The following is a 57,671-nucleotide window of genomic DNA, read 5'->3' as shown; positions in this document are numbered from 1 at the left end:
TTCCCAGCATCGTCATCATCGCCGGCCTGACCCACGTGCCGCACGTTTACCTGTACGCTTCGGCGGCGCTGAAAAGCCTGGGCGCAGATGTGGAAGAAGCGGCGCGCGTGGCTGGCGCTTCGCCTTTGCAAGTGGCGTTGAATGTGTCGCTGCCGATGATCATGCCGGCGTTGGCATATGCCGGCGTGCTGGTATTTTTCCTTGGCTTCGAAGTATTTGGACTGGTGCTGGTGCTGGGCGATCCGGAAGGCCATCTGGTATTGCCGACCTACTTGTACAAACTGACCAACAAGCTCGGCACGCCTTCCTACCATTTGATGGCGGCGGTGGCGGTATGCCTGGTGGCGGTAACGTTACCGTTGGTGATGATACAGCGCTGGTTGCTGCGTTCTGCCAACAAATATGTCTCGATCAAGGGCAAGGGCGCGCGGCAGAAAGCACTGCCGCTGGGTAAATGGAAATGGCTGGCGTTCAGCCTGATCGCTGCCTGGCTGATCTTCACCATCGTGATTCCGTTGTCCGGCATCGCTTTGCGCGCCTTCGTTTCGCATTGGGGCTACGGCGTATCGCTGCTGGATGCAATGACCTTCCAGCACTTCCGCGATATCTGGGATCAACCGTCACTGATGCGCGGCATCGTCAACACGATCCTGATCGGCGTCATCGGCGGCGCGATTGCGGTGGCTTGTTATTGCTGTATCGCGCTGGCCATGCATCGCAAGGCCGACGGCATCACCCGTTTCCTCGACTACAGCGTGCTGATCCCGCGCGCCGTTCCGGGTTTGCTGGCCGGCTTGTCTTTCCTGTGGGTATTCCTGTTCGTGCCGTCTTTCCTCGACAGCCTGCTCAAGGGTTATGACAACGCCGTCGCCAACTGGCTGGTGGAAAACCTCATTCCGCAATTGCGCGAATTGCGCTCCACCATTTTCTCGGTGTGGCTGGCGTACTCGGTGGTGTGGCTGGCGTACGGCCTGCGCCTGATCACGACGGCGCTGCTGCAAGTCGGCCCGGAACTGGAAGAAGCCGCGCGCGCAGTCGGCGCCCGCCGTTCACAAGTCACGCGCGACGTCACCCTGCCGCTGGTGCGCTACGGCGTGCTGGGCGCCTGGCTGATGGTGTTCCTGATCTTCGAACGCGAGTACTCCACCGGCGTCTATCTGCTGTCGCCGGGTACGGAAGTGATCGGCGCGCTGATCGTGTCGCTCTGGGCTTCCGGTTCGGTCGACCTGGTCGCAACGCTGTCCTTTATCAACATCACGCTGGTGGCCATCGGTCTCGGCATCGCGCTGCGCTTCGGCATCAAGTTGCACGACTAGCGTCGACGATCAAGCGTGCACAGAAAACAAACACAGGAAATCATCATGAGCGAATTAAGTGTCAACAACCTGCATCTCGATTACGGCAGCGGCGCCAGCGCCAACCCGATTCTCAAGGGCGTATCGATGGAATTGCAGCGCGGCGAAGTGGTCGCCTTGCTGGGACCTTCCGGTAGCGGCAAGACCACCTTGCTGCGCGCCGTCGCCGGCCTGGAATCGCCGAAGTCAGGCAGCATCCAGATTGGCGAACGGATCATGTTCGATGGCGCACGCAAGCTGGAAATTCCGGCGGAAGAACGCAATCTGGGACTGGTGTTCCAGTCGTATGCGCTGTGGCCGCACAAGACGGTGTTCGATAACGTCGCCTATGGTTTGAAGCTGCGCAAGATGAACGGCAGCGACATTGCCGAACGCGTAAAAACCGTACTCGGCCAGCTCGGCCTCGGCCATCTGGGCGACCGCTTTCCGCATCAACTCTCCGGCGGCCAACAGCAACGCGTCGCCATCGCCCGCGCGCTGGTCTACAACCCGCCTGTGATCCTGCTGGACGAACCTCTATCGAATCTCGACGCCAAGCTGCGCGAAGAAGCGCGCGCCTTCCTGCGCGAGCTGATTGTACGGCTCGGCTTGTCAGCATTGATGGTGACGCATGACCAAGCAGAGGCGATGGCGATTTCGGATCGCATCCTGCTGCTGAACAATGGCAAGATCGAACAACAGGGCACGCCGCAGCGCATGTATGAGACGCCGGACACCCTGTTCACTGCGGAATTCATGGGCAGCAATAACCGCTTGCCGGCCAAGGTCTTGCATTGCGACGACTCCCACGCGCTGCTGCAGGTGGAGGGCGGCAATGTCACGGCAACGCTGCGTGGTTCCGGCGCCGGCGGCAAGGATGCGGTCGCCATTATCCGCGTCGAGCAGGTCAACATTTCCGATGCCCCCGTAGAAAACAGCATCAAGCTGCCGCTGGCGACTTGCATGTATCTGGGCGATCGCTGGGAATGCGTGTTTCGCAATACAGCCGACAGCGGCGCCGACAGCAGCGTTTTGCGGGCCTACGCGCGACAAAGGCTGGCCCCCGGCGAGTACTGGCTGCAGTTGCCGAAAGACGCGCTATGGGCTTTTTGATCAGGGGTTGAACACATGGAAAGGGGAGGGAGACATCAATGTCATGCAACGGCCTTTGTGCAGCCAGGCAGTAAACGCACAGCCAACAAAAATTACTACAACGGAGGAAGCAACATGAAGAGAAAGTACCTGGCGACGGCAACGTTCGCCGCACTCGGCGCATTGGCGTCTGGCGCGCATGCGCAAACCAATGTCAGCATCTACGGCATCATCGACACCGGAGTCGAATATGTGAATAACGCCAATGCCAATAAGGATGGCCTGCTGCGCCTCAGTTCCGGTGCAATGAATACTTCGCGCATCGGCTTTCGCGGCACCGAAGACCTGGGCGGCGGACTGAAAGCCGTGTTCCAGCTGGAAAACGGCTTCAAGGTCGATACCGGCGAGTTCGACAGCGCAGGCGTGCTGTTTAACCGCCAGGCCAACGTCGGCCTGGAAGGCAGCTTCGGGCGGCTGGTGGCGGGTCGTTCTTTCACCACCACCTACGATTTCATCCTGCCATTCGATCCGATGGGTTACTCAGGCCAGTATTCCTGGGCGACCTCGGCCGGCGCCACCGGTGGCCGCAAGGACGGCATGCCAACCAATTTGCAGAATATCCTCAAGTACCAGGGAAAATTCGGCAGCTTCAAGCTGGGCGCAACGTATGGCTTCGGCGAGACTGCCGGCAGCAATAGCGACAGCGCCAAGTACGATTTCGGTGTCGGCTACGAAAGCGGCCCGTTCCGTATCGCGGCCACCTACGACCGGGTCAACGGTGCGGCGGCAAGCCCTGCCAGCAGCGCTTACGACAAGACCACGACCATCCACCTGGCCGGCGACTACCAGCTGGGCGGACTGGATTTGAATCTGGGCTATCGCAACTACAAGAAGACGCTGGCATCCAATGCGCCAGACCTGCGCAGCGACCTGTTCTGGGGCGGCGCCAGCTACAAGGCAACGCCGGTGGTGACGCTGATAGGCGCGATCTACTATCAGAACATCAAGAACGTCGCCAGCGGCAAGGATGCAGATCCGATCATGTATTCGGTGCGCGGCAAATATGCACTGTCGAAACGCACCGACCTGTACCTGAGCGCGGCGTATGCCAAAGCCAAGAACCAGCAGCTGGTCGGCCTGTCGCGCGACGATATTGCCTACGGCAGCAGCCAGACCGGGGTAATTGCGGGGATGCAGCACCGCTTCTGACGTTAAACGGGAAGCCGGCGACAGTATTGTGCGGGCGGCTTTTCCATCACGAAGACACGAACAACCCGCCTGGGTGTTCGTGTCTTTCTTGCTTTTATGGGTGGCTTTTGCGGGTGGCTTTTGAGCTGAAAATACGACAACCACCACTTCTCGAATGCGGCGTAAAATGTTTCGTCAAAAAAATAATTGCCGGTATCCAATAATTACACAAGGAGAATTGATGCAAGTTTCTACAAGACATATCTCGGTATGCGGATTAATGCTCGGCGCTGCAGCAGGATTGATGGGCTGCGACATGCCGACCAAGCCCGATCAGTCCGCCGCCGCCGCGACCGCAGCCTATGCGGCGTCCTCGCCCTTTGCCCAGGTCAGCTCCTTGCCGTACAACCTGCCGCCCTTCGACAAGATCAAGGACAGCGACTACAAACCTTCCTTCGAGGCCGGCATGGCGCAGCAGCGCCAGGAAGTCAATGCGATTGCCGCCAATCCGGCGGCGCCGACTTTCGATAACACGATTGTTGCGCTGGAGCGCTCCGGCCTGATGCTGACCCGCGTCAAAGACGTCTTCTTCAATCTCATCAGCTCAAATACCAGTCCGGTGATGGACCAGACCCAGCAAGACATCGCTCCCAAGCTGGCGGAGCATGAAGACGCCATCTTCCTCGATCCGATCCTGTTCGCCCGCATCGAAACGTTGTACCAGCAACGCGCCAGCCTTGGCCTCGATGCCGAGTCGCTGCGGCTGCTGGAACGTTATCGGACCGATTTCGTCCGCGCCGGCGCGCGTCTGTCCCCTGCTGAAAAAGACCAGCTGCGCAAGATGAACCAGCAGATTTCCTCGCTTACCACGCAATTCCAGCAAAACCTGCTGAAAGCCAGCAACGATGGCGCGATCGTGGTCGACAAGGTGGCCGACCTGGACGGTTTGTCGAAAGAGGAAATCGCCGCTGCCGCGCAAGCTGCGGAAACACGCAAGCTGGACGGCAAATGGCTGATCCCGCTGCAAAACACCACAGACCAACCAGTACTGGCGCAACTCAAGAATCGTGCGTTGCGCGAACGTATCTATAAAGCTTCGATCAGCCGTGGCGACGGCGGCGCCGGCGACAACGTTGGCAATGTCGCGCAAATCGTCAAGCTGCGCGCTCAACGAGCAGCGCTGCTGGGCTACCCGAACCATGCGGCCTATGTGCTGGAAGAGGAAACCGCAGGCACCCCGGCCGCTGTGAATAAAATGCTGGCCCAACTGGCGCCGCCAGCCGCCGCAAACGCCCGCAAGGAAGCCGCCGCCATGCAGCAGCTGATCGACCGCCAGGCGAAGGCAAAACATAGCAAACCGTTCAAATTGCAGCCATGGGACTGGGGCTTCTATTCGGAACAGGTGCGCAAGGAGCGCTACAACTTCGACGAATCCCAGATCAAACCTTACTTCGAGCTGAACAATGTGCTGCAGGACGGCGTGTTCTACGCAGCGCATGAGCTGTACGGCCTGACTTTCAAGGAACGCACCGATTTGCCGGTATACCAGCAGGATGTGCGCGTGTTCGAGGTATTTAACGCAGACGATTCCGCGCTGGGCCTGTTCCTGTTCGACCCGTTCGCACGCGACAACAAGCAGGGCGGAGCCTGGATGAACACCTACGTTGCGCAGTCGCGCTTGTTCGGCACCAAGCCGGTCGTATCGAACAACATCAACATCGCCAAACCGCCAGCAGGCAAGCCGGTGCTGCTCAGCTTCGACGAAGTCAACACCATGTTCCACGAGTTCGGTCACGCCTTGCACGGTCTGTTCTCCAACGTCGAATATCCGATGTTCTCCGGAGCTTCCGTGCCGCCTGACTTTGTTGAATATCCGTCGCAATTCAATGAAATGTGGTCGCACAATCCGAAGGTGCTGGCACACTACGCCAAGCACTATGAAACCGGAAAGCCGATGCCGCGGGCGCTGGTCAACAAGGTGCTGGCTGCGCGCAAATTCAATGCCGGCTACGACACATCCGAATATCTGTCAGCTGCAATCCTGGACCAGTCCTGGCACCAGTTGTCTGTGAACCAGACCCCGGATGTCACCGACGTGATGGCGTTTGAAGCCAAGGCATTGGGTACCGCCAGCGCCAAGGGTTACGTGGTGCCGCCGCGCTATCACACCCCGTACTTCCAGCATGTGTTCGCCAGCGGCTATTCCGCCGGTTACTACGCCTATATCTGGAGCGACGTGCTGGCCAAGGACACGGAGTACTGGATGAATGCCCACGGCGGCTTGAAACGCGCCAATGGCGATCTGTTGCGCGCCAAGGTGCTGTCGCGCGGCTTCAGTGACGATCCAAGTGCATTGTTCAAGGATTTCTACGGCCGCGGACCCGACGTCGGGCCGTTGCTGGATGCACGTGGCCTGACTGCCGCCGCCAAGTAATCTCCAGGGCCTGGTCGGAAATGAAAACGGGACAGAAATTCTGTCCCGTTTTTTTGTCTGCAGCAAAAGCGAAGCACAGCCACTCACAACATCCGCAGTATCTCTGGCTATGCGCTCATAACGACAAGCGCATTTATTGCCCGCCAGACCATAACCCCAGATTCCGCGCCGATTCACGTAAATTGAACGGCTGCTGCAAAACATCGATTGCTTCCAACTCCAGGCGTTTACGTGTCGGCAAGGCATAGTAACGGACCTTGTAGCCTAGTTCACGCCGGTATTCGCCGAGAGCAAACCCGGTCACCATTTCGCCATGAGGATCGTCCGCTACGGAATACTCCGGCAGATCCACCATTCTGGCGAGCTGGGCAGCAACCAATAACGCCTGTGCGGTTTTTTCCGTACACAATCTCAGCGCATGTGCAGAAAAATAAAACAATACCATTCTCTTCTCGTCATTGGTCAGCGCAATACGATCGAAGACGTTGGCGGTCAATGCCGGCGCCTTCATCGCCGAGTCACTGCAATTCACATACGCGGCTTCAGCCTTGGTCCTGGCTTCCTGCAATTGAGTCGCAACGAAAGAACGCATCAGAGTTTGCGCTTGCTGATCCGCTATCCCGTTATCGGCAATCGCCAGACTGGGAAAAAGGAGAAGCAAGCCGACCAGCCTAAGGGGTACAGCCATCTGCCATTGCCTCCCAAAAACGCCGTTGAGCAAGATCGTTCTGATGATCCAAGGCCTGATAAAGAGCAATGTCTCTCACAACTTTTTGTGAAATGACAGGCCAGGCACTCATGCTTTCGGCCATCAACTTCCAATCTGTTTGCGTGATGTTATAAGCAGCGTGTGCCGAACTACTGCGGTAGAAGATCTGGGCAAGAACACCGCCGCCTGTAATAGCAGCGCCAAATTTCGCTAACGCAAGCTTGCTTCTGATCTCATCGAGCCCTTGCTGGCTCCTGTGATCTAAGCGCAAATGCGGGATGTCGGGGCAAGCTCTCATATCGCGTCAATATAAAAATAACAACATTCCGACTTTAGCAGAATTTATTGCGACAAAGTCAATTATTTCTATATCTGCATTCGTGGAAAAGGGGCGTTTGGCGTGAGCAACGACAGTCGAATTTTTACTTGAAGCCCGTGGTCTGACTGCCGCCGCCAGGTAATGGCAAGTACTTAGGTGGAAATAAAAACGGGACAGAAATTCTGTCCCGTTTTTTTACGCTCGCATTGTCCGGAAGGCGTTGTTACAACGGCTCGAAAACGCCCGCGGTCCGGTTCTTTTCCACTTTATCCCAGGCAAAGATCTTGCCGTTCATCGCCACATACACGCCATGCGGCAAGGCTTGCGCAACACCGCAGGCGAAGCCGAAATTGAACAGGGCGTCGGAATTGACGATGGCGTAGGGAATCATCGCGCCGGTCACCACGATGGTCTTCTCCAGCGCGGCGGCGCCTAGCACGGCTGCGGTTTCGCGCATGGTGTCGGTGCCGTGGATGATGACGATGGCCTCTTCCTTGGCGTGCGTGCAGGAGGCCAGCACGCGGCGGCGGTCAATGTCTTGCATGTCGAGCGAATCCAGCAGCGGCAGTTCTTCCAGCGCGATTTCCGCGGTAATGCGGGCGCGCTGGATCACTTGCGGCAGATGGCTGGCGGCGAAAGTCAATTTGCCGGCGATCTCGTCGTAGTGCTTGTCGAAGGTGCCGCCGGTGGCGATGATGCGTAAAGCCATGAGAATCCGTTTCCTTTTTTATAATGTGATTACTTCGGCCGGCGACGGCCGATGCGCCGGAACAGGGAAAACAATATAAATACCACGATCAGCGCCGCTGCCGCCAGTCCTACAGGCATTAAAGTCAGGAGGGGCGAGGCCGGGCCGCCTTGGCGCTGTACCTTGACCTGCTCCGGTGTGATGGCGGGTGTGTCGGCATTGCCATATTGCTTGACCACGTAATTGGCCAGCATGGCGATCTGGCCATCGCTCAGATGATCGGCAAAGCCGGGCATGAAAGTTTCTTCTTTCGCACCTCCGCGTTGCACGCCATGCAGTATGACCATCAGCAGATTGCCGGGATCGCGGGCGCCGACCACGCTGTTGCTGAACAGCGAAGGGTAATAGCCGCCCACAACGCCGCTACCGCTGGCGGAGTGGCAGCTGGCGCAGTTGCCGCTAAACAGTTCAGCGCCGCCGGAAGCATTGCTGCTGACCGACACGGCGGCAACCCCGCGGATATCGGCATCGTCGTCTGCCGCCTGGCCCCAGGCATAACGCGGCTTCTTGTCGGCCACGTCGTTGATGGCGGGCACGCTGCGTACATAGGTGACGATGGATTTCAGGTCGTCATCGCTCAGGTATTGCAGGCTATGTTCGATGGCTTCAGCCATGCCGCCGGCAGCAGAAGCCTTGCCCGGAACCAGGCCGGTTTTCAGGTACTGCATCAACTCTTCGTCTTTCCAGCCGCCGACGCCGCTGACCGGATCCGGCGTGATGTTGAACGCGGTCCAGCCACCTAGTTGCGCGCCGCCGAACGCGCGCTTACCGTCAATGCCCATGGTGAGGTTACGCGGCGTATGGCATTCCTGGCAGTGCGCTAATCCTTCCGCGAGATACACGCCACGGTTCCATTCGGCGCTCTTGGCGGGATCGGCCTTCCATTCGCCCGGCGTGAAGTTGAACAGCTTCCAGCCGGACAGGATCCAACGCTGGTTGAGCGGGAACGGCAGCTTGTTTTCCGGAGTCTGTTGCGAGATCGCCGGTAAACTGAACAGATATGCCTTGATCGCCAGGACGTCGTCGCGCGACAGCTTGGTGAACGAGGCGTACGGAAAGGCAGGGTAGAGATTCTGGCCTTCATCGTCGACACCGTTATGCAGCGCACGGATGAAATCCTCGTCGCTCCAGTTGCCGATGCCGGTTTCCTTATCCGGCGTGATGTTGGGGCCGTAGATGGTGCCGAAAGGCGTTGCCAGCGGATAACCGCCGGCGAAAGGCTTGGCCTTGTCAACCGTGTGGCAAGCGATACAGTCCGCCGCCTTGGCCAGATACTCGCCGCGCTTGATCTGGTCGGCGTTCGGCGGGGTAATTGGCGCCGCAGCTGCACCAGTACCAGCAGCATCAGCAGCAATGGCCGCGTGCATCATACCGGCGACCAGGGCCGCGCCGCCGAACCAGAGGGAAAGTTGGGAGCGGGCCGTCATAGCACTGTCCTCAAGGTGTCGGCGATACGCAAGGACAGCGCCGCAATCGTCAATGTGCAGTTGACCGTGCCGGCTACCGGCATGACCGCGCTGCTGGCGATGAACAGGTTTTCGTGGTCATGCGAGCGGCAATGGGCGTCGACCACTGAGTCGCGCGGATCGCCGCCCATGATGACCGCGCCCATGATGTGGTTGTTGGGCGCGAAATCGTCGTCGAACTTGACTTCGGTGCCGCCGAACATGGCGGCGATGCTGGCGTAGGTGTCATGCGTCAGCACGGCACTCTTCTTGACGTAATCGTCGATCGAATAGGTGATTTCCGGCTGCGGAATGCCCAACGCGTCGCGCTTGTCGCTGCTCGGCCGGATACGGTTTTCCGGATTCGGCAGGATATCGTGGAAGCTGTTGATATTGACCGTGCGCGCCGCACGGCGACGGATTTCCTGGTTCAGCTTGAGGCCGACCAGGCCTTCCTTCAATGCGCTCTGCGCGGCGTGGTTGGTCTGCGCCATGTTATTCAGGTGCAGTTTCTTGGCGGCGTATTGCGCACGGAAAGGACCATCACGCATATCCACCATCGAGGTCATTTCTATCGGCCCGCGCCCCGGCCACAAGTCTTCATTGGCGAGAAAAGTGACGCCTGTGCCCGGATGGTCCATCAGGTTGCGGCCAACCTGATCCGAACTATTGCCGACGCCGTTCTTATGGCGGTCGTCTGTCGAGATCAGCATCAGCTTGGGGATTTCGATACCGTTTGCCGCCAGCACGAAATACTTGCCGGTGACGCGGTGCGTGACGCCTTCCGGGTCTTTGTAGTGAACCGCGCTGATGCGTTCCTTGGCATCCACTTCGATGCGGTACACCACGGCATCGGCCAGCACCTTGGCGCCGGCCTTTTCGGCCTTCTCGACGTGAATGATGCCGCTATACATGGCGGCGATCGGGCAGATCGGCATGCAGTTGTTGTTACCGCAGCAGTTAGGCCGTTCATCGTAGGCTCGGCTATTGCGCGCCACCGGCTCCGACACTACTTTGTGGCCATTGGCGTTGACCACGGCGCTGAAGCGCTGGTCATTCCACGACAGCGGCAAATGCTCCATCGGATAAGGCTGCTTGCGCGGCGAACCGAGATCGGTGCCGTCATTGGGGCCGGAAACGCCCAGCTCGACTTCGGCCCGATAGTAGTAGGGTTCCAGCTCGTCGTAGCTGATCGGCCAGTCGCGGCCGACGCCGTACAGCGTTTTCATCCTGAAATCGTTGGGTAAGAAACGCCAGGCCGCAGCGGCCCAGTGCCACGTAGTGCCGCCGACTGCGCGGATGTATTGCGAGTTGTACTTGTGCGTTCCCTTGAGGATCAGGTAGTTGTTTTCCGGCGTGTACTCGGGATGCGGCGCATATTTGGTGGACGGGTAAGGCACCATGAAATCGTCTTTGCTAGGCGTATTCCGGTAGTTTTCAACGATGCGCCAGCGCTCGAGCCGCGGTCCGGCTTCCAGCACCAGCACCGAAGCGCCTGATGAGGCCAGTTGATGCGCCACCAAAGCGCCGGCTACGCCGGAGCCGACAATCACCACATCTGCAGACAAGTTATCAGCCATCGTCAAACCCTCGCTTTCAAGACTGCCGGCTGGGTCACCCAGTAACCGGGAGCGGCACGACAATAGGTAGGGACGACCACGGCATCGCGTACCTGGTCGAACATCAACGCTTGTTCGAACGCAATCACCTTGGCGCCGCCAGTCACACCGCCGTCGCCAACCACACCGAGATACCAGGCGCTGATAATCCGGTGCAGTAGCAGCGACAACGCGCTGTCGCTGGCAAGCGCGGCGGCCAGGTTCTCGACATCCTGGATCTTGTGATCCTGACTGTATTGCCACAGCGCCGCCGTCTGTTTTTCAAACTCGATCGCCTGCGTACTGAGCGCGCTGTAGATTCTTGCGCCGGTACGCGGATTGAGTTTGGGCGTGGCGGTCAGCAATGCCGACAAGGCCATGAAATTCGACAGTTGCTGGGTGTTCGCTGCGGGGGGCGGGTTGGCGGGGGTGGTACTTTGAGCCGAGGCTTGTTGCAGCCAGTGGGGAATGCTCATCATCGCGAAACTTGCGCCGGCCAACAACATGAGATTGCGCCTGCTGGCGGAGACCGCGCCGCTGCCGATGGCTTTGGGCTGGTCGCTGGATTTCTCGTCGATTGCTTGTGGACGTTGCTTCATGTGGCTAGTCCTTTCTGCCTTTGGGGGTAGGCTGATTATACTCAGCAAAACAAATCATTGTTGCGCCATCCTGCGCCCCTAGGAAAATACGCCGCAGCGTCTACACTGGTAACATTTGATTTTTGTACGCATGCATTTTTGCAAGAGCTCCAGATCATGAAACCCATCGCTCCCGGCACCGTCATTTTCCACCGCTTCCGCGGTTACGGCGTCATTACGTCGGTCAACCTGCTGACCGGTTGGGTCGCTGCGCGTTTCGGCAGCGAGAAGCGGACACTTGACCTGAACCTGTCCACCGATGAAGTACAGCATGCGGACGGCGAGCCTATCCTGTTCCGCCGTGCGCCGCCGGACCGTATGCCGCATGCCCGCCTGATGGGCATGGTGCGTGAGCTGCATCGCGCCGGCTATCAACGGCTGTACCTGTACAGCTGGCCCAAACCGTCCGGCCTGCACTGGCGCTGGCATTTGTTTTGCGGCCGCCGCAGCTGGATGGAAAGAGCGCGGCGCGAAGGCTGGTATGGCTCCGGCGCCGACTATATCTTCAATCCGGTGATGGGCTGGAATGACCAACCGGGTGCCACCATCCCGGAACTGGCCAGCGCCTTGGCGCAATTCGATCCGCATGGATTGGCGCAGGCATTGGGGCGCGACGAGGATCACAGCAACTGGTTCGCCAAAGTGTGCGACGCTCTGTTGCCGGACTACGCCTTCAGCCTGGGCTGGAGCGAAGGCCCGATGCCAGAAAGCCTTCCAGTCATTCCAGTACGCCAGAATGTGCCCGAATACAGCGGGCCGCCGCTGCCATGGCCGCCGGGCTGGCAAGGCATGTGGCGCGATACGTCGCTAGCTATGCCTTCCGCCAGGCTGAATAAACTGTTCCTGCCTAGCGGCGCCGGCGCCGGCGACGACTGATTTTCTTCGTTTTCTTCCCTATTATTTAGGAAGAAGCGCATCCGGATTCAAGACATTCTTCGGCGTGCCCTTGGCAAACTCAACCACGTTCTGGAACGCCGCGCGGAAGTACAATTCATAGCTGTCTTTTTCTACATAGCCAAGATGTGGCGAAGCCAGCACGTTCTCCATCCTTAACAACGGCGAATCCGGCGTCAGCGGCTCGGTTTCGTAGACATCCAGGGCGGCATAGCCCGGCCGGCCTTGTTGCAGCGCGGGCAGCAGGGCATCTTCGGCGACCAGTTCGGCGCGGCTGGTGTTGACGAAAATCGCGCTGGGCTTCATTAAGGCCAGATCGGCAGCTTGTACTATGCCGCGGGTGGCGTCGTTCAAACGCAAATGCAGCGTCAGCACATCCGCTTCAGCAAAAAACTGTTGTTTCGACTCTGCGGCCTGATAACCGTCTGCGATTGCAGCAGCGCGGCTGGCGTCGCGGCCCCAGACCAGCACACGCATGCCGAACGCCTTGCCGTAACCGGCAATCATGCGGCCGATCTTTCCATAGCCCCAGATCGCCAGCGTGCGACCCTTGAGCACCGTGCCAAGCACATTGTTTTGCGGCAGCGCCGAAACCGATTGCCATTGGCCTTCCTGCAAATTGCTGACATAGCGCGGAATGCGCCGGCTGGCAGCCATGATCAAGGCCCAGGTCAACTCGGCCGGGGCAGTTGGATCGCCGACGCCTTCAACGATCGCAATACCTGCAGCGGTGGCGGCCTCGACATCGATATGACCGCTGACCTTGCCGGTTTGCGAAATCAGCTTCAGCTTCGGCAATTTTTGCAGCAATGCTTTGGAAAAACTGCTGCGTTCCCGTATCAGCACCAGCGCCTCGAAATCGGCCAGGCGAATCGCCAGCTGGCCAAGCCCGCGCGCGGAATTATTGAACACTTTGACCTCGTGTCCATCCAACAGTTTGAAGCAATCGAGATGACGGATGCAATCTTGATAATCATCCAATACGGCAATTTTCATAGCGGCTTTTCAATCAAAAACAGTAAAAAAATGGCCGTCGCGTAATAAAGCAACAGCATCCGGAAAATGGGAAATACCTTACTACAATAGTTGGTCATTTTCACTACAAATCGGGTGTACAATCGGCCGACTTTTCCAAGACAATGTATATAAAATAAACAATGTCAGCCTATGGTGTGCGGCTCTGCCAGCAGTAAAACCTTGGCGATCATTGTTGATCGAAACCCGGCCATTATTTCATTTTTTGCCGCTCGCAGTGAGCGCAACAGAATTCAGCCAGCCGACCGCGCCCATCATCCGCGCCCCTCAGGCTGGCAAGAAGAAGATTTCTTTATTGGTATTGGAGGTAAGTAGTCATGAATCAACCACGCATGGGTGGCATCGCCACAATCAACGCGCCGGAATATGTCAAACAGCAAAAGCTGATCAGCTGGGTCGCCGAAGTCGCGGCGCTGACCAAGCCGGAGCGAATCTACTGGTGCGACGGCTCGCAGGCCGAGTACGATCGCCTGTGCAGCGAAATGGTGGCTGCTGGCACCATGAAAAAACTCAACCAGGAAAAACGTCCGAACAGCTACCTGGCGTGCTCCGATCCGTCGGACGTGGCGCGGGTCGAAGACCGCACTTTCATTTGCTCAGCCAAGAAGGAAGATGCCGGCCCGACCAACAACTGGACCGATCCGGCGGAAATGCGCAACACGCTGCACGGCCTGTTCGACGGCTGCATGCAAGGCCGCACCATGTATGTCGTGCCGTTCTCGATGGGCCCGCTGGGTTCGCCGATTGCGCACATCGGCGTTGAACTCTCGGATTCGCCTTACGTGGCGGTGAACATGCGCATCATGACCCGCATGGGCAAGGCCGTGTATGACGTGCTGGGCAGCGATGGCGACTTCGTCCCGTGCGTGCACAGCGTCGGCGCACCGCTGGCGGCTGGTCAGAAAGACGTGGCATGGCCATGCAACCCGACCAAGTACATCGTCCACTATCCGGAAACCCGCGAAATCTGGTCCTACGGTTCAGGCTATGGCGGCAACGCCCTGCTCGGCAAGAAATGCTTCGCTTTGCGCATCGCGTCCACCATGGGCCGCGACCAGGGCTGGCTGGCTGAACATATGCTGATCCTGGGCGTTGAATCGCCTGCAGGCAAAAAGCACTATGTGGCGGCGGCTTTCCCTTCGGCTTGCGGCAAAACCAATTTCGCCATGCTGATTCCACCTGTCGGATTCGAAGGCTGGAAAGTCACCACCATTGGTGACGATATCGCCTGGATCAAGCCGGGCGCCGATGGCCGCCTGTATGCGATCAATCCGGAAGCGGGTTATTTCGGCGTCGCCCCGGGCACCAACGACAAGACCAACCACAACTGCATGGCGTCGATGCGTGAAAACACCATCTTCACCAATGTCGCCCTGACCGATGACGGCGACGTCTGGTGGGAAGGCATGAGCAAGGAAGCGCCGGCCCATCTGGTCGACTGGCAAGGCCGTGACTGGACGCCTGCGATCGCCAAGGAAACCGGCGCCAAGGCTGCCCATCCGAACGCACGCTTCACCGTTGCTGCAACCCAGAACCCGGTAATCGACGCGGCTTGGGATGATCCGGCCGGCGTACCGATTTCCGCCTTCATCTTCGGCGGCCGCCGCTCCACTACCGTGCCGCTGGTGACTGAAGCCCGCAACTGGGTCGAAGGCGTCTACATGGCTGCCACCATGGGTTCGGAAACCACTGCTGCCGCTGCCGGCCAGCAAGGTATTGTGCGGCGCGATCCGTTCGCGATGCTGCCTTTCATCGGCTACAACATGAGCGACTACTTCCAGCACTGGCTGACCCTGGGCCAGAAACTGGCGGCGCAAAGCAAAGCTGAGTTGCCGAAGATCTTCTGCGTCAACTGGTTCCGCACCGACGCCGACGGCAAATTCGTCTGGCCTGGCTTTGGCGACAACATGCGCGTGCTGAAATGGATGCTGGAGCGTTTGGACGGCAGCAGTGCAGCGAGCGCCGGCGGCGTCGAGCACCTGTTCGGCGTCACACCGCGCTATGCCGACCTGAGCTGGGAAGGCCTGGACTTCAGCGAGCAGCAGTTCGAGACGATTACCGCAATCGACAAGGCGGCCTGGCAAGCTGAAACCGCCTTGCATACCGAACTGTTCGAGAAGTTGAAATATCACCTGCCGCAAGAACTCGCGGATGTGAAGCAGACGCTGGAACAGCATCTGGCGAAGTAACTCTCCGCCGCTCTGTCTCATAGAAAACGCCCGCAGATTGCGGGCGTTTTTTATGCTGCGTTTCCTGAGTTAAAAAAATCCCTACTGGCCAGAGGGCAGTAGGGTGAATCCTTCCATCGCGGGAAAGAGGAGACGTCAGAAAATCAAATACGGTAAAGCGGAAGACGAAGTCTTACAGACCGTTCAAACCCATCCAGGCCAGTGCGCGAGTCACTTGTGCGCGCAGCCATTGCATGACTGCAAAAGTCGGGAAGCCGTCTTCGTCGTGGTAAATGTATTGGTGCATGGCAAACTCCTTAAGGTTAATCACGGCCAGCCAGCATGCGCAGTTCGTTAGCCAGGTTAGGCTGGCTGAGGGCCTGGTCATTAGCCAGGCGGCGCATCAGTTGCTGCCCTTTGAACTTACTGCGGGCAATCCGCTGTTCCAGCGATTTACGCGGCTTGATCAACATCAAGGCTGCACGCAAGATCCCCATCCAGAGCGGTCTGAAATACACCATCAAGGTCGCCAGTACCCCCAAACCCAGCAACGGCCGTAACGCACTTGCAGCGGCGGCAAGTAACGCCGATGCGTCGAACAGTGCTATTTCAGCGGGCAGGGCAAAAGCGAGTAAAGACATGCGAACTACTTCTCAATGGTGTTGTTGCATTGCAGTATATGCATTACCTAAGTAGCTATCCAATTTCGATTTGGGATATCAGTTATGTGTTCGACGAATAATGGCGCCCGGAGTCGGGAGCTGGCCCGATGCCTGTCTCGCCATCTCACGCCTAGGATAGAAGGAGGGCCGCCCAGAGCTGATTGCTTTGGTTTCGCGTCTGCAACGATTTTATATATCAGACATAATCTAGCCTGATATGCGGTTTATGCGGCAATGCAATATTTTTGTGTATCTTGAAATCTGTCATTGTGTTTTCATATAACAGTTATAAAATCTGTGAATATTGCTTTCAGACTAAATAATTTCCACCGCATCTCGCCCAAGAACACACAACAAAACACACGATAAATCCGACCATGAGTTTTTTAACGCTTGATTTGAATTTGCTGCGCGTCTTCGATGCCGTCATGACCGAGCAAAACCTGACCCGTGCAGCCAGCCGGCTGGCGATGACGCAGCCGGCGGTATCGAACGCCTTGAAACGCCTGCGCGATACGCTCAACGACGAATTGCTGATTCGCACCGCGCACGGCGTCAAACCGACCCAACACGCCGAAGAATTATGGCCGGTGGTGCGGCGCGCATTGACCGACCTGGAAACGGCTATCACGCCCGAGACTTTCGATGTCTCGCGCGCCCACACGACTTTCCAGATGGCGATGGCGGACGCTACCGCCGCGCTGTGGCTACCGGCGCTGGTGCGCACCATCGAGCGCAACGCGCCGCAAATGAATCTCCGCATGGTGCCGCTGACCACGCGCGACCCGCGGCAAATGCTGCTGCGTGGCGACGTCGACCTGGCAGTCGGTTTTTTCCCGGGAGTTGCTGCGCAACTGGCGGGAGGCCAGACTACCAGCGCCTCGCCGATTCACCATGAGCGGCTCTACACCGGCGAATATGTCTGCGTGATGCACAAGGATCATCCGCTGGCCAACCAGGTGCTGACCCTGGATAACTACTGCGCGTCGCATCATTTGCTGGTGAGTTTTTCCGGCCGTGCGCACGGTTTGATCGACGAGACCCTGGCGGCGATGGGACGCGAGCGGCGCATCCTGCTGACCGTGAACCAGTTCTTTACGGCTGGCCGGGTAGTCTCCAGTTCCGATTTGCTGACGGTGTTGCCGCGTCACCTGATCGGCGCGACCGGCATGACGGACGTGCTGGTGGCGCGCGAGCTGCCCTTCCCAACGCCGGCAGTCCATGTCGACATGTTGTGGCACGAAAGGGATGCGCGCAACCCGGCGCATAAATGGCTGCGCGGACACCTGAGCGAAACCGCGCACGAGAAATTCAACCTGATCGACCCGGAAGACGAAGACTAAATTAAGCCGCTGGCGGATAGGGCGCAATGCCTGTCCGCCCCGCACACAATTCTCGCTAGAATTTTTTTGCCGCAGTTTCGCGCTGAAACTGCGACAACTCCCTGTACTGCTGCTCCAGCAACTTCGGAATCGCTTCGTAGATCGGCCACAGACGGCGGTACAGCGCGACATTCTCCGGATTGGGCAAATGCCGGTGTGTGGCGCCCACCATGCCGCCGATGGCATCCAGCGAATCGATTTTGCCCAGGCCGTACAAACCCAGCACCGCGGCGCCCAGGCAAGACGATTCCACACTTTCCGGCACCACCACTTCACGTTCGAAAATATCCGCCATCATTTGCCGCCATAGCGCCGACCGGGCAAAGCCGCCGGTCGCCATCATGCGTGTGGTCGGTCCGATCAGGTCTTCGACTGCGGGCAAAATACTGTACAGGCTGAAAATGACGCCTTCCAACGCGGCCCGGATCATATGCTCCTTGCCATGGTGCGTCGCCAGCCCGATGTAGGAGCCACGGGCATCTGCATTCCACAACGGCGCCCGCTCACCAGCCAGATAGGGATGAAACAACAAGCCTTCGGCACCGGCCTGCACGCCCTCTGCTATCTTGGTCAAGGCGTCATATGGATCGCTTCCGGCCAGCTTGGCGGCCGCCGATTCAGTGGTAGCCAGCTCCTCACGCACCCAATGGAAAATGCTGCCGCCGTTGTTGGTGGGGCCGCCGACCACCCAGTGCCTGGCGGTCAGCGCATAACAAAACGTGCGCCCCGCAGGATCGGTCAGCGGTTTGTCGATCACGGTACGCATCGCGCCGGAAGTACCGATGGTGACGGCCACCTGGCCCGGACCGATGGCATTGACGCCCAGGTTGGACAACACGCCGTCATTGGCGCCAATCACAAACGGCGTGGCCGGCGACAGACCCAATTGCTGCGCGATAGCCGGCGACAGGCCGGTCAGATGATGCGTGGTGGGGACCAGCGTCGACAATTGCACGGGGCTGATACCGAGCAGGGCCAGCGCACCGTCATCCCAATCCAGCTGCTGCAGGTTGAACATACCGGTTGCCGAGGCTATCGAATGATCGACCAGCCATTCTCCAAACAAGCGGTACAGCACATATTCCTTCATGCCGACGAAACGTGCGGTACGGGCAAACAGTTGCGGCTGGTCGTGCCGCAGCCACATGATCTTGCACAGCGGCGACATCGGATGAATCGGCGTGCCCGTGCGTCGGTAGATTGCGTTGCCGTCCAGCTCGTCGCGGATCCGGATGGCCCACGCGCCGGCGCGGTTGTCGGCCCAGGTGATGCTGTTGCTCAGCAGATTTCCATCCTTGTCGACCGCAATCACGCTATGCATGGCGGCGCTGAAGGATACCAGCGCGATCCGGCCGGCATCGACACGGCTGGCGCTGACGGCGTTACGGATCGCGGTCAGCACCGCTTCATAAATCTGCACAGGATCCTGCTCAGCCATGCCAGGCGTAGTACAGAGCAGGGGATATTCCACTGCATGCTGCGCAACGATTTTGCCCTGGGTAGTAAACAACACCGCCTTGGTGCTGGTGGTGCCGATATCTACGCCGAGCATGTATTCTGGCTGGTCTTGCATGAACGTCCTCTTAATCGATGAATCATTGACGAGACGGCTGCTGCGGAACTGGCTTTGGATCGGGTTTTGGATCAGCTTCAGCCGTCTATTCTAGTACTTGTGCAGTACTTGCCGAAGCGAGATGATACAACACATGTTAGCGCTAACATTGTATCTTCAAGTAAATCTGAAGCTAAGCTACTGGAGCAGATAGTATCCTTACTCCAAGGAAACCATAACTATCAAACGCGGCTTGCGTGTAACATTGGACGTTCTAGTTAAACGGACAAGATTTCGCTGCCGATGCCGCTGTCAAGCCGGTCTGCCGAAAACAAGTAAAACAAAATAGCCTCAGGCAAACGACCAAGTGCATAGAGACCACAACCATTCCATTGTCCAATGAACAGTCCGGAACTCAAACAACCACGTCATAGCCGCGCTAGCGGCAGGGTAACAATCGTCGATGTCGCACGCCTGGCGCGGGTCAGCCCGATGACAGTATCGCGGGCACTGAAAACGCCGACGCTGGTGCAATTGGAAGCGCGCGAGCGGATTACCGCCGCGATCAAGCAACTCGGCTACGTACCGAACCAGGCCGCCAGTACGCTTGCCTCGGCTAAATCGCAGGTGATCGGCGTCATCGTGCCATCGCTCAGCAATTCGGTGTTCGTCGAAACCTTGACCGGGATTCGCGACAGCTTGAACCAGCATGGTTATAAATTCCTGATCGGTGAAAGCGGTTATTCGCCGGACAAGGAGAGCCAGTTGATCAGTACCTACCTGGCGCACGCGCCGGATGGTTTCCTGTTGAGCGGGATAGAGCAGCAAGATACGCTACGCGAACAACTGGCGACGCACAATGTGCCGGCAGTGCGCATGTTCGACATCAATCCTGAAGGTTGCGATGTCGCGGTGGGCTTTTCGCATGAAGAGGCCGGCTACAGCATCGCCCGCCATCTGATTGAGCGCGGCTACCGCCGCCCGGGTTTTCTCGGTGCCCAGCTCGATCCGCGCATGATGAAACGGCGCCACGGCTATCGCCGGGCGCTGGCCGAAGCCGGCCTGAACGACAGCATAGAAGTCCTGACGCCTGCGCCGTCGACAGTCGAACTCGGCACCAAGATGCTGGGCCAGATCTTGCAACAGACGCCTGATTGCGATGCGGTTTTTTGCTGCAATGACGACTTGGCGCTTGGCGTGCTGTTTGAATGCCAGCGCCGCGGCCTGTCAGTCCCGGGCCAGATGGCGATCGCCGGCTTCAACGACTTGCCCTGGTCGGCCTACGCTAATCCGGGCATCACCACTATCGTCACGCCACGCTACGACATCGGCTTCACTGCGGCGCAATTGCTGATCAAGATGCTCAGGCGTGAAGCCGTGGAAAAAACCAGCGTCGATCTCGGCTTCCGGCTGGCGATACGTAGCAGTACCTGAGCGGGCAGGAGCGTTCCTGAAAAAGCAGTGGCGACGTCGGTGTTCTCCGTCGTCGCCATTTTCATATCCGGTGAATTGCCATGGATGTGGTCAACATTCCTCGGTCTATACTCGGCCTATAATTCAACCGACGAAGAAATGTACAAGCTTGGTCACGGCCACAAAACTCCCGAATGGATCAGATTGGCTGAGGCGTTCCATTCCGGGTACGTCACAATCGATTTCTTTAAATAAAATTTGAATAATGATAAAAAAAATAGAGCCCGCCACGCAAAGTACGAGCTATTACTTCTTCTTGATAGCCATCGGCATGCTATCTATCTATTTTTTCTTCTATCAACAAATAAATTCCCATTTTTCCTGGATTTTTGGCGGCGATTACGACGCCGTGATTGAAGCAGTTCTGGTGTCCCACTGGTATCGCGTTTTTGAATTCAACCAGGCCTGGAACCAGCCTCTGTATTTTTACCCTTACCAAGACATTCTTGGATATAACGATGGCTACTTTCTTTATGGAGTAATTGGGATTCCATATCGTCTGTTGGGATTCGATCTGCTGGTCACTCAGGAATTGGTGCACATGACCGTCAAGGCCATCGGCTTTCTTTCAATGGCGACTCTGCTGGGGCGGCTGCAACAAAAAAATATCATCGCGCTGTTGGGCGCTGCGTTGTTCACTTTGTTTCTCAGTTCATCTGCACGTGCTGAACATGCGCAATTGTTCAGCGTCGCGTTTTTACCATTGCTGGCTTTTCTTTTGCTTGAAACCGTGCAAAGCGTTTTTTCAAGCAAGCGGAAAGCCATGCTTTTGTACAGCACAGCGTTTTCCTTGCTGTATGGCGCCATGCTGATCACAGGCTTTTACATGGCCTGGTTTTTTGGACTGTTTTTAATAATTTGCATCATTTTCTATGCTTATTTTGATTTCGGGAAGATGAAGACATTTTTCAATCTCGCCCTTTCTTCGAAATGGCAAATTGTTTTGATTGCGTCGATTTTCCTGTTCGCGATAGCCCCTTTTCTGTACGTCTATTTGCCAAAATTAAAGGAGACGGGAGGTCAAGGTTATGACAGTCAGATTTTTTACAGTCTTCACTATCTTGATATTCTTAACTACGGCAAAGGCAGTTTGCTGTGGGGGCGGCTCTTTGAATTTATCGACAACCGTTTTCCGGGAATGTGGCGGCCTGGAGAATATCAAGTCGGGTTCACCCCGGATGTCTTTATACTGGCCATATTCATCATCTTTAGCCTGATTTTAAAAAAAACCAGCGCTAGTCCGCGCTGGTTCAAGGTCCTCGCTTGCGCAACCTTGCTTGCAATGCTGCTACCGCTCTCGTTTTCGGGTCATTCGCTGTGGTTCTTCGTTCGTTCATTGGTCCCAGGGGGCCGCGGCTTGCGTGTCATTGCCAGGTTCTATATTTTCCTGGCATTCCCAGTCTCCATTTTGATCGCGGTATATTTTTCCAACCTATGGACGCTGTTTAAAAAATTCAGGATGCCAATCTTCGCCTTGCTATCGCTGGTTTGTCTCGGCCAGATTAATGTGCACAAGGAAGTCGGCCTGGAAGTAAAAAAACACATGGCAATGGTGAACAACGCGGCGCCGTCTTCCAAGGAATGCACTTCCTTTTTTGTCACCAACCCGGTGCCAAAATCAGGCGATTTCATTTCGAGTTTGTATGGACAGAATGTGCAAGCGATGCTGCTTTCAGATACGTTCGGCATCCCGACGCTGAATGGTTTTGCCACCTTCAATCCGCCGGACTGGATATTTGAAGACAGGCCCATGTATGTTTATCGCGTGGGAAACTATGTCAGTAGTCACAATCTGCAGGGCGTCTGCGAATACGATATCGGCAATAATAAATGGCTCACTCCGGGAGAAATAAATTATCTCTCCGAAACGGCCGGCTACCAATTTGGGGAAGCAGTTTCATTTTCAAAAGATGGCACAGGTGAGAAATTTATCCTGGATGGCTGGTCGCCGGCCGAGGATTGGGGCAGATGGACTGGTGCGCGAACCGCCAGTTTAATCATGCGGGTTGCGGCTGCCGAGGGCAGCGCCATCGACCTTGAATTCAACTCTCGTGCTTTTCTTGTACCGACGCATCAAACATTGAATGTCCTTGTTTTCGTCAATGACCAGAAACTTGGTACATTCAAATATCAATACCCCCTTGATGCAGCCGACAGTGTGCGAACGGTAAAGATTCCTGGTGACCTGGTTGCGAAGAGCAAAGGTCTGCTCAAGATCGAATTTGAAATGGAAAACCCGGTTTCTCCTGCTTCCCTGGGTTTAAGTGCCGACAGCCGCAACCTGGGACTCGGCTTGACCGGATTAGCGCTGCGCTCAAGCTCTAGTCAGTAGCGCCATATTGGCCAAGCGCCTGTCTTGGCCATCCGCGATAACAAGACCTGCGGTTATTTCTTTTCCCACGGCCTGACGCATTGCTGTTGCGCTTCATCCCACTGGTATCCGGCAGAAGGAATACACCCATGCGCATCGCGGTCGCTGCCTGGCATGGCAGCTGGCGGCGGGCTTGTGCAGGCTGTCATCAGAACAGTCACGAGCACAGCCGGTACCAAAAATAATATTCTCATCGTCACCCCAGATAATCAACCGCGCCGCACCCAGATCACCTTGCCGGCGGCGATACCCAAGGTCCGCCGCGCTTCCCGGTAATCCATTGTCCCTGCAAACTGCTCGCCATCACGCTCGCCGATGCGCCATAGGCATCCGCTCAGCTGCGCAATGGCCTGCTGTTCGGTCTTGCCGATCAGCGCATTGTCATCTTGTTTGTCCGCCGCACATCCTTCAGCTGAATTAACCGCGTGCGGGTCGGATTGGGGAGCCGGGGCCGGGTCAGCCATGTTGGCACATCCTTGCAGGGCGGCGAAACATGCCGCCGCCAATATCAGTCGATTCATTGTGGTTCTCACTTATCATGCTCTGGTAGATTGTTCGCCGCGTTTCAGCGGATAGGCAATTTGGTCGTGTGCTTGACCTCTTCCATCACTGCATAGGTATGCGTCTCGCGCACGCCTTTGAGCTGCAGTAGCGACTTGCCGAGAAATTCGCGGTAGGCGTTCATGTCCTTGACCCGCGCCTTGACCAGGTAATCGAAACCGCCGGCCACCATGTGGCATTCCAGCACCTCGGGGATGATCTGCACGCTTTGGCTAAAGGCTTCGAATACTTCCGGCGTGGTGCGGTCCAGCACTACCTCGATGAACACCAGCAGCGCGACGTCCAGCAACTGCGGATTAAGCTGGGCGCTGTAGTGCAGGATGTAGCCGGCATCCTGCAACTTGCGCACGCGTTCGAGGCAGGCGGCGGGCGACAAGTTGACGCGGGCCGAGAGGTCGACATTGCTGATGCGACCATCATTTTGCAGTTCGGCCAGGATTTTCTTACTGATCTTGTCAAGCATGCGCACTCTTCCGAAAAATTTTATTCGGTTAAATTTTCTCACCAATAACAAAATTTTGATAGCAGGCATTATTACCAGAATTAATCCATGCCGATGCCGCCTACAATCGAACAACTCAGCTTTCCTGGAAGGCTAGAAGAATCATTGAAAGCAATGCTTGCCGGCAAACTGAACGCCGGGCGGCGATGTTGCATTTCCCGCCACACATTGCGCAGGAAATCCCGGCATTGCCGCCAGGCGTCGGCTTGCCGGCAGCTTGCTTGAAAACATAGCAAGTTGACAAAACAAATACCCTTACCGAGACAATCGCCATGCCGCCGCTACAGCCCGCATCCCAGCCGTCCAGCAGTACTCCCTCACCATTCAGCACCGCCTTCACCGCTTTCCACGCCGAGATGATGGCCGACGCCACGCCGCTGCGCGCCGCCATTACCGCTGCTTATCGCCGCGACGAAACGCTGGCCGTGCAATGGCTGCTGTCGCAAGTGCAGACCAGCGCCAGTTCGTATGCCGCCAGCCAGGCGCTGGCGCGCAAGCTGGTGCAGGCAGTACGTGAAAAGCGCACACGCGCATCGGGCGTGGACGCCTTGATGCATGAGTTTTCACTGTCGTCGGAAGAAGGCGTGGCCTTGATGTGCCTGGCAGAAGCCCTGTTGCGCATTCCCGATCACCAAACCGCCGACCGTCTGATCGCCGACAAGATCAGCAAGGGCGACTGGCGTAGCCATCTGGGTGAATCGCCATCGCTGTTCGTCAATGCAGCTACCTGGGGCTTGCTGATTACCGGCAAGCTGGTCTCCACCAATAGCGAAAGCGGGCTGGGTTCGGCGCTGACCAAACTGATCGGCCGCGGCGGCGAGCCGCTGATTCGCAAAGGTGTCGATGTTGCCATGCGTATGCTAGGCAACCAGTTCGTCACTGGCCAGACCATCGCCGAAGCCTTGAGCAACAGCCGCGACAACGAAAAGCGCGGCTATCGCTATTCGTACGACATGCTGGGCGAAGCGGCGCTGACCGAAGAAGATGCGGCGGCTTACTACCGTTCTTATGAAGATGCGATCCATGCCATCGGCAAGGCCTCGGCCGGACGCGGCATCAAGCAGGGGCCAGGCATCTCGGTCAAGCTGTCAGCGCTGCATCCGCGCTATTCGCGCGCGCAACGCCAACGCACCATGCAAGAACTGTTGCCGCGCCTGAAGCAGTTGCTGCTGCTGGCCAAGCAATACAACATCGGCCTCAACATCGACGCCGAAGAAGCGGACCGCCTGGAACTGTCGCTGGACCTGATGGAAGCGCTGGCCTTCGATGCCGATCTGGCCGGCTTCGAGGGTATCGGTTTCGTGGTGCAGGGGTATCAGAAACGCTGTCCTTTTGTAATCGATTACCTGGTCGACCTGGCGCGCCGCAGCGGCCGCAAGTTCATGGTGCGGCTGGTCAAGGGCGCGTATTGGGATTCTGAAATCAAGCGTGCGCAAGTCGACGGCCTGCCTGGCTTCCCTGTCTATACACGCAAGGTTTACACCGACGTTTCTTACCTGACTTGCGCGCAGAAATTGCTGGCGTCCACCGATGTGATCTATCCGCAGTTTGCAACGCACAACGCACATACGCTGGCGACCATCTATAGCTGGGCCAAGGAAAAAAACATCACAGATTATGAGTTCCAGTGCCTGCACGGCATGGGTGAAACCTTGTACGACCAGGTAGTCGGAAAAGACATGCTGGACAAGCCATGCCGGATTTATGCGCCGGTCGGTTCACATCAAACCTTGCTGGCCTATCTGGTGCGCCGCTTGCTGGAAAACGGCGCCAACTCTTCCTTCGTCAACCAGATCGTCGATGAAAATGTCTCGATCGATTCACTGATCGCCGATCCGCTGCAAGCCGCACAGCAACTGGGCGGCGAGCCGCATCCACAGATTTCCCTGCCGCCTGCGATGTTTGGCGCGGAACGCAAGAATTCGGCCGGTCTTGATTTGAGCAACGAAGAAGTATTGCGCCAGGTCGATAGCGCTTTCAGCGTTTTCGGCCAGCAGCAATGGCATGTCACGCCATTGTTGAGCGATCCGCAAACCTACGATCAGTCCGCACGTCCGGTGCTGAATCCGGCGGATCATCGCGATGTAGTCGGCAGTGTAGTCGAAGCCAGCGTCGGCGATGTCGATAAAGCCCTGTATGCGGCCAGCGTCTACGCCATGGATTGGCAAACCCTGCCGCCGGCGGAGCGCGCCGAAAAACTCGATTGTTCGGCAGCGCTGTTTGAAGAACATCAGATGGAACTGATTGCACTGGCCATCCGGGAGGCAGGGAAATCGCTGCCTAACGCCATCGCCGAAGTGCGCGAAGCGGTTGATTTTCTACGCTATTACGCGGCGCAGGTCCGCCACACGCAAAATGCGCTGGCGCTGGGGCCGGTCGTCTGCATCAGCCCGTGGAATTTCCCGCTGGCGATTTTTGTAGGTGAAGTCAGCGCTGCGCTGGCGGCAGGGAATGTGGTGCTGGCCAAGCCAGCGGAACAAACCCCGCTGATCGCCGCACGTGCGGTGCAACTGATGCATGAAGCGGGCGTGCCGCATGCGGCTTTGCAATTTTTACCGGGACAGGGCGATACCGTCGGCGCCACGCTGACGGCCGATCCACGCGTCAAGGGCGTGATCTTTACCGGCTCGACGGAAGTCGCGCAGATCATCAACCGCACACTGGCAAAACGCGCTTTGGAAGAGTCGGTGGACTTGCCGCTGATCGCTGAGACGGGTGGCCAGAACGCCTTGATCATGGATTCCAGCGCCTTGCCGGAACAAGTGGTGCAAGACGTGCTGAGTTCGGCCTTCGACAGCGCAGGCCAGCGTTGCTCGGCGTTGCGCGTGCTGTGCCTGCAAAACGATATCGCCGACCGCACCTTGCATATGCTCAAGGGCGCCATGCAGGAACTGCGGGTTGGCAATCCGGATCGCCTGGTGACGGATATCGGGCCGGTGATCGATGCCGAAGCACAAGGTCAATTGCTGGCGCACATCGAAAAAATGCGCAGCACCGCCAAGAATTTTTTCCAGTTGCCGCTGCCGCCAGAGCAAGCCAATGGCACTTTTGTGGCGCCAACGCTGATCGAAATCGGTTCGATGTCGGAACTGAAACGCGAAGTATTCGGCCCGGTATTGCACGTGCTGCGTTACGCCCGCAATGAACTGCCGCAACTGATCGAGGCGATCAACGGCAGCGGTTACGGCCTGACGCTGGGCATCCATTCGCGTATCGATGAAACCATCGATTACATCGTCGGCCACGCCCACGTCGGCAATATTTATGTGAACCGGAATATCGTCGGCGCGGTGGTCGGCGTGCAGCCGTTCGGCGGCGAAGGAAAATCCGGCACCGGCCCCAAGGCTGGCGGCCCGCTTTACCTGAAGCGCCTGCAGCGCAATCCTTCGGTGTCGCTGGGAGCGCACACGATTCATGCGCCGAATGCCGATGCAACCATCGACACGCCGGTCCTGCAAGCCTTGCTGGGCTGGGCCAAGACCCACGGTCATCAGCGGATTGCGGCGCTCGGCGAAGAATACATGCACGCCAGTTGGCTCGGCACTTCGCTGGTGTTGCCTGGCCCGACGGGCGAACGCAACAGCCTGTCGTTTGCGCCGCGTGGTGCAATTCTGTGCAGCGCAGATAATGTCGGCGCCATGCTGAATCAACTGGCTGCGGTGTTTGCCACCGGTAATTTCCCCGTCGTCGAAAAGACGTCTGCGGCGATGATACCGGACGGTTTGCCGAAATCGGTGCGCGCGTCCATCCGTATGGTCGACACGCTCGACGCCGACGGCCACTCCTTGCGCCTGCAACTGGCCCTGGTGGACGGCGCAGGCACCTTGCGCTTGCGTCCTTTGCTGACGGCGCTGAGTGAAAGATCCGGCGCGCTGGTGCCTTTGCTGGAAACCTCGGAATACGCTTCGATTCCGCTATGGCGCTTGCTCGCCGAACGTGCTGTCTGCGTCAACACCACGGCCGCCGGCGGCAATGCCAGCCTGATGACTTTGCAAGCGTAAAACACTTCACCAATGTCAATGTAGTTGATACGCCTCGTGTGCAATAAAAAAGCTGGCTGAACTTAAGTTCAGCCAGCTTTTTTTATCAAAGACATCAAGTACTAAAGAAATCCAGCCGCCCGGATTTCTTTCCCATCTGCTTATTTATGTTCGTCCCGCTTGTCGGGATGCCCGTTGCCACCGTCGTGATGCACCTCGTGATTTTGCTGCGGCGGCGCTGGATGCGGCGCCTGCATCTGTGGTTGTGGCTGTGGCCGCGGTTCCGGCCGTGGCTGGGGCTGTGGTTGTGGCTGCGGACGTATTTGCGGCTGTGGTTGTGGACGATTGAACGCAGCTGGCGGAGCGGGTGCCGGCCTGTTCATTTCCTGATGCATCTGCTGGCCACCGTTAGGCCTGTTCTCGAACTGCTGAGGCGGTCGGTTTTGCACATTTTGCGGTACGGGGCTTGGCTGCGGCTTGACCATCGGAGCGGGAGCAGGGGCCGGGCGGTTAAACTCAGGCCGCGGCTGGTTACCACCAAAAGGATGCTGGTTCAAATTCACCGGCGGCCTTTCACCACCCAGGTTTCGTTGCATGGCAGGAGTATGGCTCAAGGCGTTTTGCTGCAAATGGTTCGGCACCGGATTGCCATTCTGTCCTGGCTGGCCAAAACCCGGCCGCGCCAGCTGATTCGCGCTGGCAGCAGCAGACGGGCCGCCGGCTTGCGGAACCTTGCCGAAATTAGGCCGTGTCATGTGGTTGAAATCCGGCTGCGGATGGTTAGGCCGTGGCCCGCCAGCAAACGGCGCGGCATTCGGCCCAGGATGCTGTTGCTGCGAATTTCCCTGTGGTGCGAAATTAGGTCGGGCCACATTAGGCTGGGCCATGTTCGGCCGGGCTGCGCTGAAATTCGCCGCGCCCCCGCCCGGCTGGCCGCCAGGACGGCCATTGGGAAAGGCCTGGTTGTTGGCCTGCCCGGGTCCGAAATTATTCCGCGTATTGTTGTTGATGACGGTGCTGTTGTTATAGTTGTTGGTCACACGGTTAATGATCGTGGTGGAACGCGACACATAAGTGTTGTTGTTATACACCACCGCCGGCCGGTGCCAACCACCGCCGCCTCCACCGCCGTTCCAGTTGCCGCCTCCGCCACCACCGCCCCAATGCATACCCCAGGAATGCCAGCCCCAGCCGTGATTCTCGATCACGGCGCCGACGGCAACCCCCAAGCCAAAGGTAAGTACGCCAGCCGTAATGATTTCACCCGGCGGGTAATAGACTGGTGGCGGTTCGTAGTAATAACCCGGATAGACAGGTAGCGGCTCACCATACACCACGCCTGGATTGTAGGCCGGCACGTAGACCACATCGGGTTCAGCCGGCTCGATCACATAGGTTTGCGGAGGCGGCGGAATCACTTCCGGGCCGTCATAGATCGGCGGTTCATCAGGCGGCGGCGCGTAGCCGCTCGGCGGCTCTTCCTGCACCCGCGGCGCGACAGCAATCCGCTGCTGCTTGCTGTTCTTCAGATTGCCGCTGGCGGCGGCGCGCTGGCGCATCACCTGGATCGCGTTCATGACGTCCGTCGGATCGTTGACATAGGCATCGCCGAGCGCCGAGGTCCAAGGAATGTTATGTGCCATCTGATCCAGCACGCTAGGAAACTGCGTCAAGCCTTTGACGCTGACGTCCCATGGCTGCTGGTTGGCGGCGTCCTGCAACTGGTTGCCTTTCAAATTCTTGTTTTGCGCCAGCCAGTTGTCTGCCGCGCTTACCTGGTCGGGATAACTGGACGCAGCCAGCACTTGCGCCACCAGCTTGTCCGGGAATAAGGCAATCGGGCCTACCAGCTGATACAACTGATCAGCGGTTGGCGGTACATAGGCGGGAGCAGCTTGGGCTTGCGGCGCCGGCGGCACGGATGCCTGCGCCGGCGCGTCAAGTTTCTTGTCACAGCCGGCTAGCGACATCAGAGCGACGCAAATGGAAGCGCTCTGCAACAGCTTCATGGGTTTCTTATTGTTAGTCATTTTTTACTCCATACATCGGGAATGGACAGTGAATGTGCACTGTTTACAAGCTAGCACGGCAATTTGTATTGACTACACTGGGTTACAAACTCTTGCATGTCTCACAAACTGTAAGCCGTTGACGGGATTCGCCAATGTTTTGCGCTGTATTTTGTGTTAACGCCTGTAAACGATATCCCGATGACATACGTTGTACGTTGTGAACGGTGATTGCGTGACCCGGCTGAAATTGGTAAAGCACTAACTGACGAATCCGGAGGATACTTGTCGAATTGAACTTTTTAGCGTTGCCTACCTCACAAATCCATGACTATCTCTAAATTTCGTCCGGCAAAAATTTTCCTGTGGTCGATTGCTGCCCTGGCGGGGTTGATTGCCTTGTGCGTGGCGTTACTTCTTACCTTCGACTGGAATCGCGCCAAACCGTGGCTTAACCAGCGTGTCAGTGAGGCCACCGGCCGGCCGTTTGCAATTCGCGGCGACTTGTCGCTGACCTGGCAAGCATCGCAAACCGACCAGGATAGCTGGCGACGCTGGGTGCCGTGGCCACGCCTGAGTGCAAAAGACATCGTGCTCGACAATCCTGCCTGGGCCAAGACTGGACCGCACACGGCGGAAATCGGCCAGCTGACGTTTTCATTGAATCCCTTGCCGCTGCTGGCGCACCGCATCGTGGTGCCGTCTCTGGAGCTGGACTCTCCCATTGTCGCGCTGGAACGCAAGCCGGATGGCGACAATAACTGGACTTTCGCATCCAGCGGACCTTCAGCCTGGCAGATGGAACTGCAAAAGCTGGTACTCGCCAAGGGCACGGTGCGCCTGCTTGATCCCATCAGCAAAGTAGATATCAAAGCCGACATCGACAGCCTGCCAGCCATCACTACCGAAGGCTACGGCATCGGCTGGAAAGTCGCGGGTACCTTTAACAAAACGCCCGTCAGCGGCGACGGCAAGGCCGGCGCGGTGCTGTCTCTGCAAAACAGCAGCACGCCGTTCCCGCTGCAAGCCAATGTCCGCATCGGCAAAACATCGATTGGCGTAAAAGGGACGTTGACCAAGCCAAGCGACTTGGCCGCGCTCGACCTGCGCTTGAAACTGTCGGGCGCCAGCATGTCCAACCTGTATCCGCTGACCGGCATCGTGCTGCCGGCGACACCACCGTTTTCTACCGAAGGCCGGCTGATCGGCAAACTCAACAGCGCCGGCGGCGACTGGACTTACGATAGGTTCAGCGGCCGCGTCGGCTCCAGCGATTTATCCGGCACACTGGAATTTATTGCGCAAAAACCGCGGTCTTTGTTGAAAGGCACGCTGCTTTCCAACCAACTCAGGCTGGAAGACCTGGCGCCGCTGATCGGCGCCGACTCCAACGCCAGCAAAGCCAATCGCGGCGACGGTGCGGCGCAACCCGCCAACAAGGTGCTGCCGGTGGAGCAGTTCGATACGAGCCGCTGGGGCAGCATCGACGCCGACGTCAAGTTCACCGGGCGCAAGATCATTCGCGGCAAGGAGTTGCCGATCCAGGATCTGGTCGCCGATCTGCACCTGAAGGACAGTGTGCTGTCCCTTACCCCCTTGAATTTCGGCGTAGCCGGCGGCAACCTGATTTCGACCATCAAACTGGACGGCAACAACAAACAGATCAAGGCGGAGATGAAAATTTCGGCGCGCCATCTGAAAATCAAACAGTTGTTCCCGACCTTTGAATCGGCGCAGGCCAGCCTGGGCGAAGTGAATGGCGATGCGTCCCTGAGCGCCGTCGGCAATTCGGTTGCGACGCTGCTTGGCGCATCGAATGGCGAGCTGAAAACTGTGATCAACCAAGGCACTATCAGTAAATTCCTGCTGGAGGCCGCCGGCCTCAATATCGGCAATGTGGTGATTTCCAAACTGTTCGGCGACAAGCAAGTCAAACTAAACTGCCTGGCCAGCGATTTTGCGGTGAACAACGGGGTGATGCAGACGCGCACCTTTGTGATGGATACGGAGGACGCCGTCATCAACGTGCAAGGTCAAATCAACCTGGCCCAGGAAACGCTGGCGTTGCAGATCAAGCCCGAGAGCAAGGGTATGCGGATTTTCTCGCTTAGATCGCCGCTACACGTCACAGGCAGCTTTAAGAACCCTGACGTAGGGGTAGACAAGGGCATACTGGCTTTGAAGGCTGGCGGCGCGATTGCGCTGGGCATACTGGCGCCGGTGGCGGCAGTAATCCCTTTGATCAATATCACGCCGGCCCAGGAGAACGATTGCGCGGCTCTGCTGGCGCAGCAAAAGCAAAAACCGGTGGCGCCGCCGCCGGGCAAAACCAGCCGTCCAAAGAAATAAGCGCAAGTACAATTTCTTATCTATTCTCCCGCCTCCGGCCGTTGTTGTAACGGCCGGATCGGCAAATTTCAATCCAAACCGTCAAACGCCGCATCATCAGGCCCCACATGGTGGGGCGAACGCCAGGTCACGTCGCGCATCGAGTGCTGTACCTGGTTTTCCACGCCTAGCAAGGTCGCGAAAATCGCCATTCTTACCGGGATCCCGTTATCGGTCTGGCGAAAGATCGCCAGCCGTGGATCATGATTCATGTCTGTACTGAGGTCATTTGCCCCTGGCCGACCGTCGCGCGGCAGGGGATGCATGACGATGGTATCGGCACTGCAGGTGGCATTGATCAAGGCCTGATTAATCTGGAAATCCGGGGTATAGCCTTCGATCGCTTCATCTGCAAAGCGCTCTTTCTGAATTCGCGTTGCATAGACGATATCCGCGCCTTTCAAGCCGTGCGCCAATGAGGTCGAGGTTTCCACTACATGGCCGCCGCGGGCGATGCGTTCCAGGATGTGCGCTGGCATCTCAAGGCCGGTTGGCGCAATCAGGGTGAACCTGAGACCACAATACAGTGCCAGCAACTTGATCAGAGAATGCACCGTGCGTCCGTACTTCAGATCGCCGGCCATGACGATGTGAGCGCCGTCGACCAGTTTGCCCAAGCGGGAGAACTCGCGCTGGATGGTGTACAGGTCGAGAATCGCCTGGCTTGGATGCTCGCCTGGTCCGTCGCCGCCGTTAATCACAGGGATGTTGGTGGCGCGAGCGAATTCGTCCACGGCGCCTTGCTCCGGGTGGCGTACCACCAATGCGTCGACATAACCGCTGATAACCCGGCTGGTGTCGTAAATCGACTCGCCCTTGGTCATCGATGAGAAAGTAAAGCCGGTGGTATCGCACACCGAGCCACCCAGCCGGCAAAAAGCCGCACCAAAGCTGATACGCGTGCGCGTGCTGGCTTCAAAGAACAAATTGGCTAGTACGGCCCCCTCGAGGATGCGTGAGACCTTCTGGCGCCTTGCAATGGGCTGCATGATGTCAGCGACCCGGAACAGTTCTTCGAGCGAATCGCGTGAAAACTGATCTACAGAAAGCAATTGTGGTTTGCCGTCATGGCCGATACGTGAGCGGAGCGGTGTGTTCGGATCAGGGATATATACGCTCTGCGTATTACTTAATTCGACCAAACTACCATGCAAAATTTCACTGACAAATTTTGTCACAATGTCTGGCATAACCCTGAATTCACCAGATGTTTCGGGCAAAATCCAAGTATCCAGCGCGCGCTTTCGGATGCCAATCCGGTCCGAAAAATTTTCTCTGGTCAGGTTAAGGCGACGCATCGCATCGCGAAGAAAAGTCTGCTGATCGATCATTCGCTTCTCCTTTATATACGCTTTGCGTACATTAAAGGATAGCATTTCACTTGTCTAGATTTTTCGCATCCCACTGCGATGCCCATTTTTTACGCAGATAACGATTTTTTTTGGAACTAAGACATTTATTGCTTTAAAAGCATTAAAAATGTCTTGTTTTCGTCATTTTGTGGATAAACCTGTGGAAATCCTGTTTTCTCATTGTGAATATCGTACTTAGTTTTCCACAGACGACTTTTTATCCAAGAATTATTCTGCTGTGATACACCGATTACCAAGCGTTTATCCAAGTAGTAAGTCATTGAATGAACGGTCAAATTCTTGGTTATCCACAGAAAAGCAGGACGTTAACTACTATTACTATTTATATATATAAATCTTTAAATACAAAACCGAAAAGCTTTTTCTTTTGAAGTTGTCTTAAAAAAAACAATTTCAGAATTGAGGTTAGAAAAGCAATTTTTATGAAAAAAAACGGTGTTTTCTCAAGAAAGGCTTTTAACAAAGTAAAAGAAAAATCGACACAGAAAGGTAATTTAGAAGAACTGCAAAAATGCAACTGTGGATAAGTCTTTGGATAACTATAGGAATCCAATGTGCATAAGCGAAGCTGTTATTCACAACCCTATTTTTATCCAAGAAATGTTCTTTCCAGATACAAGGTTTACTCAGCGCTTATCCAAGTTGTAAGTGATTGAATGAATAGTCAAATTTCGACTTATCCACAGAAAAGCAGGGTGTTAACTATTACTACTATTCATATATATAAATCAGTAAACGTAAACACGAAGAGGCGAGAAAACTGAAAAAAGGGTGAATGTACCCCTCAAAACCAGCTTTCAGAAGATCAGGTTTTCCAGATTGTTTTCAATATGGCAAAGACTGCGGCAATAACCGGTTCATCTTTACGTTTATCCAGTGTAATAAACGAAAGTTCTGTCGATAAATTGACCGTGTCGGAAATGACCAGGCCATGCGCATGCGCTTCACGCAATGCAATTGATTCTCTGACAAGTGAAAGTCCGACGCCGGATTTCACTAGGTCTAGCATTGATGGTTCCTGGTCAACCAAGGCAACTTTATTCGGAATAACTTTATATTGTGCAAACGTTTTACTGAGTAAACGATGATGTGCCGACTCTGGCGGTGTCCAGATCCAAGGAAGTTTTGCCAAAGCAGGCCAGTCTTTTCCGGAAATCCGGCTTTTCCAACCGGACGGTGCAAGCACGCAGTAAGTAAATTGTGTCAATGTCAGGCGGTGAAAACTCTTGTTTGGCGTACCAAGGTAGTAGCCGACATCGAGATGGCCAGACTTGATTTGCTGCAAAACATCGCCTGACATGCTGTGCTGTAATTGTGTAGAAAGCTGTGGATAACTTTCGACAAGTCGCTGGAGAAAAGCCCCTAGACGGATAAATTCCGGATCGAGAATGGTGCCGATCGCGAGTTTTCCACTCAATATTTTTGAGTTTCCTGGATGTAAGCTGGCGGCTTGTTGGCGTAGTTCGGACATGACGGCAATTGCACGTTCTGCAAAAGGCAGTAACTTGATGCCTTCGTCGGTTAACGCCATGCCGCTGGGGACGCGAATGAATAATTGGAGGTTCAGGCTGGTTTGCAACGATTTGATTTGCAGGCTGACCGCCGGTTGGGTGACATGCAGCAATTCAGCTGCTCGTGTCAGATTTCCTTCACGGGCAACCGTGACGAAAGCGCGAAGTTGGGTGAGGTCCATTTGCTTAAATTTTCATCATGATGGGTTGATTATTAGTAATCCTTATAATGGTGTTGATCATAACTCATTGGATTGTTGGTATGGCTAACGATATTCTGGGCAAAAAATACGACGTAAATCCAACCCGGACCCAACCAAAGGAATCCTTATGACTACCTCATCAAGCTCCACCCCTCTGATTCAACATTACATCAACGGCAAAGTGACTGAATCGGCCAGCGGCCGCCAGCAAGATGTTTTCAATCCGGCGACCGGCGCGGTTTCCGCCCGGGTTGTGTTGGGTAGCATCGAGGAAGTGAACGCAGCGGTTGCCGCGGCATCTGCAGCGGCGCCGGCCTGGGCAGATACCGCACCGCTAAAGCGTGCACGGGTGATGTTCAGGTTCAAGGAATTGATGGAGCAAAATCATGATGCATTGGCAGCCGCGATCACGCGTGAGCATGGCAAGGTGTTTTCCGATGCCAAGGGAGAGGTCACCCGCGGTATTGAAATCGTCGAGTTTGCATGTGGCGCACCGCAACTGTTGAAGAGCCAATTTACAGACAATATCGGCGGTGGTATCGATAACTGGAATCTGCGCCAGCCGCTTGGCGTTACCGTCGGAATTACGCCTTTCAATTTTCCGGTGATGGTGCCGCTGTGGATGGCGCCGATGGCGATTGCGACCGGCAATACGTTCATCTTGAAGCCGTCGGAACGCGATCCGTCAGCTTCGCTGATGATGGCGGACTTGTTCAAGCAAGCGGGCTTGCCGGATGGCGTATTCAATGTGGTGCAGGGCGACAAGCTGGCGGTGGATACCTTGCTGCAGCATCCTGACGTCAAGGCAGTGTCCTTCGTCGGATCCACACCGATTGCAGAATATATTTACCAGGAAGGCGCCAAGCGCAAAGGCGCATATCCATTGCGGGTGCAAGCGTTGGGCGGCGCCAAGAATCATCTGGTGGTGATGCCGGATGCGGATCTGGACCAGGCTGTGGATGCCTTGATGGGTGCGGCGTATGGTTCAGCCGGCGAACGTTGCATGGCGATCTCGGTTGCTGTCGCGGTAGGCAATGTTGCAGATAAATTGATTGAGGCTTTGATTCCGCGCGTCAAGGCTTTGAAGGTCAAGAATGGCATGGAAGCCGATGCTGAAATGGGGCCGGTGGTCACCGCTGTGCATAAGGAAAAAATAGAAGGCTATATCGAGAGCGGCGTCGCTGCCGGCGCCAGGTTGCTGGTCGATGGCCGTGGTTTGAAAGTACCGGGTCTGGAGCAGGGCTTCTTCCTTGGCGGATCGTTGTTTGACGGGGTTACGCCGGAAATGAAAATCTACCAGGAAGAGATTTTCGGCCCGGTCCTGTGCATTGTGCGGGTTCCCGATTTTGCATCTGCAGTGAATCTGATTAACGCACATGAATTCGGTAATGGCGTGGCGCTGTTTACATCCGACGGCAATACGGCACGCGAATTTTCACGTCGGGTAGAAGTCGGTATGGTTGGCGTCAACGTGCCTATTCCCGTGCCGATGGCGTGGCATTCGTTCGGCGGCTGGAAGCGCTCGTTGTTTGGCGATGCGCATGCCTATGGCGAAGAAGGCGTGCGGTTTTATACGCGTTACAAATCGATCATGCAGCGCTGGCCGCAGACGATTTCAAAGGGAGCGGAGTTCACCATGCCGGTCGCTAAATAAATAGTATAAATGATATAAATAATTATTTAATTATTTGAAAATCCTGTCAACAAAAAGCACATAGCGCATGGAGAAAATCTTAAGAATATCTTTTGATTTTTTTCATGCATTCCGTAATTTTAACGGGCAGGTTTTTTCTGTTTTTGAATAAAAATTACAAGAAAAAAATCACATAAAAATAGAAAGAGGCGCATGGAATCAGCGGGTAAGTATGACTACATCATCATCGGTGCGGGGACTGCCGGTTGTGTGCTGGCTAATCGTTTGACGCAGGATAGTTCGGTCAGGGTGCTGCTGATTGAAGCGGGCGCAAAGGACGATTACATCTGGATCCATATTCCGGTCGGCTACCTGTATTGCATCAATAATCCCCGCACCGACTGGTTGTACCGGACTGAACCTGATGTCGGTTTGAATGGCCGCAGTTTGCTTTATCCGCGCGGTAAAGTATTAGGCGGAAGTTCTTCTATCAACGGCATGATATACATGCGTGGCCAGGCTCGTGATTATGATCAATGGGCACAGCTGACGGATGATCCTTCATGGCGCTGGGAGCAGGTGCTGCCGCTGTTTAAAAAGAGCGAGGATCACTATAACGGCGCCAATGAATTCCATGGCGCAGGCGGCGAATGGCGCGTGGAAAAACAGCGTCTCTCATGGAAAATACTAGACGCATTCCAGGACGCAGCAGCGGAAACCGGTATTCCTAAAATCGATGATTTCAATCGTGGCGATAATGAAGGATCCGGCTATTTCGACGTCAATCAAAAGCGCGGTATCCGCTGGAATGCATCGAAGGCTTTTTTACGTTCTGCGGCGCGGCGCGGCAACCTGGAGATCATGACCGGCTGTCAGGTCAAGCGCCTGATGCTTGAGCGTGGCGAGCAGGGGCTGGTGTGCAAAGGCGTTGAGTTTTCTGGCGGAGGCAAGGAATGGAATGCCGAGGCAGATCGCGAAACGTTGCTAAGTGCGGGTGCTGTCGGCTCACCGCATATTTTGCAGCTGTCGGGTATCGGTCCGGCAGCTTTATTGCAGCAGCATCAGATTCCTGTGATGCAGGATACGCCGGGCGTCGGCGAGAACCTGCAAGACCATTTGCAGATCCGCATGGCGTTCAAAGTCAGCGGCGTCAGCACCTTGAATACGATGAGCAGCAGCTGGTTCGGCAAGGCTAGAATCGGCATGGAATATCTGCTGACCCAGAGCGGCCCGATGTCGATGGCGCCTTCGCAGCTGGGAGCGTTTGCCAAGTCGGATCAGGGGCAAGCAACGGCTAATCTGGAGTATCACGTACAGCCGTTATCGCTGGAAAAGTTCGGTGATCCTCTGCATGCATTTCCAGCCTTTACCGCCAGTGTTTGCAATCTGCGGCCGACTTCGCGCGGCCATGTGCGGATTGGCTCTGGCCTAGGGGAGAGCACACCTAAGATTACATTGAATTACCTGGCGACCGATGAGGACCGTAAAGTCGCGGCGGCTTCGGTATTATTAACCCGCAAAATCGTTGCTGCGCCGGCCCTGAAAAAATTCGCTCCTGAAGAATTCAAACCTGGCCTGCAATATCGTACCGAGGAAGATTTGATCAAGGCAGCCGGGGAAGTCGGCACCACGATCTTCCATCCCGTGGGGACTTGCAAGATGGGTCGAGCGGACGACAGGATGGCCGTGGTTGACAGCAAATTGCGAGTCAAGGGGGTAGGGGGCTTGCGTGTGGTTGATGCCTCTGTGATGCCGACTATCACCTCCGGTAACACTAATTCACCGACCCTGATGATTGCTGAAATGGCGGCAAAGTTCATCCGGGAAGAGCGCTCGTGATATTTGGGCTTGTTATGCGGCTTGTTGTACGTTTTAAATTATTTTGTAAGACATGACGGATTTTCCTCTCATTTTTTGTATAGTATTTCTACGTATTGCCCCGTTAGAGTGGCGCCGGTAGTATCCGTAAAAAATATAAGGCTGATAAGGTGGCTGCCATGTCATCCGTCAGCGCGGGATGTTCCGAACAAAGCAACATCAATGGGAGACCAGATGACCGACATCATCTTGGAGACAAAAAACCTGACGAAGGAGTTCAGGGGGTTTACGGCCGTCAATGCCGTCAACCTGCAGGTTGAGCGTGGCCATATCCATGCGTTGATTGGTCCTAACGGCGCCGGGAAAACGACTTGCTTCAATTTACTGACTAAATTCCTGATTCCGACTTCCGGCCAGATCCTGTTCAATGGCCGCGACATTACCGCTGATGCCCCGGCCCAGATCGCGCGTCAGGGCATCATCCGTTCATTCCAGATATCGGCAGTGTTTCCGCACCTGAGCGTGATGGAGAACGTGCGTATCGGCTTGCAGCGCACGCTTGGCACTTCCTATCATTTCTGGAAGAGCGGCAAATCGCTGGGGCAGTTGAACCAGCGCGCCATGGAATTGCTGGCCGAAGTCGACCTCACTGAGTTTGCCAATACCCTGACAGTCGATCTGCCCTATGGCCGCAAGCGGGCGCTGGAGATAGCTACTACGCTAGGCATGGAGCCGGAACTGATGTTGCTGGACGAGCCGACGCAGGGCATGGGCCATGAGGATGTAGATCGGGTCACGGCGCTGATCAAGAAAGTTTCTGTCGGCCGCACGATCCTGATGGTGGAACACAATATGAACGTGGTGTCCGGCATCTGCGACAAAATCAGCGTGCTGCAGCGTGGCGCGATGCTGGCGGAAGGGCGTTACGAGGAAGTCTCGAAGAATCCGCTGGTCATGGAAGCCTATATGGGCACCACGACCGAAGCACTGGTGGGAGCGCATTGATGTCTGCTGTTCATTCTTCATCAAGCCATGCGGCCGTTGCCGGCAATGGCGCAGTAGCGCTCAGTATCGAAAATCTGCAAGCCTGGTACGGCGAATCGCACATTTTGCATAACGTGAACCTGAGCGTGCACACGGGCGAGGTGGTGACGCTGCTGGGCCGCAACGGGGCCGGCCGCACTACCACCATGCGCGCGATCATGGGCTTGACCGGTGCGCGCCAGGGCTCGATCAAGATTGGCGGCGTCGAGACTATCGCGCTGCCGACCTACAAGATTGCGCATCATGGCGTCGGTTATTGTCCCGAAGAACGCGGGATATTTTCTTCGCTTTCGACCGAGGAAAACCTGTTGTTGCCGCCGTCTTTATCGATGACCGAAAAGGGCATGTCGGTAGAGGAAATCTACGACATGTTTCCCAACCTGAAAGAGCGCAGGAACAGCCAGGGCACACGGCTTTCAGGCGGTGAGCAGCAGATGCTAGCGGTTGCGCGGATATTACGCACGGGTGCGCGGCTGCTGCTGCTCGACGAGATTTCCGAAGGCCTGGCGCCGGTGATCGTGCAAGCGTTGGCGCGCATGATTACGACCCTCAAATCCAAGGGCTATACGATCGTGATGGTGGAGCAAAACTTCCGTTTTGCGGCGCCGTTGGCGGACCGTTTTTATGTGATGGAGCACGGCCAGATCGTCGAGTCTTTTGCCTCGTCGCAGCTGGAAGAAAAGATGCCGGTGTTGAATGCTTTGTTGGGTGTGTAGATTTATGTAAGGGAGGTCCTGCGTTTGCAAGCTTGTAATGCGCGTGCAGGACAACGGGTCGTTTACAAAATGGAGAAGACAATGAATATCAAATTAAAGACGTTGGCAGTTGCAGTGAGCAGCACGATCGCCCTCGGTGTTGCGTTGCCTGCAGCAGCGCAGATTTCTGGCGATGTGGTCAAGATCGGTTTCATCACCGACATGTCGAGCGTCTATTCGGATATCGACGGCCCTGGCGGCGCTGAAGCAATCAAGATGGCGATTGCGGATATGGGCGGCAGCATCAACGGCAAGAAGATCGAACTGGTTGTGGCAGACCACCAGAACAAAGCGGATATCGCTTCGAGCAAAGCACGCGAGTGGTTCGACCAGCAAGGCCTGGACATGCTGATCGGCGGCACCAATTCCGGTACCGCATTGGCGATGGCGAAAATCGCAGCAGAGAAGAAGAAGCCGTTCTTTGAAATCGGCGCCGGCAGCACCCGCCTGACCAATGAAGAATGCACACCTTACACCGTGCACTATGCTTACGATACCTACGCCCTGGCGCATGGCACAGGTTCGCAGGTGGTGAAGCAGGGCGGCAAGAGCTGGTATTTCATTACCGCCGATTACGCGTTCGGCGCCTCGCTGGAAAAGGACACCACCGCAGTAGTGAAGGCCTCCGGCGGCACGGTATTGGGTTCGGTCAAGCATCCGCTCAACGCCTCCGATTTTTCTTCGTTCATGTTGCAGGCGCAATCGTCCAAGGCACAGATCATCGGACTGGCGAATGCTGGCGGCGACTTGATCAATGCAGTGAAGGCAGCGAATGAATTCGGCGTCACCAAGAATGCCAAGCTGGCCGGCTTGCTGGTGTTCATCAACGACATCCATTCGCTGACGCTGAAGCAGACGCAGGGCATGTACCTGACCGACAGCTGGTACTGGGATCAGAATGCCGAATCGCGCGCTTGGGCGAAACGTTATTTTGAGAAGATGAAAAAAGAACCTTCCAGCTTGCAGGCAGGTGATTACTCGGCAGCGATGCAATACCTGACCGCTGTCAAAGCCATCGGCACCGACGACGGCGACAAGGTCATGGCGCAGCTGCGCAAGAGCAAGTTCAACGATATGTATGCGAAGAACGCTTACTTGCGTCCTGACGGCCGTGTGGTGCACGACATGATGCTGTACCAGGTCAAGGCGCCGGCCGATTCGAAATATCCTTGGGACTATCTGAACAAGATCGAGACCATTCCAGGCGAGCAGGCGTTCACGCCGAAGGCTGAGAGTAAATGCACATTGTGGAAATAACGGCGCGCTGATCGCTTCAACGGCTTTTAGCCAGCGTGTATCTGGTGTGTGTTTGGCGTGTATATAGGCGTGCAGTTCCTTGACGGGATCTGCACGCTGTTGCGCTGTTTGATTGTTCTTCACTCGCACGAGTGATTTTTTGATGATATTGCCATGGAAATATTCGGCATTCCCCTTCAAGCCTTGATGAGCCAGCTGTTGCTGGGACTGGTCAACGGTTCGTTCTACGCCATGCTGTCGCTCGGCCTGGCAGTGATCTTCGGCCTGCTCAACGTCATCAACTTCGCCCATGGCGCGCTGTACATGATGGGCGCATTCCTGGCCTGGATCGGGCTGACCTATTTCAACCTGAACTACTGGGTGATGCTGGCTCTCGCGCCGGTGCTGGTGGGGCTGTTCGGCATCATCATCGAGAAGACCATGTTGCGCTGGCTATACAAGCTGGATCATGTCTACGGGTTGCTGCTGACTTTTGGCATCACCTTGATGGTGGAAGGCATCTTCCGCTCGTTCTATGGCGTCTCAGGCCAGCCGTATTCAGTGCCGGATGCCTTGAGCGGCGCTACCGATCTCGGCTTCATGGTGCTGCCGAATTATCGCGCCTGGGTGGTGCTGGCCTCGCTATCGGTATGTTTTGCCACCTGGTTCGTGATCGAGAAGACCAAGCTTGGCGCTTACCTGCGCGCCGGCACCGAGAACCCGAAACTGGTCGAGGCGTTCGGCGTCAACGTGCCGCTGATGGTGACCTTGACCTATGGCTTCGGCGTCGCTTTAGCGGCTTTTGCCGGGGTGCTGGCGGCGCCGGTGATCCAGGTCTCGCCACTGATGGGTTCCAACCTTATTATCGTCGTCTTCGCGGTTGTGGTGATCGGCGGCATGGGTTCCATCATGGGCTCCATCATCACCGGCCTGGCGCTGGGCGTGATCGAGGGATTGACGCGGGTGTTCTATCCGGAAGCCTCGGCCACGGTGGTGTTCGTGGTGATGGCGATTGTGCTGATGATCCGGCCCGCCGGCTTGTTCGGTAAAGAAAAATGAAAACCGGAGCGATGGGAAAGCGATGAACATGAATAAGAAAATTGGTTACGGCATATTGCTGCTGGCTGCCTTGGCGGCGCCGTTCGGTATTTATCCTGTGTTCCTGATGAAGATCATTTGCTTCGCGCTGTTTGCCTGCGCCTTCAATTTGCTGATCGGCTTTACCGGTTTGTTGTCGTTTGGACATGCCGCTTTCTTCGGCGGCGCCGGTTACATTGCCGGATATGCCTTGCAGACTTTGGGTTTGCCGACCGAACTTGGATTGATCGTTGGTACCGCAGCCGGGGCGCTGATTGGCTTGGTGATGGGGAGCCTGGCGATCCGGCGCCAGGGAATTTATTTCACCATGATCACCCTGGCGCTGGCGCAGATGCTGTATTTCGTTTGCCTGCAGATGCCATTCACCGGTGGCGAGGATGGCTTGCAGGGAGTGCCACGCGGACATCTGCTGGGTTTCATCGATCTCGGCAACGACCTGACTTTGTACTACATCGTGCTGGCCATTGCGGTAGCTGGCTTTGCGTTAATTGTCCGCACGGTGAATTCTCCATTCGGCCAGGTGCTGAAAGCCATCAAGGAAAATGAGCCGCGCGCTATTTCCCTTGGTTATGACGTCAATCGCTACAAGTTGCTGGCTTTCGTTTTGTCGGCTGCGTTGTCTGGTCTGGCGGGCTCTACCAAGACTCTGGTGCTGGGTTTTGCAACCCTGACCGACGTCCACTGGACCATGTCCGGCCTGGTGGTATTGATGACACTGGTGGGAGGTTTGGGCACTATCGTCGGACCGATTGTCGGTGCGGTGATCATTATCGTGCTGGAAAACAAGCTGGGCGATATCGGTAACTGGCTCGCCACAGTGACGCACATTGATTGGTTTAGCGGCCTGGGTGAGTCGGTAACTATTGTGACCGGTTTCATCTTCATCGTTTGTGTGCTGGCGTTCCGGCGCGGGATTGTCGGTGAGATATCTGCCTTGTTGAAGAAGCGAGCATCCAGTATCAGTTGACGTTATTGGCTCCAGTTTCCCCTCGAAAAAGCTCGTACATAGCTTGTCTTGTGCGGGTTTTTGTTGTCGGCCCCACCTGAGTTTTTGCCTAAATAATAGGCAGAAAATCCCGATTGGCGTGTGCCTGCCGTTGTTCGGATTCTTCGTTGCTTATGCTGCAATTTCTGCTGGCGGAATTGCTTGGAGAGCTATAACTAAATAACATAGCCCGGACGTAATTCTGGGCAAGGTTTGGCACGTAGAATTGCGTGTCGTAATTGCTCTGGCGTCAATATATTATGACCGCCACTTTTTTCAATTTCTCGTTCCTACACGCCATGCCTGAGTTATTCCCCGATTTTCTTATTTTGGCGCTTGCCAGTTTTCTCGCCGGTCTGATTGACGCAGTAGTCGGGGGAGGGGGACTGATTCAGATTCCAGCCTTGTTTGCCATGCTGCCCAACACCACGCCCGCAACCATCTTCGGCACCAATAAACTGGCCGGTATCTTCGGTACCGGTGCCGCTGCGGTGAATTTTGCCAGGCGGGTGAAGATTGCCTGGAATTCTGCATTGCCTGCCGCGGGAGCTGCTTTTCTGTTTGCTTTCTTGGGGGCTTATACCGTTACGCATATTCCTACCGAAGCTATCCGAAAATCATTGCCATTCATTTTGTTGGCGGTTGCGGTTTACACGATTAAGAAGAAAGATTTCGGCAGTATCCATGCACCCTTGCATACAGGCTCTAAAGAAAAGTTGCTTGCGATGTTGATCGGTGGCGGCATCGGATTTTATGACGGTGTTTTCGGCCCTGGTACAGGTAGCTTCCTGATTTTCTTGTTTGTGCGTTTTTTCGGCTTCGATTTCCTGGCTGCGTCGGCGGTATCTAAGGTAATCAATGTTGCGACCAATTTGGCGGCATTGCTGTGGTTTGGATATAGCGGGCATATCATCTGGCAACTTGGATTGATTATGGCTATCTGTAATGTTGGCGGCTCTTTGGTTGGTACCAAGCTCGCACTCAAACACGGGAGTGGTTTTGTACGGAAGCTTTTCTTGTTTGTCGTGTCGGTGCTGATATTGAAGACAGGTTACGACGCTTTTTTGAAATAGTTATATCCAGATCTTTAAACAAAAACGGCGATTGTTCCACGTGAAACAATCGCCGTTTTGTTTTTCTGTAGAAAGTTCTGCTGCATACCTAATGTTCCACGTGAAACATCTGTTGTATGTCCAGCACAGAAATGAATGTCGACGCTGCATGCTTTATAATCACCCCTCTGTTCACCGTTTTTCATCGTCTCCAAGAGGCGCACTATGCTTTTTCCTACACATTTTGATGTAATCGTCGTTGGCGGCGGTCACGCCGGCACCGAAGCCGCGCTGGCCTCCGCCCGTATGGGCCAAAAAACGCTATTGTTGACACACAATATCGAAACCTTGGGTCAAATGTCTTGCAACCCGTCCATCGGCGGCATTGGCAAGGGTCATCTTGTGAAAGAAGTCGACGCCATGGGTGGCGCGATGGCAATCGCCACCGATGAAGCTGGTATCCAGTTTCGCATCCTGAATTCCTCCAAGGGCCCGGCAGTACGTGCAACCCGAGCGCAAGCTGACCGCATCCTGTACAAGCAAGCCATCCGTTCACGCCTGGAAAACCAGGAAAATCTATGGCTGTTCCAGCAGGCAGTGGATGATCTGGTCGTAGAAGGGGATCGCGTTATTGGCGCCGTCACCCAGGTAGGGATCCGATTCCTTAGCAGGGCGGTGGTGCTGACTGCCGGTACTTTCCTGGACGGGAAGATTCACGTCGGTTTGAATAACTACTCTGCAGGCCGCGCCGGCGATCCGCCGGCGATTTCTTTGTCGGCTCGTCTGAAAGAGTTGAAGTTGCCGCAAGGACGTCTCAAGACCGGAACGCCTCCGCGTATCGATGGCCGTACTATCGATTTCTCGGTAATGGAACCACAACCGGGCGATCTTGATCCAGTACCGGTATTTTCCGTCATGGGCAATGCCGCAATGCATCCGGCGCAACTGCCTTGCTGGATTACCCATACCAACCAGCAAACACACGATATTATCCGCGCCGGCCTGGACCGCAGCCCGATGTACACAGGTGTCATCGAGGGAGTTGGTCCGCGTTACTGTCCTTCGATCGAGGACAAGATCCATCGTTTCTCCGGAAAGGATTCACACCAGATATTCCTGGAGCCGGAAGGGCTGACCACCAACGAATTTTATCCTAATGGTATTTCGACAAGTCTGCCGTTCGATGTGCAGCTGGCGTTGGTGCATTCGATGCGCGGCCTTGAAAATGCCCACATCCTGCGTCCCGGCTACGCCATCGAATACGATTACTTCGATCCCCGCGGCCTGAAGGCTTCGCTCGAAACCAAAATGATCCAGGGTCTGTACTTTGCCGGCCAGATCAATGGTACGACTGGTTACGAAGAAGCCGCCGCGCAAGGGATGCTCGCCGGTCTCAATGCAGCGTTGCAAACGCAAGAGCGCGATGCATGGACGCCGCGCCGCGATGAAGCTTATCTCGGCGTGTTGGTCGACGACCTGATTACCCAAGGTGTACAAGAGCCGTATCGGATGTTCACCAGTCGTGCCGAATACCGTTTGAGCTTGCGCGAAGATAACGCCGACTTGCGCCTAACGGAAATCGGCCGCCAACTGGGATGTGTCGGCGACGTGCAATGGGCGCAATTCGAGAAAAAGCGTGAAGCGGTGGCTCTCGAGATGGAGCGCCTGCGTTCAACCTGGGTCAATCCGCGCATTGTCGCCGATGCCGAGGCCGAGCGTTTGCTGGGTAAGCCCATGGAACGGGAATATGCCCTGATGGATTTGCTCCGTCGGCCAAATGTTACTTATGAACAATTGATGACGCTGAAGGGCGTTGATGGCCAGGATCTCGGCGGTCCGGGCGTGCAGGATGACACAGTCAAGGAGCAGGTCGAAATCCAGGTCAAATATGCTGGCTATATCGATCGCCAGGCGCGCGAAGTAGAGCGCCACGAACATAATGAAAACCTGAAGCTGCCGGCGGATTTGGACTACATGGAAGTGCAAGCCTTGTCGATCGAAGTACGGCAGAAGCTGAACCTTCACCGGCCGGAAACCTTCGGCCAGGCCTCGCGCATTTCCGGCATCACGCCGGCGGCATTGTCGCTGTTGCTGGTGCATCTGAAAAAGGGCGGCATGAAGCGTCTGAATCCCGATGACCAAGCGGCTTGAGGTAAGAATGACTTGCATGAAAAATAACGACCAGACAGGTAATTGCCAGCATCATCGCGGAGCGGCACTATGAGTTCAATCCAGGCCACCACGTTGGAAGAGAGCCTGCAGCAAGGCGCACAAATTTTAGGCATCACACTGGATCAGCAGCAGCAACAGCAATTACTGGCTTATCTGAACCTGCTGGCAAAGTGGAATAAGGTGTACAACCTGACCTCGATCCGCGAGCCGGCGCAAATGATGACCCACCATCTGCTGGATTCGCTGGCAGTGGTGCCGGCCTTTGCCGACGCCGAGAATGTGTTGGACGTCGGCGCCGGTGGCGGCTTGCCAGGAATGATCCTGGCGATCTGGGCAGGCAAGGCCAAGCCTTCGATGCGCGTATCCATGATCGATACGGTGCACAAGAAAACGGCATTCCTGACGCAGGTAAAAGCCGAGCTGGGATTGAGCAACGTCAGCGTGCATACGGCAAGGGTAGAGCAGCTGCAGGTGGCGCAGAAATTCGATGTGATCACTTCACGCGCATTTGCCGAGTTGGCGGATTTTATCAACTGGTCGGCGCATTTGCTGACAGATGATGGTCAGTTCATTGCGCTGAAAGGCGTCAAGCCGGACGACGAAATTTCACGCTTGCCGGCTGGCTGGCAGGTGACAGAAGTAAGGCCGGTGGCCGTGCCGGGACTGGATGCGGAACGCCACCTGATATTTATCAAGCGCAGCAAGCCATAACGGGAGCAGGTCTACCATGAGCGCCTTTTTTCATACCCTCGGCATTACCGACGTCTGGCAACTGATCGTTGCGACGATGGTGTTCCTGATGCTGCCTGGAGCCGGGACTTTTTGTATCCTGACCAGCGCAGGCAAGGGTGGCATCCGCGGCGGCTATGCGTCGGTGTTCGGTATTATGCTGGGCGATGCGCTGCTGATGTTCCTGGCAGCAATCGGCGTGGCCGCGTTGCTTACCGCTAATCCGATGGTGTTCAAGGCGATCCAGTATGTCGGTGCGGCATACCTGGCCTATCTCGGTTGCCGGTTGTTGTTTGCTAAAAAGACCGATGGTGCCAGCGCAGAGATCGGCTTTGCCGGCGCCAGCAACTTCACGCGCGGTTTCATGGCGACGTTGATCAATCCCAAGCCGATCGTGTTCTACATGGCTTTTTTCCCCCTGTTCATGGATCCGGCAACCCAGCGCGGCGGCCTGACATTTCTGACAATGGGCGCAATCATTTCCAGCTGCGCATTTATTTACGGTAGTCTGTTGGTACTGCTTGGTAATACTGCCGCCAAGCGCCTGGGACACAATCGCCGTATCGCCGCATTCGCTTCCAAGGCCGCAGGGATTTTCCTGATCGGCTTTGGCATCAAGTTATCAACCAATTAAATAACGACCTGACCACTACATGGCAAAAATATTTTGTGTCGCCAATCAAAAGGGCGGGGTCGGTAAAACTACCACCGCCGTCAATCTCGCCGCCGGCCTGGCGCAACTGAATCAGCGCGTATTGCTGGCCGATCTTGATCCGCAGGGCAATGCCACGATGGGTGCGGGCATCAACAAGGGCGCATTGACGGCCTCGATTTATGAAGTGCTGTTGGGGATGTCGGATATCAAAGCGGTGCGCAAGACTTCCGAGACCGGCGGTTTTGATGTCTTGCCGGCAAACCGTGAGCTGGCGGGCGCCGAAGTGGAAATGGTGGAGCTTGAAAATCGCGAAAAGCGCTTGAAAGACGCGTTTGCCAGCATCGCCGACGAATACGATTTCATTTTGATCGACTGTCCCCCGGCTTTGTCGATGCTGACCTTGAATGGTCTGTGTGCGGCCAATGGCGTCATCATTCCGATGCAATGCGAGTACTACGCGCTGGAAGGTTTGTCGGATCTGGTGAACACCATCAAAAAGGTGCATGCCAACCTGAATCCGGATTTGAAGATTATCGGCCTGCTGCGCGTCATGTTCGATCCACGCATGACTTTATCGCAACAAGTATCGGAAGAGCTCGAAAAGCATTTTGGCGACAAGGTATTCAAGACAGTGATTCCGCGCAATGTGCGTCTGGCAGAAGCGCCATCGTATGGCATGCCGGGCGTGAGTTTCGATGCGGCCTCCAAGGGTGCGCAGGCGTATATCGCCTTTGGCGCCGAGATGGTAGAACGCATTAAAACAATGTAGCCAATTGCGGGAAAGAGTTTGAGAGCCACCGCCGCTTGGCGAATTACCCTAGCCGGGCGCCTCTGTCCCCAACTAATTAGACACAGGTAATACAGAGGTAGTGAACATAGTTATCCATGGGCTTAGTCACAGTTTATTCCCGCTTTATTCATGGGTTGCCCACAGAGTTATCCACAGGCTTTCAGCGTGTATTCGGCGCGTAGCCAGTAATCTACGGTAGGAAAAGATGGTCACGAAAAAATCAAAAGGGTTGGGTCGGGGTCTTGAAGCATTGTTGGGTGGATCGACAGATATCACCGAAGCGGTGCCGACGATTGTCGGAGCGCCTTCGGTGCTGGCGGTGACGGTCATGCAGGCCGGCAAATACCAGCCACGTACCCGCATGGATGAAGGCGCGCTTGCTGAGCTGGCGTCATCGATCAAGGAGCAGGGCTTGCTGCAGCCAATCCTGGTGCGGCCGATTGCCTTGCACAATGGTGCCCAGCACTACGAAATCATCGCCGGTGAGCGCCGCTTCCGGGCGGCGCAGATGGCGGGGCTGATCGAGGTGCCGGTGCTGGTCAAGGATGTCGACGACCAGACCACGGCGGCGATGGCGCTGATCGAAAACATGCAGCGCGAGGACCTGAATCCGCTGGAAGAAGCGCAGGGTATCCATCGCCTGATCACCGATTTCAGTTTCACCCATGAACAGGCGGCGGTGTCGGTAGGGCGGTCGCGCAGTGCTGTATCGAATCTGTTGCGTCTGCTGAACCTGGCCAAGCCGGTGCAAACCATGCTGATGGCGGGCGATATCGACATGGGGCACGCGCGGGCGCTGCTGGCGGTCGATGCTGCAACCCAGATCACGCTGGCGAACCAGGTCGTGGCCAAGCGCATGTCGGTGCGGGATACCGAAAAGCTGGTGGTGCGCACCACGACAGAAGCGGAAGCGGCAAATCGCCCGGTCAAGAATAAAGAAAAATCGCGCGATATCGCCAGGCTGGAAGAGGAGCTTTCCGATTTGCTCGCGACCCAGGTAACAATCAAGACGGCAGCCAAAAATCGCGGCCAGCTGATCATCGATTTTTCCGACCTGGATACATTGGATGGTCTGATTACCCGCCTGAAAGGCGTAGAGTAAGTTACAAAGGGAAATGTGAATCGATGGCCGATGTATTTTTGAAATTCACAATTTTGGTGCATCGGTACAAATTCAATGCGTTGGCGGATTCGCGGATTGGTCCCAAAGATTTGATCAATAACAGTAATTGGAGCCATTATCATTTGTTGTATAAGCTTATGATTCGGCAGCAAAAGTTTGACGAAAGCCGCGGCCAGCCTTTATAATCCTCGGGCTTCTAAATCAGCCGTAGACTGGTAAGTTCGTAGCAACGGCGTAGTCGTTGCGTGATAACTGCGCTGCATCAACACACTGCAACCGCGTTCTGTTTAGCGAGTAGTTTTCGCACATTATTGGGTCAGTATGCTGCGCATCGTGCTTATGCAATTTGTTACTACGGCCGTGCTGGCATGTATTGCAGGTTTACTAGCCGGCGTATCCGGATTCTGTTCCGCGCTTTTAGGTGGTGTGTGCTGCGCGGTTCCCAATGGACTGTTTGCTCTCCGTCTTTACATTAGCGCGCGCAAACCAGGCGGCGCCAACCCGATGTCTTTTTTCATCGGCGAGTTTGTCAAAATTGCTACAACGATTGCGCTGATTGGCGCGGTCGTATGGTTGTACCACGATTTGAATTGGCCGGCCTTTATCGTCAGCTTCATCGTGGTACTTAAAAGTTACATAATCTTACTTTTTAGACATCGATCATGACCGTAGCTCCAAGCGAAGCACTTACCCCCTCAGAATATATCGTCCATCACCTCGGACATTTTGCCAACGGCCATCAAGTCAAGATAGTCGATTTTTCGATCATCAATATCGATACCATTTTCTGGTCGCTGTTCGCCGGCGTGCTCGGCAGCCTGCTGATGTATATGGCTGCGCGTAAAGCGACTGCCGGTGTGCCAGGCCGTTTCCAGGCTTTCGTCGAAATGGTGGTCGAAATGGTTGACGACCAGGCCAAGGGCATTGTGCACGGCGACCGTAGCTTCATCGCACCGCTGGCGTTGACGGTGTTCGTCTGGGTCGCGCTGATGAATTCGCTGGACTTCCTGCCGGTCGACATGTTTTCTTCCTTCTTCAAATTCGTAGGCCTGGACAGCGTCATTTCGCATCACCGCGTAGTGCCGACCGCCGACCTCAACGGCACCATGGGCATCGCCCTGGGCGTGCTGGTGCTGATGCTGTATTACAGCTTCAAGATCAAGGGCGTTGGCGGCTTCCTGCATGAACTGGTCGCAGCGCCTTTCGGTATCTGGCTGGCGCCAGCCAACCTGTTGCTGAACCTGATTGAGTTTGCGGCAAAGACTGTATCGCTGGCGATGCGGCTGTTCGGCAACATGTACGCCGGTGAACTGTTGTTCCTGTTGATCGCGCTGCTGGGTTCCACGGCTACCGCGTTCGGTTTTGTCGGCCACGTGATTGCCGGTTCGATCTGGGCGATCTTCCATATCCTGATCGTGTTGTTGCAAGCGTTTATTTTCATGATGCTGACCCTGGTGTATATCGGCCAGGCGCATGAGTCGCACTAATCGGTTTTGAATTTGTAGTTTTAGTTTTTTGTATCTGTTTTTCGTATTAACTTTTTGTATTCACTTAACTTTGAAGGAATTGTCATGACTGATCTGTCTTTTGTTGCTTTGGCTTGTGGTTTGATCATCGGTTTGGGCGCTATCGGTGCTTGTATCGGTATCGCGATCATGGGCGGTAAGTATCTGGAAGCATCGGCACGTCAACCAGAACTGATGAACACCCTGCAAACCAAGATGTTCTTGCTGGCTGGTCTGATCGACGCTGCGTTCCTGATCGGTGTTGGTATCGCCATGTTGTTCGCATTCGCAAACCCATTCGTTCCTAAGTAATTTAATCGAGCGTAACCGAATCGGCTGAAGTCATTTCAGCCCACGTTATTCTGAGAAGGAAATTACCGTGAACTTAAATGCAACATTGATTGCTCAGTTCGTGGTCTTCTTTATCCTCGCGTTGTTCACGATGAAATTCGTGTGGCCGCCGTTGATAAAAGCGCTCGATGAGCGTGCCAAGAAGATTGCGGACGGCCTGGCAGCCGCAGACCGCGGCAAGGCAGATCTGGCGGCCGCTGAAAAGCGTGCTTCGGCAGAACTGGCGACTGCGCGCGACGAAGGTCAGAAGCGTATTGGCGAAGCTGAAAAGCGCGGCCAAGCGATTGTCGACGAAGCCAAGAAAACTGCTGCTGAAGAAGCTGCTCGCATCATCGCTAACGCCAAGGCCGAAGCGGAACAGCAAATGACCAAAGCTCGCGAAGCACTGCGTGGCGACGTTGCGACCCTCGCGGTCAAAGGCGCCGAACAGATCCTCAAGCGCGAAGTCAACTCTGCTGCTCACGCCGATTTGCTGAACCAACTGAAAACAGAGCTGTAATCATGGCAGAACTTGCAACGATTGCTCGCCCTTATGCAGAAGCGCTGTTCCGTGTAGCCAAATCGCAAGATCTGACGGCCTGGGCCAATCTGGTTTCGGAAATGGGACAAGTAGTGTCCCATCCTGAGGTCATGGCGCTGGCGCAAAATCCCGCCGTCTCGCATCAGCAAGCTGCTGCTACGTTTCTGGCGCTGTTGAAATCGCCGCAGGCAGCCAGTGCCGAAGTCAAGAACTTCGTCACGACGCTGGTTGATAACGGCCGTTTGACTGCGCTGCCGGAAATCGCCGAGCAATTTCATGTGCTGAAGAACGCACAAGAAGGCGCTGCCGATGCTGAGATCACCAGTGCTTTCGAGATGACCGAGGCGCAAGTGAAGGATTTGATCACCACGTTGGAAAAGAAATTCGGCCGCAAGCTGAACCCATCGGTCACAGTGGATAATTCGCTGATCGGCGGCGTACGCGTAGTAGTCGGTGATGAAGTGCTGGACACTTCGGTACGCGCCAAGCTGCAGGAATTGCATGCTGCTTTGGCGGCGTGATCCGATCGGCAGAGACCTTTGCGTATTTGCGTAACTGAGCAACGAAAAATATTTAGGAGTTTATATGCAACTCAACGCGTCTGAAATCAGCGAACTGATCAAGAGCCGGATTCAAGGCCTTGGCGATACCGCTGAAATTCGCAATCAAGGCACGGTTATTTCCGTGTCCGACGGTATCTGCCGTATCCATGGTCTGTCTGACGTGATGCAAGGTGAGATGCTGGAATTCCCAGGCAATACCTTCGGCCTCGCGCTGAATCTCGAGCGCGACTCTGTCGGCGCGGTTATTCTGGGTGACTTCGAGCACATTTCCGAAGGCGATACAGTTAAATGTACCGGCCGTATCCTGGAAGTGCCTATCGGTCCGGAACTGCGTGGCCGTGTAGTGAATGCACTGGGCCAGCCTATCGATGGCAAGGGTCCGGTCAACACCAAGCTGACAGCGCCGATTGAAAAGATCGCCCCAGGCGTTATCGCCCGTCAATCCGTTTCGCAACCAATGCAGACCGGTATCAAGTCGATCGACTCGATGGTACCAATCGGCCGCGGCCAGCGCGAACTGATCATCGGCGACCGTCAAACCGGCAAGACTGCTGTGGCGATTGATGCGATCATCAATCAAAAGGGCCAGGACGTGACATGTATCTATGTCGCTATCGGTCAAAAAGCATCGTCGATCAAGAACATCGTGCGTTCGCTGGAAGCACATGGCGCCATGGAATACACCATCGTCGTTGCTGCATCGGCTTCCGAGTCGGCTGCGATGCAATATCTGTCGGCTTACTCCGGCTGTGCAATGGGCGAGTATTTCCGTGACCGCGGTGAAGACGCGCTGATCGTATATGACGATCTGTCGAAGCAGGCTGTTGCGTACCGTCAGGTATCGCTGCTGTTGCGCCGTCCGCCAGGCCGTGAAGCTTATCCTGGCGACGTGTTCTACCTCCACAGCCGTTTGCTGGAGCGCGCAGCACGCGTGAACGAAAAGTACGTCGAAGATTTCACCAAGGGTGAAGTCAAGGGCAAGACTGGTTCGCTGACTGCTTTGCCGATCATCGAAACCCAGGCTGGCGACGTTTCCGCTTTCGTTCCGACCAACGTGATTTCGATTACCGACGGTCAGATCTTCCTGGAAACTTCCTTGTTCAACGCCGGTATCCGTCCTGCGATCAACGCCGGTATTTCGGTATCGCGCGTTGGTGGCGCTGCTCAGACCAAGGTGATCAAGAACCTGTCCGGCGGTATCCGTACCGACTTGGCGCAATATCGTGAACTGGCTGCGTTTGCGCAGTTTGCTTCCGACCTCGACGAAGCGACCCGCAAGCAACTGGACCGCGGTGCACGCGTGACTGAGCTGTTGAAGCAGGCGCAATACTCGCCGTTGTCGATCTCGCTGATGGCTGTGACTTTGTTCGCGGTCAACAAGGGCTTCCTGGACAGCATCGACGTCAAGCAAGTACTGCCGTTCGAAAGCGGTCTGCACAGCTTCATGAAGACCAGCCACGCGCCTTTGCTGCAAAAGATTGAAGAAACCAAGCAACTCGATAAAGATGGCGAAGCTGCATTGTCCGCTGCCGTTGCTGATTTCAAAAAATCGTTCGTGGCTTAATTTAACTGGAGCACGGAATGGCTACAGGTAAAGAGATACGCAGCAAGATCAAGAGCGTAGAAAATACGAAGAAGATCACCAAGGCGATGGAAATGGTCGCCGCATCCAAAATGCGCAAGGCGCAGGACCGGATGCGTGCGGCACGTCCCTACAGTGACAAGATTCGTAATATCGCTTCTAACTTGTCGCAAGCCAATCCAGAGTACACGCACCCGTTCATGGTGAAGCAGGACAACTCCAAGAACGTTGGTTTCATCGTCGTCACCACAGACAAAGGTCTGTGCGGCGGCATGAATACCAACTCCTTGCGTTTGCTGACCGCGAAACTGCGTGAGCTGGAAGGACAAGGCAACAAGGTTCAGGCAGTAGCGATCGGCAACAAGGGTCTGGGTTTCCTCAACCGGATCGGCGCCAAGGTCGTTGCGCATGCCGTGCAACTGGGCGACACGCCGCATCTGGACAAGCTGATCGGGCCGGTCAAGGTACTGCTCGATGCTTACCAGGAAGGTCGCCTGGACGCGGTTTATCTGGTGTACACCAAGTTCATCAACACGATGAAGCAAGAGCCGATGCTGCAGCAGTTGCTGCCGCTGTCGAGCGATCGTCTTGAGGCTGATAAAGAAGGTTCGCATTCCTGGGACTATATTTACGAGCCGGATGTGCAAAGCGTCATCGATGAATTGCTGGTGCGTTACGTGGAAGCGCTGATTTATCAGGCTGTCGCAGAAAACATGGCGTCCGAGCAATCGGCGCGTATGGTGGCGATGAAGTCGGCTAGCGACAACGCGGGTAACGTGATCGGCGAATTGAAACTGGTCTACAACAAGACGCGTCAAGCTGCGATCACGAAGGAATTGTCCGAGATCGTTGCCGGTGCGGCTGCCGTCTAGCGCGCTACGCGCTTAACAGAAACTTATTTTTATATATTGAAGGAACGAAAATGGCTGATGGCAAAATCGTTCAGTGTATCGGCGCTGTGGTGGACGTTGAATTCCCACGTGACGCGATGCCTAAGATTTACGACGCCTTGAAGATGGACGGCTCGGAACTGACGCTGGAAGTACAACAACAGCTGGGTGACGGCGTAGTCCGTACCATTGCGCTGGGTACATCCGACGGTTTGCGCCGCGGCATGACAATCAAGAACACAGGTCAGCCAATCATGGTGCCTACCGGTAAAGCAACACTGGGCCGCATCATGGACGTGCTGGGTAACCCGATCGACGAATGCGGTCCGGTGAGCCACGAAACGACCGCTTCGATCCACCGCAAAGCGCCTGCATACGACGAACTGTCGCCATCGCAGGAATTGCTGGAAACCGGCATCAAGGTTATTGACCTGGTTTGCCCGTTCGCCAAGGGTGGTAAGGTCGGTCTGTTCGGTGGTGCGGGTGTGGGCAAGACCGTGAACATGATGGAACTGATCAACAACATCGCCAAGGCGCACAGCGGCTTGTCCGTGTTTGCCGGCGTCGGTGAGCGTACTCGTGAAGGTAACGACTTCTATCACGAAATGGCTGACGCTAAAGTGGTTGATCTGGAAAATCCGGAAAAATCCAAAGTAGCGATGGTTTACGGCCAGATGAACGAACCGCCAGGTAACCGTCTGCGCGTTGCGCTGACCGGCCTGACGATCGCTGAAGGCTTCCGTGACGAAGGTAAAGACGTGTTGTTCTTCGTCGATAACATCTACCGTTATACACTGGCCGGTACAGAAGTTTCCGCGCTGCTGGGCCGTATGCCTTCAGCCGTGGGTTACCAGCCTACGCTGGCTTCGGAAATGGGCCAGCTGCAAGAACGTATCACCTCGACAAAAACCGGTTCGATCACATCGATCCAGGCCGTCTACGTTCCTGCGGATGACTTGACCGACCCGTCGCCTGCTACCACCTTCGCTCACTTGGACTCCACCGTTGTGTTGTCGCGTGATATCGCTTCGCTGGGTATCTATCCTGCGGTTGATCCGCTGGATTCGACTTCGCGTCAGCTGGATCCGCAAGTGGTTGGTCAAGAGCACTACGAAACTGCCCGCGCTGTGCAAGGTATCTTGCAACGCTACAAGGAATTGCGCGACATTATCGCGATTCTGGGTATGGACGAACTGGCTCCGGAAGACAAGCTGTTGGTGGCGCGTGCGCGTAAGATGCAGCGTTTCCTGTCGCAACCTTTCCACGTTGCTGAAGTGTTTACCGGTTCGCCAGGTAAATACGTTTCGCTGAAGGACACGATCAAGGGCTTCAAGATGATCGCCAGCGGCGAACTCGATCACCTGCCGGAACAAGCGTTCTACATGGTCGGCACGATCGAAGAAGCAATCGAAAAGGCCAAGAAGATCGGCTAACCGGCAGGCATCGGAGCTGCTGCAACTGAGCGGCTCCGGCGCTTCCCGTTAGTGACTTCATGGACAACAAAGGGTTTAAGATGGCAAACACTATTCACGTAGACGTTGTTTCCGCGGAAGAGAATATCTTCTCCGGCGAAGCCGAATTCGTCGCGTTGCCGGGTGAGT

The 57,671-nt window shown here is 55.7% G+C and carries 50 protein-coding genes (2 of these 50 running past the window's edge); 34 read left to right on the top strand and 16 right to left on the bottom strand.

The window, feature by feature from the left end; all coding sequences use genetic code 11:
- The 4 genes from LT85_RS24745 to LT85_RS24730 all read left to right on the top strand — a co-directional run.
- Nucleotides 1-1,316, top strand: partial view of an ABC transporter permease gene (locus LT85_RS24745; protein ID WP_038494414.1) — the 3' portion only. Its footprint begins 490 nt before the window's first position; 1,316 of the gene's 1,806 nt are visible here — the last part of the coding sequence; its start codon lies beyond the left edge, outside the window; it ends in the stop codon at nt 1,314-1,316.
- A gap of 45 nt (nt 1,317-1,361) precedes the next feature.
- Complete coding sequence (locus LT85_RS24740) at nt 1,362-2,447, top strand: ABC transporter ATP-binding protein (protein WP_038494411.1); 1,086 nt, start codon at nt 1,362-1,364, stop codon at nt 2,445-2,447.
- A gap of 114 nt (nt 2,448-2,561) precedes the next feature.
- Nucleotides 2,562-3,635, top strand: coding sequence for a porin (locus tag LT85_RS24735; RefSeq protein ID WP_038494408.1), 1,074 nt, complete (start codon nt 2,562-2,564; stop codon nt 3,633-3,635).
- A 220-nt stretch (nt 3,636-3,855) separates the two neighbouring features.
- On the top strand, nt 3,856-6,048 hold the full coding sequence (locus LT85_RS24730; RefSeq protein WP_253273622.1) for a M3 family metallopeptidase: 2,193 nt from the start codon (nt 3,856-3,858) through the stop codon (nt 6,046-6,048).
- Nucleotides 6,049-6,181: 133 nt separating this feature from the next.
- Here the strand turns inward: LT85_RS24730 and LT85_RS24725 are convergent, their stop codons facing one another.
- The 6 genes from LT85_RS24725 to LT85_RS24700 form a co-directional block, all read right to left on the bottom strand.
- Nucleotides 6,182-6,769, bottom strand: a complete 588-nt coding sequence (locus LT85_RS24725; protein WP_156117635.1) for a hypothetical protein — start codon at nt 6,767-6,769, stop codon at nt 6,182-6,184.
- Complete coding sequence (locus tag LT85_RS24720) at nt 6,720-7,055, bottom strand: hypothetical protein (protein WP_038494402.1); 336 nt, start codon at nt 7,053-7,055, stop codon at nt 6,720-6,722. The genes LT85_RS24725 and LT85_RS24720 overlap by 50 nt, the downstream gene beginning before the upstream one ends.
- Nucleotides 7,056-7,299: 244 nt before the next feature.
- Nucleotides 7,300-7,785 (bottom strand): asparaginase domain-containing protein, encoded by a 486-nt coding sequence (locus LT85_RS24715; RefSeq protein ID WP_038494399.1) that lies wholly within the window; start codon nt 7,783-7,785, stop codon nt 7,300-7,302.
- A 29-nt stretch (nt 7,786-7,814) separates the two neighbouring features.
- Complete coding sequence (locus tag LT85_RS24710; protein ID WP_081992692.1) at nt 7,815-9,251, bottom strand: c-type cytochrome; 1,437 nt, start codon at nt 9,249-9,251, stop codon at nt 7,815-7,817.
- The gene (locus tag LT85_RS24705; protein ID WP_038494396.1) at nt 9,248-10,849 is read right to left on the bottom strand and encodes a GMC family oxidoreductase; all 1,602 of its coding nucleotides are present in this window, start codon (nt 10,847-10,849) and stop codon (nt 9,248-9,250) included. Before LT85_RS24705 ends, LT85_RS24710 begins: the two co-directional genes overlap by 4 nt.
- Before the next feature lie 2 nt (nt 10,850-10,851).
- Entirely contained in the window at nt 10,852-11,466 is a 615-nt protein-coding gene (locus tag LT85_RS24700) for a sugar dehydrogenase complex small subunit (RefSeq protein ID WP_038494393.1), read from the bottom strand.
- Nucleotides 11,467-11,622: 156 nt separating this feature from the next.
- On the opposite strand from LT85_RS24700, the gene LT85_RS24695 reads away from it, so the two are divergent.
- Nucleotides 11,623-12,381 (top strand): hypothetical protein, encoded by a 759-nt coding sequence (locus LT85_RS24695; protein WP_038494390.1) that lies wholly within the window; start codon nt 11,623-11,625, stop codon nt 12,379-12,381.
- A 21-nt stretch (nt 12,382-12,402) separates the two neighbouring features.
- Here LT85_RS24695 and LT85_RS24690 read toward each other — a convergent pair whose 3' ends face one another.
- On the bottom strand, nt 12,403-13,395 hold the full coding sequence (locus LT85_RS24690; protein WP_038494387.1) for a D-2-hydroxyacid dehydrogenase family protein: 993 nt from the start codon (nt 13,393-13,395) through the stop codon (nt 12,403-12,405).
- Between the two features lie 201 nt (nt 13,396-13,596).
- On the opposite strand from LT85_RS24690, the gene LT85_RS26840 reads away from it, so the two are divergent.
- Both LT85_RS26840 and LT85_RS24685 read left to right on the top strand, forming a co-directional pair.
- Nucleotides 13,597-13,749, top strand: a complete 153-nt coding sequence (locus LT85_RS26840) for a hypothetical protein (protein WP_156117634.1) — start codon at nt 13,597-13,599, stop codon at nt 13,747-13,749.
- A 2-nt stretch (nt 13,750-13,751) separates the two neighbouring features.
- Complete coding sequence (locus LT85_RS24685) at nt 13,752-15,623, top strand: phosphoenolpyruvate carboxykinase (GTP) (protein WP_038494384.1); 1,872 nt, start codon at nt 13,752-13,754, stop codon at nt 15,621-15,623.
- Nucleotides 15,624-15,925: 302 nt separating this feature from the next.
- Here the strand turns inward: LT85_RS24685 and LT85_RS24680 are convergent, their stop codons facing one another.
- Entirely contained in the window at nt 15,926-16,243 is a 318-nt protein-coding gene (locus tag LT85_RS24680; RefSeq protein WP_038494382.1) for a hypothetical protein, read from the bottom strand.
- Nucleotides 16,244-16,641: 398 nt separating this feature from the next.
- Between LT85_RS24680 and LT85_RS24675 the strand changes: the two genes are divergently transcribed.
- Nucleotides 16,642-17,607: a LysR family transcriptional regulator gene (locus tag LT85_RS24675; RefSeq protein ID WP_038494378.1), complete on the top strand. Its 966-nt coding sequence runs from the start codon at nt 16,642-16,644 to the stop codon at nt 17,605-17,607.
- Between the two features lie 55 nt (nt 17,608-17,662).
- Here the strand turns inward: LT85_RS24675 and gntK are convergent, their stop codons facing one another.
- Nucleotides 17,663-19,219, bottom strand: coding sequence for a gluconokinase (gene gntK / locus LT85_RS24670; protein ID WP_038494375.1), 1,557 nt, complete (start codon nt 19,217-19,219; stop codon nt 17,663-17,665).
- 378 nt (nt 19,220-19,597) lie between these two features.
- Here gntK and LT85_RS24665 point away from each other — a divergent pair, with 378 nt between their 5' ends.
- Nucleotides 19,598-20,632: a LacI family DNA-binding transcriptional regulator gene (locus LT85_RS24665; RefSeq protein ID WP_038494372.1), complete on the top strand. Its 1,035-nt coding sequence runs from the start codon at nt 19,598-19,600 to the stop codon at nt 20,630-20,632.
- A 244-nt stretch (nt 20,633-20,876) separates the two neighbouring features.
- A complete protein-coding gene (locus LT85_RS24655) occupies nt 20,877-23,003 on the top strand; it encodes a DUF7024 domain-containing protein (protein ID WP_038494366.1) in 2,127 nt (708 codons plus the stop codon).
- Nucleotides 23,004-23,251: 248 nt separating this feature from the next.
- Here LT85_RS24655 and LT85_RS24650 read toward each other — a convergent pair whose 3' ends face one another.
- The 3 genes from LT85_RS24650 to LT85_RS26930 all read right to left on the bottom strand — a co-directional run bounded on the left by LT85_RS24650 (nt 23,252) and on the right by LT85_RS26930 (nt 24,496).
- A complete protein-coding gene (locus LT85_RS24650; protein WP_052135448.1) occupies nt 23,252-23,563 on the bottom strand; it encodes a hypothetical protein in 312 nt (103 codons plus the stop codon).
- 44 nt (nt 23,564-23,607) lie between these two features.
- Nucleotides 23,608-24,066, bottom strand: coding sequence for an Lrp/AsnC ligand binding domain-containing protein (locus LT85_RS24645; protein WP_038494360.1), 459 nt, complete (start codon nt 24,064-24,066; stop codon nt 23,608-23,610).
- A gap of 115 nt (nt 24,067-24,181) precedes the next feature.
- The gene (locus LT85_RS26930) at nt 24,182-24,496 is read right to left on the bottom strand and encodes a hypothetical protein (protein ID WP_172656921.1); all 315 of its coding nucleotides are present in this window, start codon (nt 24,494-24,496) and stop codon (nt 24,182-24,184) included.
- On the opposite strand from LT85_RS26930, the gene putA reads away from it, so the two are divergent.
- A complete protein-coding gene (putA, locus tag LT85_RS24635; protein ID WP_038494354.1) occupies nt 24,378-28,106 on the top strand; it encodes a trifunctional transcriptional regulator/proline dehydrogenase/L-glutamate gamma-semialdehyde dehydrogenase in 3,729 nt (1,242 codons plus the stop codon). The genes LT85_RS26930 and putA overlap by 119 nt on opposite strands.
- A 140-nt stretch (nt 28,107-28,246) precedes the next feature.
- Here putA and LT85_RS25695 read toward each other — a convergent pair whose 3' ends face one another.
- Nucleotides 28,247-30,115: a DUF3300 domain-containing protein gene (locus tag LT85_RS25695; RefSeq protein ID WP_052135447.1), complete on the bottom strand. Its 1,869-nt coding sequence runs from the start codon at nt 30,113-30,115 to the stop codon at nt 28,247-28,249.
- A gap of 306 nt (nt 30,116-30,421) precedes the next feature.
- Here LT85_RS25695 and LT85_RS24625 point away from each other — a divergent pair, with 306 nt between their 5' ends.
- Nucleotides 30,422-32,443: an AsmA family protein gene (locus tag LT85_RS24625; RefSeq protein WP_038494351.1), complete on the top strand. Its 2,022-nt coding sequence runs from the start codon at nt 30,422-30,424 to the stop codon at nt 32,441-32,443.
- A 68-nt stretch (nt 32,444-32,511) separates the two neighbouring features.
- On the opposite strand, the gene LT85_RS24620 is transcribed toward LT85_RS24625, so the two are convergent.
- Nucleotides 32,512-33,813, bottom strand: coding sequence for an aspartate carbamoyltransferase (locus LT85_RS24620; protein WP_038494348.1), 1,302 nt, complete (start codon nt 33,811-33,813; stop codon nt 32,512-32,514).
- Nucleotides 33,814-34,660: 847 nt separating this feature from the next.
- Nucleotides 34,661-35,548 (bottom strand): LysR family transcriptional regulator, encoded by an 888-nt coding sequence (locus tag LT85_RS24615; RefSeq protein WP_038494345.1) that lies wholly within the window; start codon nt 35,546-35,548, stop codon nt 34,661-34,663.
- Between the two features lie 148 nt (nt 35,549-35,696).
- Here LT85_RS24615 and LT85_RS24610 point away from each other — a divergent pair, with 148 nt between their 5' ends.
- The 8 genes from LT85_RS24610 to LT85_RS24575 all read left to right on the top strand — a co-directional run bounded on the left by LT85_RS24610 (nt 35,697) and on the right by LT85_RS24575 (nt 45,211).
- Nucleotides 35,697-37,223: a CoA-acylating methylmalonate-semialdehyde dehydrogenase gene (locus tag LT85_RS24610; protein WP_038494342.1), complete on the top strand. Its 1,527-nt coding sequence runs from the start codon at nt 35,697-35,699 to the stop codon at nt 37,221-37,223.
- 192 nt (nt 37,224-37,415) lie between these two features.
- Nucleotides 37,416-39,041: a GMC family oxidoreductase gene (locus LT85_RS24605; protein ID WP_038494339.1), complete on the top strand. Its 1,626-nt coding sequence runs from the start codon at nt 37,416-37,418 to the stop codon at nt 39,039-39,041.
- 213 nt (nt 39,042-39,254) lie between these two features.
- Nucleotides 39,255-40,025, top strand: coding sequence for an ABC transporter ATP-binding protein (locus LT85_RS24600; RefSeq protein WP_038497471.1), 771 nt, complete (start codon nt 39,255-39,257; stop codon nt 40,023-40,025).
- Nucleotides 40,025-40,780, top strand: a complete 756-nt coding sequence (locus LT85_RS24595; RefSeq protein WP_052135446.1) for an ABC transporter ATP-binding protein — start codon at nt 40,025-40,027, stop codon at nt 40,778-40,780. The genes LT85_RS24600 and LT85_RS24595 overlap by 1 nt, the downstream gene beginning before the upstream one ends.
- Nucleotides 40,781-40,867: 87 nt before the next feature.
- A complete protein-coding gene (locus LT85_RS24590; RefSeq protein ID WP_038497464.1) occupies nt 40,868-42,076 on the top strand; it encodes an ABC transporter substrate-binding protein in 1,209 nt (402 codons plus the stop codon).
- Between the two features lie 153 nt (nt 42,077-42,229).
- Nucleotides 42,230-43,114 (top strand): branched-chain amino acid ABC transporter permease, encoded by an 885-nt coding sequence (locus LT85_RS24585; RefSeq protein ID WP_038494336.1) that lies wholly within the window; start codon nt 42,230-42,232, stop codon nt 43,112-43,114.
- A gap of 28 nt (nt 43,115-43,142) precedes the next feature.
- Complete coding sequence (locus LT85_RS24580; RefSeq protein ID WP_038497461.1) at nt 43,143-44,120, top strand: branched-chain amino acid ABC transporter permease; 978 nt, start codon at nt 43,143-43,145, stop codon at nt 44,118-44,120.
- A 317-nt stretch (nt 44,121-44,437) separates the two neighbouring features.
- Nucleotides 44,438-45,211 carry a TSUP family transporter gene (locus tag LT85_RS24575; protein WP_038497459.1) on the top strand — a complete coding sequence of 258 codons (774 nt, stop codon included), beginning with the start codon at nt 44,438-44,440 and terminating at the stop codon, nt 45,209-45,211.
- Between the two features lie 14 nt (nt 45,212-45,225).
- Here LT85_RS24575 and LT85_RS26835 read toward each other — a convergent pair whose 3' ends face one another.
- Entirely contained in the window at nt 45,226-45,396 is a 171-nt protein-coding gene (locus LT85_RS26835) for a hypothetical protein (RefSeq protein ID WP_156117633.1), read from the bottom strand.
- Nucleotides 45,397-45,415: 19 nt separating this feature from the next.
- Here LT85_RS26835 and mnmG point away from each other — a divergent pair, with 19 nt between their 5' ends.
- The 14 genes from mnmG to LT85_RS24500 form a co-directional block, all read left to right on the top strand.
- On the top strand, nt 45,416-47,341 hold the full coding sequence (mnmG, locus tag LT85_RS24570; RefSeq protein ID WP_038494333.1) for a tRNA uridine-5-carboxymethylaminomethyl(34) synthesis enzyme MnmG: 1,926 nt from the start codon (nt 45,416-45,418) through the stop codon (nt 47,339-47,341).
- A 69-nt stretch (nt 47,342-47,410) separates the two neighbouring features.
- Nucleotides 47,411-48,073, top strand: a complete 663-nt coding sequence (gene rsmG / locus LT85_RS24565) for a 16S rRNA (guanine(527)-N(7))-methyltransferase RsmG (RefSeq protein ID WP_038494330.1) — start codon at nt 47,411-47,413, stop codon at nt 48,071-48,073.
- Nucleotides 48,074-48,089: 16 nt separating this feature from the next.
- Nucleotides 48,090-48,725: a leucine efflux protein LeuE gene (gene leuE / locus LT85_RS24560; RefSeq protein ID WP_038494327.1), complete on the top strand. Its 636-nt coding sequence runs from the start codon at nt 48,090-48,092 to the stop codon at nt 48,723-48,725.
- A 19-nt stretch (nt 48,726-48,744) separates the two neighbouring features.
- Nucleotides 48,745-49,515 carry a ParA family protein gene (locus LT85_RS24555; RefSeq protein WP_038494324.1) on the top strand — a complete coding sequence of 257 codons (771 nt, stop codon included), beginning with the start codon at nt 48,745-48,747 and terminating at the stop codon, nt 49,513-49,515.
- A gap of 226 nt (nt 49,516-49,741) precedes the next feature.
- On the top strand, nt 49,742-50,638 hold the full coding sequence (locus LT85_RS24550) for a ParB/RepB/Spo0J family partition protein (protein ID WP_038494321.1): 897 nt from the start codon (nt 49,742-49,744) through the stop codon (nt 50,636-50,638).
- A 342-nt stretch (nt 50,639-50,980) separates the two neighbouring features.
- Nucleotides 50,981-51,325, top strand: a complete 345-nt coding sequence (locus LT85_RS24540) for an ATP synthase subunit I (protein WP_038494315.1) — start codon at nt 50,981-50,983, stop codon at nt 51,323-51,325.
- A complete protein-coding gene (atpB, locus tag LT85_RS24535; protein WP_038494312.1) occupies nt 51,322-52,146 on the top strand; it encodes a F0F1 ATP synthase subunit A in 825 nt (274 codons plus the stop codon). Before LT85_RS24540 ends, atpB begins: the two co-directional genes overlap by 4 nt.
- Nucleotides 52,147-52,230: 84 nt before the next feature.
- Complete coding sequence (gene atpE, locus LT85_RS24530; protein ID WP_038494309.1) at nt 52,231-52,476, top strand: F0F1 ATP synthase subunit C; 246 nt, start codon at nt 52,231-52,233, stop codon at nt 52,474-52,476.
- Between the two features lie 67 nt (nt 52,477-52,543).
- The gene (locus LT85_RS24525; RefSeq protein WP_038494305.1) at nt 52,544-53,014 is read left to right on the top strand and encodes a F0F1 ATP synthase subunit B; all 471 of its coding nucleotides are present in this window, start codon (nt 52,544-52,546) and stop codon (nt 53,012-53,014) included.
- A gap of 2 nt (nt 53,015-53,016) precedes the next feature.
- Nucleotides 53,017-53,556, top strand: coding sequence for a F0F1 ATP synthase subunit delta (locus LT85_RS24520; protein WP_038494303.1), 540 nt, complete (start codon nt 53,017-53,019; stop codon nt 53,554-53,556).
- Nucleotides 53,557-53,620: 64 nt separating this feature from the next.
- Nucleotides 53,621-55,162, top strand: a complete 1,542-nt coding sequence (gene atpA / locus LT85_RS24515) for a F0F1 ATP synthase subunit alpha (RefSeq protein ID WP_038494300.1) — start codon at nt 53,621-53,623, stop codon at nt 55,160-55,162.
- Nucleotides 55,163-55,179: 17 nt separating this feature from the next.
- Nucleotides 55,180-56,052: a F0F1 ATP synthase subunit gamma gene (atpG, locus tag LT85_RS24510; protein ID WP_014008364.1), complete on the top strand. Its 873-nt coding sequence runs from the start codon at nt 55,180-55,182 to the stop codon at nt 56,050-56,052.
- A gap of 50 nt (nt 56,053-56,102) precedes the next feature.
- The gene (gene atpD, locus LT85_RS24505) at nt 56,103-57,503 is read left to right on the top strand and encodes a F0F1 ATP synthase subunit beta (protein WP_014008363.1); all 1,401 of its coding nucleotides are present in this window, start codon (nt 56,103-56,105) and stop codon (nt 57,501-57,503) included.
- An 80-nt stretch (nt 57,504-57,583) separates the two neighbouring features.
- On the top strand, nt 57,584-57,671 hold the 5' portion of the coding sequence (locus LT85_RS24500) for a F0F1 ATP synthase subunit epsilon (RefSeq protein WP_038497456.1). Its footprint extends 338 nt past the window's final position; the window shows 88 of its 426 coding nt (coding positions 1-88); its start codon is at nt 57,584-57,586; its stop codon lies off the right edge, out of view.

The sequence above is a fragment of the Collimonas arenae genome (assembly GCF_000786695.1).
In the GTDB taxonomy this organism is placed as follows: Bacteria; Pseudomonadota; Gammaproteobacteria; order Burkholderiales; family Burkholderiaceae_D; genus Collimonas; species Collimonas arenae_A.
The sequence above is the reverse complement of the archived record's forward strand: the minus strand, read 5'-3'. Positions and strand labels throughout refer to the sequence as shown.

Bases quoted from the DNA above. Each gene is read 5' to 3' on its own strand.
- LT85_RS24740 (WP_038494411.1), top strand. From the start codon at position 1,362: ATGAGCGAATTAAGTGTCAACAACCTGCATCTCGATTACGGCAGCGGC.
- LT85_RS24735 (WP_038494408.1), top strand. From the start codon at position 2,562: ATGAAGAGAAAGTACCTGGCGACGGCAACGTTCGCCGCACTCGGCGCA.
- LT85_RS24730 (WP_253273622.1), top strand. From the start codon at position 3,856: ATGCAAGTTTCTACAAGACATATCTCGGTATGCGGATTAATGCTCGGC.
- LT85_RS24720 (WP_038494402.1), bottom strand. From the start codon at position 7,055: ATGAGAGCTTGCCCCGACATCCCGCATTTGCGCTTAGATCACAGGAGC.
- LT85_RS24715 (WP_038494399.1), bottom strand. From the start codon at position 7,785: ATGGCTTTACGCATCATCGCCACCGGCGGCACCTTCGACAAGCACTAC.
- LT85_RS24710 (WP_081992692.1), bottom strand. From the start codon at position 9,251: ATGACGGCCCGCTCCCAACTTTCCCTCTGGTTCGGCGGCGCGGCCCTG.
- LT85_RS24705 (WP_038494396.1), bottom strand. From the start codon at position 10,849: ATGGCTGATAACTTGTCTGCAGATGTGGTGATTGTCGGCTCCGGCGTA.
- LT85_RS24700 (WP_038494393.1), bottom strand. From the start codon at position 11,466: ATGAAGCAACGTCCACAAGCAATCGACGAGAAATCCAGCGACCAGCCC.
- LT85_RS24695 (WP_038494390.1), top strand. From the start codon at position 11,623: ATGAAACCCATCGCTCCCGGCACCGTCATTTTCCACCGCTTCCGCGGT.
- LT85_RS24690 (WP_038494387.1), bottom strand. From the start codon at position 13,395: ATGAAAATTGCCGTATTGGATGATTATCAAGATTGCATCCGTCATCTC.
- LT85_RS24685 (WP_038494384.1), top strand. From the start codon at position 13,752: ATGAATCAACCACGCATGGGTGGCATCGCCACAATCAACGCGCCGGAA.
- LT85_RS24680 (WP_038494382.1), bottom strand. From the start codon at position 16,243: ATGTCTTTACTCGCTTTTGCCCTGCCCGCTGAAATAGCACTGTTCGAC.
- LT85_RS24675 (WP_038494378.1), top strand. From the start codon at position 16,642: ATGAGTTTTTTAACGCTTGATTTGAATTTGCTGCGCGTCTTCGATGCC.
- gntK (WP_038494375.1), bottom strand. From the start codon at position 19,219: ATGCAAGACCAGCCAGAATACATGCTCGGCGTAGATATCGGCACCACC.
- LT85_RS24665 (WP_038494372.1), top strand. From the start codon at position 19,598: ATGAACAGTCCGGAACTCAAACAACCACGTCATAGCCGCGCTAGCGGC.
- LT85_RS24655 (WP_038494366.1), top strand. From the start codon at position 20,877: ATGATAAAAAAAATAGAGCCCGCCACGCAAAGTACGAGCTATTACTTC.
- LT85_RS24650 (WP_052135448.1), bottom strand. From the start codon at position 23,563: ATGAATCGACTGATATTGGCGGCGGCATGTTTCGCCGCCCTGCAAGGA.
- LT85_RS24645 (WP_038494360.1), bottom strand. From the start codon at position 24,066: ATGCTTGACAAGATCAGTAAGAAAATCCTGGCCGAACTGCAAAATGAT.
- putA (WP_038494354.1), top strand. From the start codon at position 24,378: ATGCCGCCGCTACAGCCCGCATCCCAGCCGTCCAGCAGTACTCCCTCA.
- LT85_RS26930 (WP_172656921.1), bottom strand. From the start codon at position 24,496: ATGGCGGCGCGCAGCGGCGTGGCGTCGGCCATCATCTCGGCGTGGAAA.
- LT85_RS25695 (WP_052135447.1), bottom strand. From the start codon at position 30,115: ATGACTAACAATAAGAAACCCATGAAGCTGTTGCAGAGCGCTTCCATT.
- LT85_RS24625 (WP_038494351.1), top strand. From the start codon at position 30,422: ATGACTATCTCTAAATTTCGTCCGGCAAAAATTTTCCTGTGGTCGATT.
- LT85_RS24620 (WP_038494348.1), bottom strand. From the start codon at position 33,813: ATGATCGATCAGCAGACTTTTCTTCGCGATGCGATGCGTCGCCTTAAC.
- LT85_RS24615 (WP_038494345.1), bottom strand. From the start codon at position 35,548: ATGGACCTCACCCAACTTCGCGCTTTCGTCACGGTTGCCCGTGAAGGA.
- LT85_RS24610 (WP_038494342.1), top strand. From the start codon at position 35,697: ATGACTACCTCATCAAGCTCCACCCCTCTGATTCAACATTACATCAAC.
- LT85_RS24605 (WP_038494339.1), top strand. From the start codon at position 37,416: ATGGAATCAGCGGGTAAGTATGACTACATCATCATCGGTGCGGGGACT.
- LT85_RS24600 (WP_038497471.1), top strand. From the start codon at position 39,255: ATGACCGACATCATCTTGGAGACAAAAAACCTGACGAAGGAGTTCAGG.
- LT85_RS24595 (WP_052135446.1), top strand. From the start codon at position 40,025: ATGTCTGCTGTTCATTCTTCATCAAGCCATGCGGCCGTTGCCGGCAAT.
- LT85_RS24585 (WP_038494336.1), top strand. From the start codon at position 42,230: ATGGAAATATTCGGCATTCCCCTTCAAGCCTTGATGAGCCAGCTGTTG.
- LT85_RS24580 (WP_038497461.1), top strand. From the start codon at position 43,143: ATGAATAAGAAAATTGGTTACGGCATATTGCTGCTGGCTGCCTTGGCG.
- LT85_RS24575 (WP_038497459.1), top strand. From the start codon at position 44,438: ATGCCTGAGTTATTCCCCGATTTTCTTATTTTGGCGCTTGCCAGTTTT.
- LT85_RS26835 (WP_156117633.1), bottom strand. From the start codon at position 45,396: ATGAAAAACGGTGAACAGAGGGGTGATTATAAAGCATGCAGCGTCGAC.
- mnmG (WP_038494333.1), top strand. From the start codon at position 45,416: ATGCTTTTTCCTACACATTTTGATGTAATCGTCGTTGGCGGCGGTCAC.
- rsmG (WP_038494330.1), top strand. From the start codon at position 47,411: ATGAGTTCAATCCAGGCCACCACGTTGGAAGAGAGCCTGCAGCAAGGC.
- leuE (WP_038494327.1), top strand. From the start codon at position 48,090: ATGAGCGCCTTTTTTCATACCCTCGGCATTACCGACGTCTGGCAACTG.
- LT85_RS24555 (WP_038494324.1), top strand. From the start codon at position 48,745: ATGGCAAAAATATTTTGTGTCGCCAATCAAAAGGGCGGGGTCGGTAAA.
- LT85_RS24550 (WP_038494321.1), top strand. From the start codon at position 49,742: ATGGTCACGAAAAAATCAAAAGGGTTGGGTCGGGGTCTTGAAGCATTG.
- LT85_RS24540 (WP_038494315.1), top strand. From the start codon at position 50,981: ATGCTGCGCATCGTGCTTATGCAATTTGTTACTACGGCCGTGCTGGCA.
- atpB (WP_038494312.1), top strand. From the start codon at position 51,322: ATGACCGTAGCTCCAAGCGAAGCACTTACCCCCTCAGAATATATCGTC.
- atpE (WP_038494309.1), top strand. From the start codon at position 52,231: ATGACTGATCTGTCTTTTGTTGCTTTGGCTTGTGGTTTGATCATCGGT.
- LT85_RS24520 (WP_038494303.1), top strand. From the start codon at position 53,017: ATGGCAGAACTTGCAACGATTGCTCGCCCTTATGCAGAAGCGCTGTTC.
- atpA (WP_038494300.1), top strand. From the start codon at position 53,621: ATGCAACTCAACGCGTCTGAAATCAGCGAACTGATCAAGAGCCGGATT.
- atpG (WP_014008364.1), top strand. From the start codon at position 55,180: ATGGCTACAGGTAAAGAGATACGCAGCAAGATCAAGAGCGTAGAAAAT.
- atpD (WP_014008363.1), top strand. From the start codon at position 56,103: ATGGCTGATGGCAAAATCGTTCAGTGTATCGGCGCTGTGGTGGACGTT.